The sequence below is a fragment of the Lysinibacillus irui genome (assembly GCF_028877475.1).
Lineage (GTDB): Bacteria > Bacillota > Bacilli > Bacillales_A > Planococcaceae > Lysinibacillus > Lysinibacillus irui.
On sequence record NZ_CP113527.1, the window covers coordinates 1,962,987 to 2,019,661 of the forward strand.

Below are 56,675 nucleotides of genomic sequence, written 5' to 3' on the forward strand. Positions count from 1 at the left end.
AAAAAATAGAGGTTTAGACGAGCTGTACTACCATATTTGGCAAAAGGCGAGATCCTATTCATGGTATGTGACGTTAGGAGCGCTGTATGTTTTCTTTACGTTAATCATTTTTGGAATAGAATTAAGCACTGCTATGGTTTTAGGTATCCTTTTATTAACACACATAGCGAGTTGGGGAATCATTGGAATTATTTTGAGCATTAACATGTCCAGTACAGCCCCGTTGAAGCCCTCCCGCGTGAAAATTGGTATAATCGTCTTTGTTACATCAATTATCGTTTTTACAATAATTTCGATCCTGACGACAAACTGGCTGTTCTTAATATTTAGTATCCCACCTAATTTAATTGCACTTTTTATCGCATTTACACCAAAGCAAGAAGATTCCGAGGTAACCTACTAGATTTCCTTTAACGTTTTTCCCCTTTAGATTTTTTAATCTATAGGGGTGTTTTTTTCTAAATGAAAAGAACATTATTATTTGGCAATATCGATTTGGAACTGTTTCCATTCGAGGGCAATTGGTTGATTTAGGTCATAAGGAAAATTTATGAATTTTTATAATTAACCCCTATTATTATTTATAGACTGTATGTGATATGTTAAAGAAAAAGGGGGATTGGTAATGCTATTTGATGATCAAGCTGTTGATAATATTTTCTACAAAAATGCACTTAAATAGTGTTTCAAGTAATTAATTGCACAATTTGAACTTTCACGAAAGTGGATAATCAAAGACTGATTATTCAAGGAGGGATTTAATTGGAAACAGAATATAGAATAGCTACAGAGCAAGATTTAGAAAGTATTGTTGCAATGCTTGCAGATGATGTTTTGGGACGTACCCGAGAGCGGTATGAGCATCCACTTCCCGATAGTTATAAAAAAGCATTTGAGGCTATTACATCCGACCCTAATAACGAGTTAATAGTGGCATGTCACGGTAATGAAGTGATTGGCGTACAACAAATTACGTTTACTCCTTATCTAACACATACAGGTGGATGGCGAGCTACTATTGAGGGAGTTAGAATTTCTTCTACTGTAAGAGGAATGGGTGTAGGTACTGGACTTATAAAATGGGCAATTCAGCGTGCGAAAGAACGTGGATGTCATATTGTTCAACTTACAACTGATAAACAAAGGCCAGATGCGTTAAAGTTTTATGAGCGAATAGGTTTTAAAGCAACGCACGAAGGTTTAAAACTAAAGCTTGAATAATTTTTTTATTACTAGCGGATGTTTTAATTGAATAACAGACTTCCACCAGGACGCTTTTCAGAATAAGAATAGCGTCTTTTTAGAATTCAGCAATTCTTACTTTTCTTCCTAATCAAACTCCTTTGCCCCCTGGAAAATCCCTTCCCTGAAATACTTTCTTTTCGGTAGTAATGATCCTTTTAAAGGTAACCAATAACAATAGCTAAAAACCTCTACCAGATTACGGTAATTGTATAGGAATCGTCTTACTCGAAGACATATTATATTTCCATATTTTACAGTCTATTAAAATTTGTAGCAGTCATGTAAACTACGACTATTGGAAAAAATTTAATAGAAGAAAGTAGAGGCAAACCAATGAAAGCACTATATGTTTTATTATCTTCCCTTGTACTATTTGGGTTTATTACCGTTTCTCCAGCAGAAGCAGCAGAAAAATCCATTGATTTGTATTATATGGATGATGTCGATTATGATCATTGGGCATACAATGAATTGGAGCGTTTCTTGTATGCGGATATTATTGACGGATATGTGGAAACAGAATCGTTTGAGGAAGATGGAGAGAAATATGAATATACATACGTCTCAGTAAAACCAAAAAATTCGATTACTCGTGCTGAATTTACGAAAATTTTAGTGAATTCAATGAATCTACGTGCAGGTGAAACAGTAAAAACGTTCCCTGATGTAAAACCGGCAAATTGGTATTACGAGTATGTTAAGGTTGCCAGTAGCCAAGGCATTATCAATGGTAAACCAGACGGTGCTTTCCGACCGAATGATAAGATTACACGTAATGAAATGGCAGTCATGATTTACCGTGCATTCAAGACAAAGCTTGATTTTACAGCAACAGGAAAAGCATTCCCTGATGTACCACAGGGGAATTTTGCTTATGAAGCGGTTATGAAAACGGCAGCTTTAGGAATTATCAAAGGGTACGGAGATATCTTCAAACCTTACAATGATGCAACTCGTGCTGAAGCGATCGTGATGATTGACCGTGCCTTGCATCTAGTGCCAGGAACAGATGAAGATCAACTTGCAATCATTCAAACAGTTGATCGTAACATTAAAGATGAGATGAAATTCACTAAACAACAAGATGTAGAAGCATTAAAAGCCCTTTATCGTGATACGACAATTGGTTACCAACTGGCTTATTCACTGGATAGTTTGGATATGACAGGTATGATTGAAGAATCAGATATTAAATTCACAATGGAACAGATTGGTGAAAATGAGATCAATGCTGTTTCTGTAAGTAATCATTTTGCTCAAGTCCGCATCGATAACTTAGTATATAAAGTATCTTTGACAGCTCCAGATATGTCTTTTAACACGACAATTGACTTATCAGGAACTGCTTATCTTAAGAAAAATGATGATGGTAAATGGAAAATTTATAATGTTGTTCTTGATGAAGATGACGATGACCAAGATTGGAAAGAAACATTAGAAACTGAGATCAACTAAGTACGAAAAAAGCGGATTCATCTCAAATCCGCTTTTTTTTCTTATTGTCTAACAATTCAACATCGTTTGCCTCTTGTTAAGAAAGGGTAAAGTCATCAATTTGATATTCCAATCATTTATGATATTCAATGAAAGGGCACGATTCTATAGATAGAATCGTGCTTTTTCTTTAGTATAAGTGCAGATTATGGGAATAGGATAATTGTTAGCTATTTGGGCAAAGTAATTGTTAAATCATTATTGTAGGAGAGATGGATGTGGGAATTCGAATTTTAATACTACTCACTCTACTCTGTTTTCATGTTTCATCGATAGCAAATGCTGAAACCCCACTAACAGCTGTATTTATCCGTGATCATCAGCTATGGCTCAAAGAGGGGAGTCAAGAAATACAACTTACGAAGGACCGCTATATATATTCGCCGAAATGGTCATATGACGGTCGTTTCATTGGATATATTGATGGTGATGAAAAGGGAGAAAAATCGGATTTATTCATTTATGATAGGAAGGAAAAAGACAGCTACCAACCTTACGTAAGGGTCGTAACCTCTGACTTTAAATGGTCACCGAACAAAAATCAGCTGGCCTACACCGAGCAAGGTATATTAAATGTGACAAATATACAGAATGGCCGCCCACAAGGATTTGAAAATGTCTCATTAGGTGTTAGTGCTTTTGAATGGTTTCCAAACGGCAAAGAATTTATTGTTTCATCACAATCCAACCTACTTCCTACAGGATGGAGCCCAATCCCACTGTATAGAATTCCGGTAGATGCAAATCTTGCGAAGGATAAGATAAAGCCTTTTTTTACAATTCAAACGAAAGTACCTGACTTATTTGGGATTGATGCCGATTATTTTAAGTGGAGTTCTGACGGCAAGTGGGTTAGCTTTTTAGTTGTACCTACAGCTTCTTGGTCAATGGACAGTAATACATTAAGTGTTTTATCATCACAAGGAAAATATTTTCAAGCTGTGGGGAAAATGTTAGGGTTTAAAGATTGGTTTAAGTGGGCTCCATTCGCCAATGAATTAGCTTATATATCAGGAGAAGGAAGATTTTTCGTTGAAAACAAGCACATGACGATTGCCGAAATACCTACAATTAAACAACAAAAAGAATATACACCTGAAGGCTTTGTAGACCTTGATCTGGAATGGTACTCTAAAGATTTAGTCATTGTGGCTCGTGCAAAAGAAAACAAGGAGTGGAAAGTCGGTCCTGTACCAACTATGTTCACAGCTCTTTACGCTATCAACATAAGAACGGGAGAGCAAAAACAAATTACATCTCCAGGGGAGAATGAACTTGACGAAGATCCTCAAGTTGTTGGACCCTATCTTACTTGGTTTCGAAAGAAGGCAGAGCAAATGAAAGGTGATGTATGGGTAAAAAATACTTTAACAGGTCAAGAGTATATTTGGCTCAAAAATGTAGATTATGCCCCAACATTTTTTACACCAAAGCAAAGCCCTTAAAAAATCTAACAACAAGCTGGCGCGATTCTTGAAAAAGAATGGTGCCTTTTTCTATAGAGAGTGGTTATTTAGATATGGTTCTTCAAAGTTATAGAAATAATTGAGTTTTGTCCAATTCAATAGCCACCATCAATCTATTCAAAACGTATGAATAGCAATCCAACGGGAACAATAGTTGTAAAATGGAGGGTTCGAAAGATGAGAAGACTTTTTGTATTAGTATTTATAGCTTTTATTACCTTGAATCTAACAGGTAATGTTGAAGGAGTTTTTGCAAATCGAGACAACGAAGAATTTAAAGATATTTATGAGAGAAAAGTTCCCCAAACATTTCATTTTACGTACGACTATGAGAATCTATACAAGTTCCTTGATATGAGTGAAAAAGAATACAGGTCTGAATGGGAAAGCGGAAAAACGATAGCTGAAATGGCAGAAAAACATGAGATCTATCCTCAACAATTGATATCATACCTAGCAGAAAAACAATTTGAAGCATTAGATAAAGCACTAGAGAATGGAGAGATTGACCGTTACTTTTATTATGATTATGCGATATCTTATATGAGAAGCGATATTATTGAATTTATCAATCGAAATCCAAAAAAATAATATATTGATCCAAATGTTGATGGAAAAAAAGCTTCCCAAAGCAAGGTTTAGGGTGTTGTTACCTGACTTTGATTTGGGAATGCTTTTGCTGCATAAAGCACCTGCTAAAAAAGAGCTGCCAAAGCAACTCCCATAACTTAAATTAAATGCCCTTCGCAAGATCAGGTACTATGCCAAAGCTCAATTTCTTATTTATTATCGTTACTCAGGCACATTTCTACAATTCGATTGTGCCAAATATTATATAAAAAGAGTTGTAAATGTTTATGTTAAAATCTAGGTGATTTAAGTAGTTGTGTGAATAGGAGGACAAAAAGATATGAAAAGAGAGGGAATAGTTAAATGGTTTAAAGAAGAAAAGGGGAATGGTCGTATTATGCTTGACGGAGAGAATAAAAATGATGTTTTCGTTCATTTCTGTTCAATCTTACCTGATAACGAAAGGTTTTCAGATGGATTCAGGTTTCTTAAAGAAGGACAAAAAGTATCATTCGATTTAATAGAAAAGCCTAATTCTACTGAACAGAAACAAGTTGCGGAGAATGTAATAATTAATTCTGATTAAAGTATGATTAATCATCAAGGGCATTTCTTTTTTCCTTCATAATGTTTCGATATCCAGGAAGAGGGGGGCTAATTTGAAAAAACCAAATTGATAAAAAGGGTTCCGAAGTTTCATTCGTTATTAAAAAAGAAAACCCACTTATTTGAAGTGGGCTTAATAATTACCGAAATGATCAATTCAAGGGGTTAATCTATTGATGTCTCGCGGGAAAGCACTTGCCTCCCGAACGTTCGTTAATCCAAGGAGTTTTGCTGTTAAACGTTCCAGACCAATAGCAAAACCTCCATGCGGTGGCACACCATATTTGAATGTGTTTAAATAATTTTGGAAGTTTTCCTCGTTAAGTCCTTGTTCTCTGAATGATGCTACAAGCATTTCATATTCGTGAATTCGTTCGCCACCAGATGTGATTTCAAGACCTTTAAATAAGAGGTCAAAAGATTTAGTTAATCCATTTTCTGCAGGCATTGTATACATTGGTCTATTTTCTTTGGGGTACTCTGTAATAAAGACAAATTCACTCCCCGTCGTTTCTTTTATATAGTTTGCAATCAGTTTTTCTCCTTCAGTATTGAGGTCACCTTCTGGCATTTCTTTTTTATAACACTTCTTTAAAATTTCTCTAGCTTCATATAATGTTAGTTTTGGAATATCAGTTATAGTGGGGACCTCAATTTTCAAAAGCTTTAACTCGTTTTCATTTTTTTCTTTTACTTTTTCAAACATAAATTTTATAACTTCAGTTTCTAGCACCATTAATTCTTCATAATCTTCTATAAAAGCCATTTCAAGATCCAGAGAGATATATTCATTTAAATGTCTTGAAGAGTTGTGCTCTTCCGCACGGAAAACAGGACCCATTTCAAATACACGCTCAAGACCTGAAGCCACCATCATTTGTTTATAAAATTGAGGGGATTGTGCAAGGAATGCTTCTTTCCCAAAATAATTTAATTTAAAAACATTGGCGCCACCCTCCGCACCTTGAGAAACAATTTTGGGTGTAAAAATTCTGATAAAACCCATATTTGTTAAATATTCACGAAATGCCTCTTCAAGAGTTGATTTTATTTTAAAAATTGAAGCTATTTTTTCATGACGGAGTGATAATACCCGATGATTTAAAAGGTTCTCAAGTCCTGTGTTTACTTCTTTTTTATTTACTTCAAAAGGAAGTAAACTATTTTTGTTAATCACTTTTACTGACTTTAGAAGCAGTTCAATGCCAAGTCCTGTTTTATTTGTTGAAACGACTTCTCCGATAGCTTCGATAACACTTTCTGTTTCGATAATGATGCCAGCAAGTTCTCCTTCTAAAACACATTGCAGTTCACCAGTTCGCTCTCTTATCACTAAAAAACTGATATTTCCAAGGTGCCTTACTTTTTTTACCCAGCCTTGGACTTTTACCGTTTCTCCCACTTTTTTTATACACTCGTTGGCAAGTGTACGTTTTAGATTTGTATGCATGATGGTTACCTCCCAAATTTTTAATCCTTTTATTTTTTTATCATCATCGTCATCATCCACGGACACTCACCTCCTTAAAATAAAAAAGCTCCCGCCCCTGACATTTGTCAGGGACGAGAGCCTATCTCGCGGTACCACCCTAATTGCTGCATATGTAGCCAACTCATTGCTTTTAACGGTTGCAAACCGTCTATCCTTACTTATTTCAGGATACCACTCACAGATGTCTTTCAATCATTGTTTAACACAATCTTTTCAGCTACCGATTGCTCTCTTTCGTTAAAGGGAATGACATACTTATTCTGTTCTTCGTTTTTTAAATATTTGAAATTTATTATAGTCATACTTTTTTGTATTTTCAATAAAATTATTGGATTTTGCTAATAAATTTTTTAATGTGACCCCCAAATAGGGACCTTATTGTAGAAAAGTCCCTATAGTTCAAGTGGATTTTTTCACAAACTAGTCACCTTAGTTTCACACTATAATACCTCATTGCTTTAGGAATTCCCTTAATTTCAAAAACTCCATTATAAATTAGGCTTCTCACTCTATACTCTATAAAAACATCGCCTAATTGATTGTGCTGTCCATAAACTTCCCCGATTAACCTTGCAGATTTCATAAAGTCTTTTTCACTTTGCTTAGCATGCAAATGTTGTGCCGTATTGACAATAAAATCATCCAAGTAATCTTCATTAACCGTATTAATTTTGTTATTTTCCCAAATCCTCACCAAACCTTTTGATTCTGCTAATGCGATCCATTCTTTTTCAAATCGTGTTCTATCCTCATCAGTTATTGGTGCTGATAATTTTTCATGATAGATTTTGTTTAAGTGTTCACCGTTTACTTCGCCCGTATGGATATCTAAACACCCAAATTCAGGTGTGTTAAATAATTCCTGAAAAGCAAATGTAGTATTGATCACGAAAATCTTATTCTTTTTTTCTTTGAGCAAGTATAAAAGATAGCGTAAGCCAGTTTGCTCATTTGCATTTTCAGCAGTCCATATAACAATAGGGGTCTCATTGCTTAAACCATCTATTTCTACAAGTGTTTTTGAAAATCTATTTTCGTACTCTTCCTCAAGATAGTCATCGGAATAATTAAGATGGTCCTTCAACCATTCATGTCTGTACTTACGACCAACCTCTTGATGAAGTGCCCAAATAGGACCAACAGAAAAGAAATCGGGAAATCCGATTACTTTATTCTCACGCCCTAATCCTACTCGTAAAGAACCAGCAGGAGATTCGCCAAACACAATATGGACTGTTGAATAATCTCGCTCAACATGATTGCTATTTTGTACAACTTCAAAAAATAGATGGTATAAAGAATTTAATTGTTCTAACATTTCCTCTGGTGAATTCTTTGATTCCTGCATCACTTTTATTCGCAACATCATGCTTAATAAAAGGTTCTTTGCTTCGCTACCGCTTAAATCTTTTATTGATTTATGTATCTCTTCTAACACTAAAATTCACCTCGTTATTTATTGTTTCTTTGCGACCTACAAGATGCTCAACAGGCGGAGCAATAGGCACTGCTTCAACTAAAATATTAGCAATATTTTTAGCACCAGCTTTTGAAATAGTAAAGCATAGTTCATCTTCTTCTATCCACTGGTTTAAGGGCTATCCTTCACTTTCAGGGTTCTATCCATCGCTTTGAGGGTTCTATCCCTCGCTTTGAGCATTTTATCCACCACTTTTTGATGGTTATCCCTCAATTCAGGGTTTCTATCCACTGGTTTAAGGACTATCCTTCACTTTCAGGGTTCTATCCATCGCTTTGAGCATTTTATCCACCACTTTTTGATGGTTATCCTTCAATTCAGGGTTTCTATCCGCTGGTTTAAGTGCTATCCTTCACTTTGAGCATTTTATCCACCACTTTTTGATGGTTATCCTTCAATTCCAAGGTTCTATCCGCCAATAATAAGGTAGGATACAATTGAACCCATTTCGCAACAGAGTGAGAACATAACTTTTTAAATGCACTTTTATATTTTACATGATTCTGGAATAAAAAAACAATTTTCCTAAACATGAGGCAGAGTTTCTCACCTTGAAAGCCTACGTTTAAGTCAAAAGTACATTAATTATAATTTATCTTAATTAAACGCCGCATTTTTTAGAAAAGATTTGTCCTTTTTTATTTTGATTCAAATTTATGGAGTAACATCTATTAAGGCTTCTAAAGAGTTCGAATAGTTTTATAATTTTTGGAACCTTTGTTATTTCTTTGCGTCAAACTTGCGAGTTATATCATTAATTTTGAAAGGGGAAATAGGAGTGTTGAAAAATGCAATCATTTCAGGGGTTTTATTTAGTTCAATTATGTTGGTTGGCTGTAATGGAGAATCAGAAGTCGAAGAGATAGATGTTTCTGAGAATAAGGAAAATGATGCAAATTTATCACCAGAATCAAGTTTTTTTTCAGAAGTACATAATGAAATAATGGGATCTATTCCAGAACAAACGAATCTTAATAGCGAGTCAATAGGTGCAATAATGGTCGATGGTAATTTTAAAGATTTGACTGTATCCGTAAGTTTTCCGAAGGATGTAAAAGTTGCTGATACGTTAATTCAACAAATTGTGGAGGATTCTATAAAGAAAGTTTCGGAAAAAGAAAAGGTCACAATAAGCAAAGAACATATAACAATAAAAATTGAGAAATACTAACGGAGAATTTCTTAAATTAATCAAAATACTATTTTACATATCATGGTAAAGTGATATACTTGAATTAACTTTTATGAATGGAGGCTTCCGAATGATTGATATCCTATCTTTGAATCGTTAATTTTATACGTTCAAAGGCTCTGCTTATGCTCAGAGATAATAGGATAGATCTGTCTTTTTACGGAAACCCTTCATGATACGGTTATATACCAGGGGACATTGTCTCTGCTTTTTCTATTTTTTTTTAGAAAAAGTGTCATAAAGATGGATCCAATTGAATCATTCTATATGTTTGGAGCATGGGCAGATTGCCTATGCTTTTTATTTTTTCGATTTTGTTTTCTTGTAATAATTGGAATTAATTGCAGCCTAACAAAATAGGATGAAGCGGAGGAGATTCTTAATGACAGGAAATCATATTAAAACGGCACGAGTTTGGTTTATTACCGGTGCTAGTAGTGGATTGGGATATGAATTTACGAAAAGAGCTTTGGAGTTAGGGGATAAGGTAGTTGGAGTTGCTCGAAATATTGAAAAACTGAAGGAGTTACAAAGCCAATTTGAAGGAAGGTTGTTGCCCTTAAGACTTGATGTTACGAATAGAAGCGATGTTTTTGCTACAGTAAAAGAAGCTATTAAACATTTTGGACAAATTGATATTGTCATAAACAATGCAGGTAATATGACTTTAGGAATGATTGAAGAATTTAAGGAAGAAGAAGTAAGAAGTCAAATGGAAACGAACTTTTTTGGAGCAGTTTGGGTTTGCCAAGCAGTCATGCCTTACTTAAGGGGGCAAGGTTCAGGTCATATTATTCAAATATCTAGTATCGGTGGACTCATTACAGGCCCTATGTCAGGAGTTTACAGTGCTAGTAAATTTGCTTTAGAGGGGTTGAGCGAGGCTTTAGCACAGGAAGCTGCTCATTTTGGAATAAAAGTAACGATAGTAGAACCTGGGGGATACTGGACGAATCTTTATTTAAAAATGGGCTTCACTACACAGAAACTAGAATATGATTCATTACGTGAGGAATTGGCTAAACAAAATGCAACAGAGTCCGTTGATAGTGCTCCTAAGTTGGCGGCCGAAGCTATTGTGAAACTAGTTAATTGTGAAAATCCGCCTCTTCGATTAATTCTAGGAAGCGTTGTCTACGATTTAGCTATTGAAAATGCGGAAAAACGGATTGCCATATGGCAGGATTGGGAATCAGTCAGTCGATCTGCGGAACATGCTATACCTGCACCAGATGGCTATGGAATGATCGAATAGAAAATAACGATGAATGGGCGTAATTCTACAATAAGAATTACGTCTATTTTATATAAAAAGTGACAATAAATTGGATTGTTATATAAAATAGATAGTGATTATTGGTTAAAGGGGATACGCACTCATGAAAAATATTTTTAATTCTATACATTCAGTAGAAGTATTAAAGCGTATTGATCAATTAACTCCAAATGCGCACCCACAATGGGGAAAAATGAATGTTGCACAAATGCTAGCGCATTGTTCGGCTTTTCAAGATATTGCCATGGGAAATTCCTTTCCACCAAGAGGGTGGCTAGGAATAATAGTAGGAAGGTTTGCGAAGCCAATTATGTACAATGACAAGACACTACCTCGTAATATGTCTACTATTCCAACGATTTTGATTGCAGATGTTAGAGATTTTGAACGAGAAAAAGAACAGCTTAAACAAAAAATAATCCTATTCCAAAATAACGGACCAGAGAAATGCACCACGCATCCTCATCCTTTTTTCGGTAAACTCACTTCTGAGCAATGGGGCATAGGAGTGTACAAGCACCTTGACCATCATCTTACACAGTTTGGGGTTTAAATAGGGGACAAATGGGCGAATGTTAATTCAAAAGTAGCCAAAAGAATAAATTCTAAATAGCTACTTCGAATGCCGTACTATGAATCCTTTTTAATTTTTTAATACTAAGTTATTCGGAGTTGTTTTAATAAACTTCGTGAATATAAAACGTACAAGTGGGCCCATAACGATAAGTTGCAATGGGTATGCTACAATGAAATTTTTACCAAACACTGAGAGGTAATCCTTGATTATCGAGTTGGAGGAAAAACCATTGTGAACATAACTTATGACTAAGCCGTATATGGACATGAAAAAGGCCATTCCAATAACCATACATGTGGAGATGGTTAAAACCTTAAAAAGCATATTATTCGTATTAGCTGTGAATCGAAAAGCTATTTTTTGTGCTACAGGTCCAACAAGGTACAAGTCAAGAATGATGGCAACCATAAACCCTAAAATAAAGTCAGTAATTCCTCCAAAAAAAGAAATTTGTCCAAATGTATCATTAAGGTAAAAATTATAAAGTGTCATAACAAGTACCATTCCAAAACACATTATTAAACCAAAATAGAGACTTTCTTTTCTAGTAGTGGGCATCTATTAACACTCCTTTCTGTTACTTAAGTTAGTATATAGATTTGAAAAATGCCTCGTAAGTGACATTTTTGTGACAGTTGAAAGGATGAATTAATTTTCTGCACCACTATACCTGCAATAATCTAGCACTGTAAAAAGGTTAAACTAGTATTTAACCTTCAATCCTAGTAATGAAGCAAAGCCTATCGCTTGTTCGGAAGAGACTTCACACCCGTTTAAACTTTCGGGCGTTACTTGCAGTCTTTTAAATGTACATGTACTTATGTCGATCCCTTTTAATGAAGTTTGAGAGAAATCGGCATCATTTAAATCACTTTCATGAAAGGCCACTTTATTGAGTAAACAATCATAAAAATTGGCACCTTGTAGCTTGGTGTTATCGAATAGTACTTGTTTGAAACGTACTTCAGGGAAATTGCATAAGTTGGCAATACAATGTTCAAAAGATACATTGCCGAGGTTAGCTTCAGTAAAATTCAACCCCAATAGTTTACAGTTTTTAAAAGCCACTCGATGGATGATACCTTCACTTAAGTTTGAGTTCGATAAATCACAGTTCTCAAAAATGACATCCGTTAAATCAATTTTTTTAAAGGTACAATTAATAAATGTGACATTTTTAAAGATAACTTTAGAGACGATTAATCGTTCAACATCTTCATGCTCAATGACAGTATCAGCGATCATGCAATTTGTTAAATAAGGTTCTTCCTCATAAAAAATATCCTGAAAATTTGCCTTTTCAAGATTTGTCGGTATTGTAGGTGATGTAATTTTGAAATTGTATGCCATATCAGCCCATCCTTTACATGAGATCTTAAACATTAGTATAAGGGCAAAGCGACAATAAAGACACCGTCTATATAACGGTGTCCTTATCGTAGATTATTAAACTAGTTCATTAGAAACTCTGTTTTTCATTACAATCTTACTAAAAACAGAAGCTAGTACTTGTTGGAATAGCATGCCAAAAACGACAGGCATGGCTACTTTACCTGGAAAATATGTTGTGGCAACAATAACGCCAACAGCAATATTTCTCATCCCTCCCGTATAGACAAAGGTAGCCATTTGTGAATAGTCTTTTAACAGATAGCGACCAATGAGAAAGGCGAAGACATAGCCTGATACAGCAAGCATCAACACTAAAAGTATAACGAAAAATAGATGCACATTAATATCCTTTAAGTAGGGAGAAATGGCACTACTATTTATTAAAATGACTGCGAATAAACATAGCTTTGAAAAAGGAGCAAGCTTCTTGCCATATTTTTTAGGAATGTCTCCTTTTGAAAGTTCATTCACCACGATTCCTAAAATGGTAGGTAATACAATCATCCATAGTAAATTGAAGATCAGCGAGACTACATCCAATTCAATTTTTTCACCTGAAACGATATAGAGAATGAATGGCAGGATGAAAGGTGAAAGCAGCGTATCAATTAAAATAATAGACAAGCCTAATGGCATATTACCTTTGCAAATTGTAATCCAAATAACACTTGTGACGCCAGTTGGAAGGGCGACCGCTAAAACAAAGCCAACAGTCAGTAAATGGTCATCGAATAGAGTGGTGGATAAGAAATAAGCCCATAATGGCATGATTAGGTGAAGAAAAAGAATTGAAAGTAAAATGAGTACGGGATGCTTCATGAAAATTTTGACATCTTTGAATTTCATATTTAAGCTGCTAGAGAATGTCATGAACGCAAATAGCCAGGATACGAGGAATAATAATTGATGTCCAATGCTTTCTAGGAATACACCTAAAACTAAACTTAACGGTGTCAGGATTGCAATGTATTTTTGGAGAAATACATTTAGTTTTTCTAACATACAAAGACCTTCTTTTTTTATCTGATTTTATCACATTATTATAATATGAATCAGGACATAGTAGGAGTATTTACCGCAAAAAAGCAGAAGGTTTACTCCTACTTGTTGAAGGTCTAGATAAGACTCGCTAAGTATTTACATGTTTTTTATCCATTTCTTTAGTAAATGGAATCCATACAATGCCTACGATAAATAAAATATTACCTGTCCACCTAATCCATAAATAATAAGGATGGTCTTTTAACAAGTACAACGAGGTTAGGATAATAACCAACCCAATACCAATGAGCAATTTTAAAAAAATCGGAATTTTTGTCATTCTACTTCCTCCTTCCTTACTTTTCACGATAAAAATGTGTTTAGATAACTCTTTTTCCTAACCAATGAGCAGTAAAGACAATGGGGAAAAATAATAGGCCAAAAGGAAGGCTTATTAAAATTATATGCCACGTAATGATTCCGCTATTAAACAAAGATTTAAATAAAATAATACTATAGGGAATAATAATGATGGCTGATGTTATAGCTCCTGGGGTGATAGAGCGAAAGAATATCGATTGTCCAATATGGGTAAAAGCATGGATAAAGAAAACAAGTGTGACGGATGTGAAAAAATAGAAAGTAAGAGCTACCCCGTTTATGAAATATTGGTTAGCTAGAATGGTAGAGAGACTCACAAATAAAAAGATAAATAATACAGCAACAGCAAATTGAGCAGTGGTCATTGAAAATTGTTTTACCACTTTATCTGCTATTTTAGGGGGTAATCTTTCATACAGCTTATGACGATTATGATGTAACCATTTTTCTATCATAATAATTTCTTCAAAGTCATGGATAATAAATATAATAGGAAACAACCAAATAAGTGTTTGGACATTCAACCAATCCATATGAATACTCTCTCCTTATCTCTATGCTGGAAGCGGCACTGAAAATACCATTTATATGTAATATGGGTTAATAATAACATACTGAAAACTGGAAAGTATAAAATAGAAAATAGAGAGGTTGTTTGAATCTCAGAAATAAGGAATCGCAGGATGAAAATATGAGTGAAACAAACGAATAAACTAAACGAGGAACCCTTTACTTAGCAACTAGCAAAGAAGGGACGGTCGTTAATGATATTCAAAGTACGCATGTTAAAATCGTGAAGAAGAAAGAGATAAAACGTCTAGTCACCAGGTGGAGGGGCAGATAGTCTTTGATAGCTAAGTTTACGGCTACATTAGGTAATAAGAAATGGGGTAAACAGACAAACAAGGATGCAGGTAAAATGATTTTTCGGTATAATAATTATACATATCGAGTAGAAATAGGTTGGGCTCGTTTTTCCTTTTTAAGGTAGAGGCTATGGGAATTATTTCGGAAATTTATTGAATTGTTTGCTTTAATAAAAATACAAACACTTGCTATGTCCAATAAGAAGAGTAAGTAAATTAACGAACAACTTTCAAATTTGAATTTTTTGTTAATGATTAGCTCATTTTACCATTTTCCCGTTCATTCGTGATATTCTATATTAGAATAATAAATCAGGAGGCGGTAATATGTATTATAGCAATGGTAACTATGAAGCTTTCGCACGACCTAAAAAACCTGAAGGGGTAGATGAAAAATCTGCGTATCTTATTGGTTCAGGACTAGCCTCCCTTTCAGCGGCATGCTTTTTAATTCGTGATGGCCAAATGAAAGGGGAAAATATTCATATTCTAGAGGAATTGGATATTTCGGGAGGTAGTCTTGATGGTACTCTTAATCCGACAAGAGGATTTATTATTCGCGGTGGTCGAGAAATGGAGGATCATTTTGAATGCTTGTGGGATTTATTCCGTTCCATTCCGTCCTTAGAAGTAGAAAATGCTTCGGTTTTAGATGAATTTTATTGGTTAAATAAAGAAGATCCTAATTATTCGAAATGTCGATTAATAAAGGATAGAGGGCAAAGACTGCAAGATGATGGGAAGTTCACCTTATCGGATCAATCATCTGAAGAAATGATTAAATTATTCTTTACCCCTGAGGAAAAATTAGAGGATAAAAAAATCACTGACGTTTTTTCAGAGGATTTTTTTGAATCGAATTTTTGGCTTTATTGGTCCACGATGTTTGCGTTTGAAAAATGGCATTCTGCTATGGAAATGCGTCGTTATATTATGCGTTTCATCCATCATATTGGGGGATTACCAGATTTATCAGCATTGAAATTTACAAAGTATAATCAGTATGAATCTTTAGTACTGCCAATGATTAAATACTTAGAAAGCCATGATGTTGATTTCCAATATAATACGGTTGTCGAAAATGTCTTGGTTGATAAAGTGGGAGACAAAAAAGTAGCTCATACGCTCGTTTTAAGAAAAGATGGCGTGAAAAAGAATATTGAGCTGACAGAAAATGAATTAGTGTTTGTGACAAACGGCAGTATTACCGAGAGTACAACTTACGGTGATAATAATACACCGGCACCTAAAAGCACTGATTTAGGTGGCAGCTGGTCACTTTGGAAAAACATCGCTGCACAAGATAGTGAGTTTGGTCGTCCAGAAAAATTCTGCGACAATCTTCCAGAAGAAAGTTGGTTTGTGTCAGCAACACTTACGACATTGGATGATCGCGTAGCTCCATATATTGAAAAGATTAGTAAAAGAGATCCCTATGCTGGTAAGGTCGTAACAGGGGGGATTGTCACAGCGACAGATTCTAATTGGATGCTAAGCTATACACTGAACCGACAACCTCATTTTAAAAATCAACCAAAAGACCAATTAGTTGTTTGGATCTATGGTTTACTATCAAATAAGCCAGGTAATTTTATTAAAAAAAGCATTACGGAATGTACGGGAATAGAAATCGCACAAGAATGGCTTTACCATATGGGCGTACCGCTTGATGAAATTCCGGACCTAGCACAAAATTCTTGTAATACTATTCCATGTTATATGCCATATATCACCTCTTACTTTATGCCAAGAGCAATGGGAGATCGACCGTTCGTTGTGCCGAAAGGATCTGCTAACTTAGCCTTTATTGGTAACTTTAGTGAAACAGCAAGAGACACCGTCTTTACAACGGAATATTCAGTAAGAACAGCGATGGAAGCGGTCTATCAATTATTAAATATTGACCGAGGCGTGCCAGAGGTATTTGCATCTGCTTTTGATATTCGTACCTTATTAGCTTCTACAGCTCGTTTGCTGGATGGTAAAAAATTAACGGATATTGATGCCCCATTCATTTTAAAACAAATTGGTAAATTGGGTATTCATAAAACAAAAGATACGATTATTTATGATCTACTGAAAGAAAGTAAATTAATCTAGTGATTTTGCAGAAAAATAGACAAAGCAGTTAATAAGGCTTTGTCTATTTTTTAATTTGCTTATAGCCAATCTTTGACATAGGCGAGCAATCCAATAAAGGCTCCTAATCCCATGCCAATAAAGACAGGGACTATGAGGTTTGCTTTCTTTTGTACTTTTTTCGTTTCTACCATGGATATCCCTTCTTTCTCATCGTATAACTAACATTCTAAGCGCATCGTATGGTTCATATCCTTGAACCCATGTTTTTCATATAAGGCTTTAGCACCTTTATTTTCAGTCAATACATTTAACTCCAAATAATCCAAGTGACGATAGGCTGCCCATTTTTTCGCTTCTTCTAATAAAGCAGATCCAATTCCTTGATTTTTGTATGATTTGCCAACTATCACATCAACAATAAAGGCATATTTGTGTTCAACCAAACAAGAATAGGGTGGGGTCGTTGTTTCTTTAATAAGCAAGAAGCCAACAACTTCCTTCTCTACTGTTGCGATTAATATATCAGAATCATCTTCAATGATCGTATATCTGATAAAGTTGGCATCCTGTTTTGCAGGTCTGATATATTTAGGTTGAAGAATAGACATTTCTAAAAAAAGCTCTTGGTATAAACGTTCAATTTGTGGAATTTCATCGAGAGTTGCCGTTTTTATTTCCATACTATCCCTCCGTCAGTTTTACTATCATAGTAAGTAATATTTTACATTAATGGTTGAATAATAGAAAGGGGAAGGCATATGAGATTATGGCATGTAGATTTACTAGCGTATTTACCTAAAGGCCAACTACTTTCGCAGTGGAGAGAACTTAATAGTATCTTTGCTAAAGAGGATCGGCATATTCTCATTAATTATATTTATGACTATCCGAAAGCTGACTTGTATTTGTATACAACAAAAGTGTTGGAGGAAATGAATAAACGAGGTTTTCAAATTAGAACCTATGAAAAAATGAATAACTACTTTGATGGATTAGGACCAGTAAAAGACAGGAAGCCTTTTTTGCATCATCATAATCAGGAATATCTAGAAATTTGTTTCTATAATTTAAAGGAGAAATTTATTCGTGGGCAGAAGGATTATGAAGAGGCATTGTATGAGCAATTATGTACGTATATTAAGGACGTGCTATAAATAGGAGGGGTATAGATGGTAAAAGCGATTATTTTTGATGTAGACGGGACGATTTTAGATACTGAGCAGGCGATTTTACAATCATTGCAAAGAACCTTACTGGAAGAGACAGATCAACAGTATTCGTTGGAGGATTTACGCTTTGCATTGGGGATACCTGGGAAAGATACGTTGATGAGGCTCAACATTGATAACATAGATGAAGTTCATCGGAAGTGGTCTGCAGCTGTTCTAGATTTTTCACATGAAGTGACTGTTTTCGAAAATCTAGAGGAAGTTATTCAACAATTAGCAGCAAAATCGCCTCTATTGGGCATCGTGACCTCTAAAACAGCTCAGGAGGTAACCGATGAATTTGATCCGTTTGGCTTAAGTCATTATTTCAAACACATTGTTAGTGCCAGTGATACGGAGAAGCATAAACCTCACCCTGAGCCTCTATTAAAATGTTTGGACGCATTACAGGTAGCTCCAGAGGATGCCATCTATATTGGTGATTCTATCTATGATTTCCAATGTGCAAAGCAGGCAGGAGCTAAATTCGCCCTTGCCCTCTGGGGTGCCAAAACGACAAATGGATTTGAAGAGGCTGATTACGTATTGTATGAAGCTCAGGATATTTTGAGCTTATAATAAGGGAGGAAGAAAGAATAAAAGATGGTGTCCATTGAAAGCACACCATCTTTCATGATTGTGTCATTACATTGTAGGTGGTATGTAGATATTTAAGAATGTTAATACAGTCAAATTCCCTATATCGACGATACAGTGGGATAAGATAATAGAACGTAAACTTTTTGTCTTTAAATACGTAATGGCCCACACGATACCTGTTACTGATAGATAGATATACAAATGATAGGATTGACTAGCATAAGAAAAGACTCCCCACATCAATGGATGACTTATGACAAAAAGGATAGTTGTATATAAAATAGCGAACCATGCTGGAAATTTTGTTAATAAACTATCAAATAAAACGCCTCGCCAGTAGTATTCTTCAAGCCAAGGATTGATGATGGCGAATAAAAGCCAAGAGAGTATTAACCAAACAGAGTGAAACAAATGGTAGTTCATAATTAAGATTGTTAATGGAAAAAGGCCAATCAGCGTTGTGAAGGTTATCCAAAAAGGAGCCTTTTTTGACTTTTGAAACCAATCTCCTAGTTTTCTGTTACCTTTAAAATAGTAAATGCAAAATCCTAACAAGCTCCAATAAACAAGCGCTAGTGGAATCCAAGCCCAGCCCTCAATAAATTGATAAAAAAATGTAGCAGTCAAGAACCCTAGTAATATAATGAAAAATGGTGATATGAAAAATAACCAAAATTTCGTATCTTGACTAATTTTTTTCATACAAAACCTCTCTTCCAAAAGATTATTTAAAAATTTTCATAATTATTTCAGCTTCTGGAACTGGACATTGTGTCCATTGTAGTTTATTAATCGCAAAACCTTGAATAAATGAATAGTAGCTAATTGCCAATTTAAGTGGATCTTCTTGAACAATTTCATTGCATTGTTGCCCCTCAGAAATTAAAGGGATGAGACCGTGAACAGGGGACTTGAATTCCTCCGAGGATAAAAATCTTTTTACTTCTTCGGGTACAGCATCAGACGTACTTGCTTGAATCATTATTAAGAATAATAAAATTTGTTGTCCCTCTGATAAACTATATAAAATCTGCTCCGTCATCCATTTCAGTTTTTCGAGTGCAGTTCCTTCTTGTAAATGCGCTTTTTCAATAATTTGCCCAGAGCTTTCAGCAGCTCTTTTAACTAAAAGTGTAAAGATTTCTTCTTTTGATTGAAAATAATGGTACACTAGTCCATGACTTAAATTGGCCTCTTTAGCTATATCACTAATCTTAGTTGCGACCATTCCTCTTCTTGAAAAGACGTTTAATGCAGCCTGTAGTATTTCTTCCCGTCTCAGCTCCCGTAATTCTATATTTTGAGCTTCAGTTCTTGGCATTATGACAGCTCCTTTTGATTGATTAACCAGTCAATATAAAAATAAAATAAAATGGAAATATTGTCAAATGTACTGTTTGTTGGAAATGTTCTGGTGGGGGAAATATAACTAGGGCAATGATCATCCAGGTTTTTAAGAGTTTGAACAAATGAAGATAAGAAAAAAGGTGTGTCACCTAAGTGCAACACCTTAAAATGTTAATCCCAAATCGTTGTTATAGGAACTTTTGCAGTACGTAAATAATCTAGTAATTGCCCAGTATGGACTGACTCATGATAGGCAATTCTAAGCAACATATCACCCAAATCTCTTATGTATCCAACGTCTGAGCGATCAATTTGTATGTTTGATAAATCTTCATTCGAAAAAGCTTGAACCGTGTTAATAAATTCATTTCTAAAAGGCTCTGCAAATAATAATTCTGCTTCTACAGTAGTGTAGGGCTGTTTTTCAAAGGGTGAATCAAATTCGCCTATACTGCCTTTATTAAGGATTGCTAGGTGGTAATAATGTTCACTTTCTAGAACATGTCTAACCATCTCGATGCACGACATGGCTTCATCATCTGGCCTCCAATGTAATTTTTCTTGGGGGATAGACCTCCAAAGCTTTATACTACGTCTTCGTACTTCATTGAAATTTAATATGATCAGATCTATGGCGTTCATCATTCATCAACCTCCATTCGCTAGTAGTAATTAAAGTATATAAGAATTTATGTTCGATTGGAAGTTTTCTCTAATTACTGCGGAAACGTTTATCCAAATGTTTATTTAAAAAAAGGATAAACCTTTCTTGAGCCTGCTTTTTCTTCAGCATTCTATTCACACGAACATTGCTTTGAAGGTAGTTTCTCACATGATAATTCGCAAAAAATAAGCTGCGATACTGATCTTGATGGTATATATTGTGAAACCATTCATACTGTTGCAGCCTTTCTATATTTCGATCGATTTTTCTTGTATGTAAAGCGGACTGACCACTATAGGCACCTGATAAAAAATCAAATAAATTTTCTAGCATAGATTTACTCCTGTAATTTCGAATACAACCTATAGTAATAGCTAGGGATGACATATTCAATAGGGGCACTCGCAAAAGTGCCCCTTAGTAACAAATCGGGAGGTATCATGTTAAACGTATTTCGCTTAACACTACTATTTATATGATAAGATTACTCGGTTTTGTAGACCATCGTCTTTAAAAAGCTAAAATTCCTCCTTGCTTCGAAAAATTTCTAGAAATGAAAAGGACATGTTTTGTTGAAGAATGATCAAAACATGCCCTTACATGTGAAATGGTAAGGCTATATAATATTAATTTACTTTTTAATAAACTTTGCTTTGGAACCCTTCCATAATGCGTGCCAGTGGTACCCACCCAATGAACTTTGGTTTATCCCAACCTGGTGCGGTCGATAACTTTTCTACTTCAAGGAAATGATCAATCCTTACCTTATCCCAAGCATGAATGATCTCGCCATTGCCAACAGATAATCCTACATGACCCCAATTTTTTCGCTCATCTTTAATTACACCAAAGCAATCGTAAAAAACAAAGGTTCCTTTCGGAGGTATTCCTGTTTGCATACTTGCTTCATATAAAACTGCAGATTCTTTTGCCGTATCTCCACCAAAAATTTCAATGTTATTACTTCTTTCTAAAGCATCCTCTACAAAAGCTAAACAAATGAAACAATATTCTTCAGAGTTCAAATGACTTTTAGCCCAATCAATTGCATTATTAATATACTCTTCATAATTTTTCTCCATTTAATTACTCCTTTAACATGTCGTTAAGGTACTATATTCAACAAAAGTGGCTTTATAACCTTCCAAATATTACAAAATATTTTGTGGTATACCTAGAAAGGGCAATGACGAATAAATAAATTACAGGAATATTACCAAAAATGAAACTCCTGGATTTTTATCCTCGTATATACTAAAAATACTTTTTCTGGAGGTACATATGTTTAAATTAAGAGGCTCCTTCCTGCTAAGTCTATTGTTATTAACCGCTTGTACAGAGGAAACGATTTCTAAGGAACCAATTCAAGAAGAGAAAGATGATAATATTGTAGTGACAAACGATGGAAAAATAACCTTTGAGATTAAGAATAAGGTTGGTGTTCCACAGGAAAAAGTAGAGGCTATAAAGGATGAAATTGTGACGGCATATGACCATATAAAGGATTCCATTCATACTTCCTACACGCCATCCGAGCACATAAGCGTATGGCTTAAGGAAGACGGTCAATCATGGGGTTTAGCATCGAAAATCGAATTAGCTGGTGTGAAAGAAGATCTATACCCACTTGTCCATGAAATGACCCATTCTTTACTTGGCTATGGCAACAATTTTGACACAGATAACGGCTATTTTACGCAAGAGGGTTTTGCAAGTTATATGGAGTATCAATATGGAAAAAATAAATTATATTTTGATAAATACATGAAGCAATATATGGAGTCAGATAAGTTAATACCCATTAGTAGGTTAATTGATCCAAATCAAGATGATGTTTATTTTCGCCCTAAACTTTCAAATGTAAAAGAGAATCAAGTCCTTATGGAGGTGAGCTATACGCATGCGGCTTCATTTGTTATCTATTTAATTGATACATACGGACTCGAAAAGTTTGAACAGATCTACGACAAGAAAGAACTAGCAAAAAAATTAGAGGAAGTTTACGGAAAGAATAGTAGTGAGTTAGAAAAGGACTGGTTAGCATTTATTCAAAATCAACAAGGATTCACATATGAGGAAAAATTAAAATGGGGATTTTATGATATGAATACAATTCTTCTTCAAATAGATCCAACATATTTTGCGAAGGACTAATATTTTTCTATAGCATTCAAGTAAACCCAAGTGCTCTTTATTTTGAGGACCTGGGTTTACTTTTGTATGAATTCGGATGAAATTGTTTATGTACGAAATGAACGCCAAGTAAAATGCACAGACCACCAATGATCAGTAACTATATATTTTTTGGAGAAATAGCGAATCGTCAACAGTAATAACAATTAACATAGTCCCAATCATTATCAAAACGATTCCAAGTAATCCTTGTATTACTCTCATGATGTAGATAAACAAATGGGGATCAACTCCATTGACCATGCTGTAGATTATACAAAGTAAATCCTCCATTCAATTATCGCATGCATGTTTGAATAGGAAAAGGGTCACTAGGCTGGTAAAGTGACCCTTATGAATTGGCTAGCATAACCTAACACGACTATTGATCGTGTAAAAGGGGATTTTAGGTGCTATTAGGGATGAATTAATACATGAAAGAAGCGCCGACAATAATTAAAAGAATGAATAATACTACGATTAAAACGAATGTTGAGCCGTAATATCCGCCGCCAGAGTCGCCGCCATAATAGCAGCTGTTGTTATTGTAGTTACCTACATTTCCACCGTATCCCATTGAAAATCCCTCCTTTCTACAACCTATCATATGTAAGGTTGCTGAAAGGAGAAATGTTATTAGACCCGATGCTTATTAAAAAATTTTAGTGATGAAGCAATTTTAGAAATAAATTGATGTGATTTATTTTACTTAATTTTTTATTTTTTACATAATTAGAGTGGTGTGTCGTTAAAGAATGAAAAAGAAAGCGGGAGGAAAATGCTGCGTGACAAGCTAAAACAAAGAATAAGTAATGAACCAACAGAATGTATTTCTTATTTAAAAGAATTGGTGAAGTCAAACCGAGTTTATGATGGGGAAGCATTGGAAATCTTCATATACGTTATTAAAAATGGGCCAGAACAATTAACAAACATCCAATGGGATATTCTTTTAGATAAGGGCTTACTACCTGATTTTTATGTAGAATGCGATCGCTGTGAAGACACGATTCAGTGGTCAGATATGTATCAGGCGATTTTTATTAAGAAAGATCACTGTTGTCCTTTTTGCAGTTATTTAGTCCATAAAAAGGATGTGAGGTTATTAGACTAAGAGGGGAGATCCACTAATGAAAGGATTATTGGCAATAGGTGAAGGAATATTCTTTTTTTATGTGCTGATTTGTCTATTAGTGTTAAACATGATCCATTTTGGCAATATTTTATTTGTCGATATGCCATACGAAGAACCAATGACTGTAACTTCATCTTCACCTACAGCTTTCCTGTTCTTGTTTGGACTAGGTGGTGTTTGTTTCTTGTACATAAGGTATTTCTTGGGACGAAGCGGATATAGACGATTGAAGATTGTCTTGTGGGGGTCACTATTGGCTTTCAATACTTTTGGAAGTGGCTTTAGCCTCTTAATGAGCTATGGATTAATGCTCAATGACCGTGAAGCAATCTACCTCATATTGGCAACAATAATGAGTTTGGTGCTCACTATACAGGCTATTATGAAATATTATGAATGGAAGTAAAAGAACAATTATAGGTTTAAGGAGCCTTACGAAGCAAAAAGCAATTTTTTATTTAATATGCCTAAGTCCTTCTACAATCCAATAGGAGAAATATGTTAAAATAAACAAAACACAAGTTTGGAGGGATGAGGTTGGTAGAAAAAAAGCGAAGGGTTTGTGAAAAGGGACATACGTTTTTTAAAAGCACGGATTGTCCAAGCTGCCCTACTTGTGATAAAGAAAATAAACCAAGTAGCGGCTTCCTTTCAAAACTTAGTTCACCTGCAAGAAATGCTTTAGTTCACGAAGGCATTGACACGTTACAAAAACTATCGCTCTATACAGAAAAAGAAATACTAAACATCCATGGTATTGGACCAGCCTCATTACCGATATTAAGATCTTCATTAGAGGAAGAAGGACTATCATTTAAATAAGTTAGGGGAGACAACGATGACCAATAAGGAATTGACACATGAACAACAAGAGGAACTCATCAAAACATTAAAAGCTCGTTTTGAGAAAAATATTGAACGCCATGAAGGCATTGATTGGGCAAGTGTACAAGCTAAACTTGACGCAAATCTAGAAAAATTGTGGTCACTTCATGAAATGGAAGCAACTGGTGGTGAACCAGATGTTGTTGGCTATGATGCAAAGACAGACGAATATATTTTCTATGATTGTTCAGCAGAAAGTCCTAAAGGTCGAAGAAGTGTATGCTACGACAGAGAAGCATGGGAAGCGAGAAAAAATCACAAACCAGAAAATACTGCAATGGACATGGCGAAGGACATGGGCATTGAACTGTTAACGGAAGAGCAATATCGCGAGTTACAACAGCTTGGGAAATTCGATTTGAAAACATCAAGCTGGGTACAAACACCAGAAAACATCAGAAAACTCGGTGGTGCCATTTTCTGTGACCGCCGCTATGACACGATTTTCATGTATCATAATGGAGCAGAATCCTACTATGCCGCAAGAGGTTTCCGTGGCTCCTTAAGAGTTTGACGTTCATAGTAAGGTAGGGAAACCTAATTTGTGAGGGTTTCCCTTTTGTTATTAAGTAACAAATTCTATAATTGAACCCTATTATTTTTAGATTGGATGATATAGTTGTTATTTGATTCACACTTGTAGTGTCCTATATAAAATTCGTTCAAGTTTAGTAAATCCTCGAAGTCTTTTGGAATAAGACAGTTCCAGTTTATATTGGGTATTTTCAGTGGAAAATTATCCTCATTAGGATTAGGCGTATGAATATAAATTGAATCCAAGCCAGCATCTTCATCAACTAACTCAATCCATGATTGATATGGTTTCTCAAGTGTTCCGAGCTTATCTAACAAACTTTGATATAAGGCAATTTGTGCTTTAATATGTTCTCTTCGAACCTTCACACTTTGATTCCCAAGCCCAAATAAATCAAGATGGATGTGCCACAAATCAAACCATCCTTCTTTGCCAAAGTCTATATCATATTGCTCTGCTGATGTTTCTCGCCATAAGTGACGGAAATAACGCTTTTTCCCTCGAAACTTTTTCAATATCATTTGCCTCCATCTTTAAAAGTTCTTTACGAATGCCCTGTGCTTACTTTTTAAAAAAGCCGATCTCCAATTGAAAATCGGCATTTGCTAACAGTTCACCACTTCCTAATATCAACTATTCGGAATTTTCTCTTTATACTTTAAAGACAGAAGGTGTAGAGAATAGTTTGCAATTACTTCGGTATTAATTAACTCATTCAAGATGGTTTCAATTGCATGAATATGTTCATTAATAAGATTGATTTCTTTTATATACGTTGAATCAATCGCTACTTCTTTTAACGTCTTGAACACCACTTTTTGCTCATCAAATACATAAACCAATTCGAATTTGGAGTTGACTATTAAGGTGGTTATTTCAGGGAAAATGACTCGATCTTTTAAAATAGTAATAATACACTCTACTGATTTAACTCCTTCAATTAGTTGTAATGCTGAAAAAATCTCACATAATTGCTCTTCAAAATCGATGTTCATCAAAATCCCCCATTAATCAAAAATCCTTTTGATAATATCATTTTTTCAGAAAAATTTTAATCGTTAATATTTTCCTTTAACTATTGTGGGAGTAGGAGTAGAATAACGTTTTGAGAATCGTTCTTAATTATTTAAATAAAATAAAACCTGTCAGAAAATATAGTAACAAATAAAGGTAATTTAAATTATTTCCGTTTATGTTTTTTGTGTATGTTAAGAAAAGAGGGGGTGGAAAGTTATGCTAAAAATATTACAAATTGTTTTTTCCATCATCGGCATTTCTCTCGCAGCTTACGGACTCATCGCACGAGATTTCCAACTGAATTGTCTAATGTTCTTTTTCCTAGGCTTATACATGTTAACTTCAGGCATACAAGAATTCCAGAGAGGGAAAAAGGTTTATGGATGCTTCCTCACCGGGGTGTTTTTATTTTCAATGTATGCGTCTATTCAAAGCTTTTTATGGATGTAGTTACTATTTGAGTCCGATGGAAAGGGGCAGGTTGAGTGATTGAAATAATTTATGATTTAAGTGTACTTGAAGGTTCGTGTTATATAGAGATTTTACCTGATATATACATAGGCGAATGCTGGAATACTTCTTCTATTTTCTTTACCGAAGACAACTTTGGCTACATATTGCCTGCAATTGAGAAGTGCTACAAGAAGTTTGATTACTTTGCTTTCAATGAAATAGAGATTGAGATTTGGGGCCAAATTAATAAGGAACTGGATAAAATGAAACAGGTCCTACAAAGTAATCCCACCCCTCAATCATTAAAAGATACAATCGGCTTTCTATATGTCTATTCTGAGAAAGAGTTTAGAGATAACTATGATATCAATATCAAACAACTTATCTCGATGATGACAGAATTTCAAACGTGGATCGAGGAAAAAAGTTCAACAACGAAGTTCATTTCTGTATTAGGGATATGATAGATTTCAAGTGCTTTTTAGCCAAAAAGCATGTTTTTGTACATTCACACAAAACCTTGCTATAATAGCTTTGCGAATACATAGGAAAGAGGGTAAAAGCATGAACGCTTATGATGAATATATGAAGCAGGTAGTAAAGCCGATGCGTGAGGAGCTTGTGGAGTCTGGATTTACGGAGCTAACGACTGCTGATGCGGTGAATGAATTTATGGCAGAGACGAAGGGGACTTCGTTAGTGGTGATTAACTCAGTATGCGGTTGTGCAGCAGGACTTGCTCGTCCGGCAGCGCGTGAGGCCATTGCAGCGGTGAAGCCAGACAATTTAGTGACGGTGTTTGCAGGGCAAGACCCAGAAGCAACTGCGGCAATGCGTGCTTATTTTGAAGATGTGCCACCAAGCTCACCTTCTATGGCGATTTTAAAGGATGGGCAATTGGCTTACTTTATTCCACGTGAACAAATTGAAGGCTTCCCTGTGGAGCAAATTGTTTCTCATTTAACTGGCGTGTTAGAGCAAACATGCGAGAACTAAAAACGATAGTGACGACAGCGGGCAGACCAGACGAGGTATCGATGGCGCTCGCTGCTTTTGCATGTCAAGAATTAGGCGCTACATTTGAGCCAAGAAAGAAGCGATCTATTCACAAGATGTCACAGGCATTGCAGGCCCATGTGATGGTGGCGGGGAAAAATCGTTATGACTATTATGCCTATGGGGCACAGGAGCCATTTTTCTTTCATCCCAATTCTGCGGCCTTTCGTTTAAAGCGCGTTGCACGTGGTGAGACAGAGCCTTTTTTGGAAGCGGCACAGCTCCAACAGGGTGATTCGGTGTTGGATTGTACGCTAGGGCTAGCGGCGGATGCCATGCTAGCAGCTTATACAGTGGGGGAAGCAGGTCGTGTAGTGGGACTAGAGGCGAATCCAAATGTAGCGTTTATTGTTAGACAAGGGATGCAAGCCTATGATACGGCTGAGTTACCATTAACTGCCTGCATGCGACAAATTGAGGTCATTCAGTCAGAGGCTATTCATTATTTAAAAACCTTACCAGACAATGCGTTTGACGTAGTCTATATGGACCCGATGTTTGAAGAGGTTATTGAAGAGGCTAATAATTTCCAAGCACTACGGCAAGCAGGAGAACATGTCACATTAACAGATGAATGGGTCCATGAAGCCAAGCGTGTGGCGAAAAAGCGTGTCGTGTTAAAGGCGCATTTTCGTTCGGAATGGTTTGCGATCTATGGTTTTCAGCAATATGAACGGATCACCGCTAAATTTCATTATGGTGTTTTAAACGTATAGAGGCTTGTTGTTGAGACAGGCCTCTATTTATTATATCGTTAGAGAAAAGAGGCTGGAATAATATGGCTAAAAATGAAATAAGAACCCCATTTGAATTAGATTTGCTGGCAAAAGCACAGGCTTTGAAAGGCACGAAACCTCCAAGTCCCTGGATACATGAAACCATCGTCCTAGCGAATGGTGTCCTGGCTTGTGGGTGGGATCCTGATGAAAACATCGTACTCATTAGTGGATCAGGCTATAGTGTCACAGAGCCTATAACAGGTCGTCGCCTTACTAGAGAACGAGATGCAGATCGTACAGACGACAGCATAAGTGATGACCGTTTAACGTTTCAGCTGCCAATATCTAAGCAACCGATTCCTATTTTTGGCTTTGAAGCAGGAGATGGGATCCATATGACAACAGATGGCTGGCATGTGGAGGTCATTTATCCTTGGTGGCCACGTGCTACGGTAGTGCTTGATCATCTTTATACGACACATTATGAATATTTAAAAAATGCAACAGCTATTGATGTACAGCGATTGGATGGTGTAATTAAATGTGGCTTCTCTCCATCCGGCAAACATTTACTAATCATGGGCTCAGGCGGTGCCTTGATTTATTCAAGAAAGGAATGAGACCATGAATTATGAAAACGAAGGCTATGTATCCATTTGGGCAGGTAATTTTACTAATGAAGAACAGCTAGCTACCTATCTTAATACAGTTTATCAAGGTGAAGAGGAAACGGACGAATCATTTTCACAAAAGCTTAAGCAGCTTTTTTTAGCAAAAAATGAGCACCGTCCCTGTGAAGAGGCTTTTAAGGCGCTATATGATGAGTTCTATAATCAATTTGAATATGATTTTGGTTTAACATTCGATGAGGATTTCTGTGAGGCATTATTTGATGAGGTTTCTTCTAATCAACTAGGGCAACTTATACGTGATGAATTCTCCTATGCTCAGCAGTTTAAACATCAATTAATAGAAAAAATAGGGAAGGAGTTACCCAATGCCTATAATACAGTGGTTTTATTATATGATGTGAAGTATGAAGGACAGATTCAACATATGCATTATGAAGCATTTCACTTGGATTTTATTGGTTCTATCAAAATGCGGGAAATTTAATATTACCATTAAAAGTTTTTCGTCAATTACGTATTTACTTTTATGAAATTAGATGTTATAATAATACACGTGCTATTTTAGGTGGCATATTTCCGTAATCTGGCATTCTGCTTTTTGTTTTTGTAGATACTTATTCACACTGGCGCATGCTTTGGGGCTGCAAGGACGCAAAAGATGGTAGGGTTTGCGTTGCTTAAGTTAGAAAGCTCACAGTGGAATTTTACCGCGGTAATGAAACGAATACTGTTTCAAGATAATATTCCCCAGATGATTGGGTTGAGACTTTTACAATTTACGAAAATGTTACCTATAAATACTAAAGGGGTGGTTTCGCACAAGCGAGGCTGCCCCTTGTCTAATTGTATAGCCTGTCGTGCTTTTTAACGACAGGCTATTTTTTTATACATACTATATTGGTATACATTACCGTTTACTCCATTCAGAAAATAAGTAATAATAAAAGTATGAATTTTAGTAAAAATCTAAATTCCGAATAAGAAATCTGAAAAATCAAAAATGTGAGGGATGTCTATGGAAAATATCAATACTCTTTCAACAAATGTAGCAGCTCAATTAATAAATTTAGCTGAATCACGGCAAGAAAATTTGCAGAAGCTCGTTTCACTTTATTGTCAAGAACGGCTACTATATCGCCTAGCTGGATCATCCTATGACGATCAATTTTATCTAGATGGAGATACATTATTATTTGCATTAACAGATGGGCTGGTAAAGCATTCAAACGTACTTACACTAACAGCTAGAAAAAGCATCCATCAGCATGACATTGTCAATCAGGCATTGAAGGAAATTTGTTTGATGACAGTTGAGGATGGGATTGAATGGTTTGCAGAAAAGATAGAGTCTATATTAACGGATAATAGTATTCACATAACAATACCAGTAGCATTGGCTCAGATGACCACATACATAGAAGTAAAAATTACCTTTAATGAAAGCGCGCGAGTGATGCCGAAAACAATTATTTTCCCAAGCTTGCTAGATTGTAAGGCTGCGGTACTTTATACATATCCAACGGAGTTTGTGCTTGCACAAAAATTTATAGAAATATATCAATATCCAGCGTTAGAGAAGACTGCAAAGGCCATAGAAGATGTTCTTTCACTGATCCAAACGCAAAACATTGAAGGGCGTGCTTTACAGGAGTATATTGAGGAATTATTTGATCGTCATCACTTTACCATCGAATTAAATCCTACGCTTGAAATATCAGGCGTTCTGAAACACTTTTTTAATCCTGTATATGAAGTCATTTTAGATGAGGATGAATTTTTTAAAGAGTGGCAGTTTGACAATCAGGCTTGGCAATAACGATAGACAACCCCGTGAACCTCATATTGTTCACGGGGTTTTACATATTTTTGTCTCTTTTTTTATTTAAATGATCTGTTGCACGAATAAATGAAGTTGAATCGTATTATGACATGAAGGAGGTTAAGTGAAAAATATGATAACGTTTGCTGGCTTGTGTGTTCAAGAAATTGTTCAAACCTATAGTGACATGCTTATACGAATTGCTGTGCAACAGACAAAAAGTATGTCTGAGGCGGAGGATATTGTACAAGAGGTTTATATGACACTGATGAAACAGAAAAAGCCTTTCGCTAATGAATCGCATTTAAAGGCTTGGCTTATAAAAGTGACATTCAATAAATGCAAGGATTATTTTAAATCTTCTCGTGTGAAGAAAACGGTTCCAATTACCGAAGACATGTCCTTTATCGCAAAAGAGGAGCAAATCGTTCTTGCTGAAATTTTTGAGCTTCATCCTAAAGAGAGAGCCATTGTTTATTTACATTATTATGAAGGCTACACAACTGCAGAAATTGCCAATTTATTAGAGATAAATGTCAACACAGTAGGCTCCAAGCTACGAAGGGCACGAATGAAGCTGAAAACGATATTAGAAGAGGGGAGTAAAGTATGATGAATGCTTATAAGAATGTGATGAAGCAGATTCATGCTTCGGAGGAATTTAAGGATAAGATGCAGAAAGAGATGTTGGCATATGAAAAGAAAGAAAAGAGGGCCTTTATGAAAAAAGTAAGAATAAGTGTGGCAAGTTTAGTTGCCTGTGCAGTGATTGCAGTAGTTGCTATGGTTCATACAAACAATGATACAACAATTGATTTAACGGAAAGAATTGTAGCGGATCATTCTGCACCTGCAGCAAAAGCATTAGTAAATATCGAAGGAATCATTACAGCAGTTGGAGAGGATGGGCTGAGCTTTACACTAGATAATGGAATGGAAGTCGTCGTGACAGATGAAACTAGAATTGGAATCGATGGTCCAACAGCACCACCTAAGGAAGAACAATTATTTGAGCCTACCTTTAGAGTAGGTAATTTAATAAGTGGCTTTACAGAAAATACTTCCTCACAACCAGTTCAGGCAGCTGTCATTTATACAAATTGGAATTTTGAACAACCGATACGATGAAGAATCCCTTTAGAGGGATTCTTTTTATTATGTATAGGGATAGGCTATACCATGAGTACCTTACCAATAAATCCTTTATATACTAAAAATATGAATTAATATAAAGAAAATATTATGTTTATACAAAAAAAGTATTGTCTAATGAGAATGATGTCTTTATAATTTACCTAATAGTCTTATATTTCCGAATTGCGAAAAATAATACGCATTATGGAAAAATAGAATAGGGGGATGGGCTATGAAAAGAAAGTTAATGGTGGTACTCACAATTGCGGCAGCCTTCACACTCGTTTTAGCGGGCTGTGGTGCAAAAGAAAATTCATCGTCAGGAGATGGAGAAGGTAAAAAAGTGTATAAGGTAGGAACAGAAGCTACATTTGCTCCTATTGTCTCACTCGACGATAAAGGAAATATTGTAGGAATTGATGTGGATGTTCTACAAGCTATCGCGGATGAAATGGATTTTGACGTGAAGTGGGAAAGTATTGGTTGGGAGCCAGTATTCCAAACAATTAAAAATGGTGAGACGGATATCGGTGGTGCAGGAATTACCATTACGGACGAGCGTAAAGAAACATTTGATTTTACAGAGCCGTATTATGAATCTCAATTATTAATCGTCGTGAAAGAAGATTCAAAAATTAAATCGTTGGATGAATTAAAAGATAAAAAGATTTCCGTCCAAATTAATGCTACTGGTCATATGGCTGCTAAAAAATTACAGGGTGAATCAAGTCCAAATATTTTTGCATTTGAAAATCAACCAATCGCTATACAGGAGATGCTGAATGGCAACGTAGATGCAGCAATTGGTGATAATTCAGTCGTTTACGAATATATCAAAGCACATCCAAATGACAAGCTAAAAGTAATTAAAGATGATTCCTTTGAAAAAGAATATTATGGCTTTATGGTTCAAAAGGGGAATAAAGAGCTTTTAGATAAATTAAACGAAGGCCTTAAAAAGATTAAAGAAAACGGGAAGCTGAAGGAAATTACGGGTTCAGATTTTTAATAGTAAAGGCTAGCATAAACAAACCGTAGAAGCTCACGATAGGTGATTGTCTACGGTTTATTTTGATATAAAACCAAAAAAAGATTGGAGCCACTGTATTAGCTCCAATCATTCTTACTCAAACATTCCTGTACACATGCCGCTTTTCACCATAGTATGAACTTAAAAATAATAGCAAAGCCTTGAACGCGTCATGTTACATTTGAATGATGCAAATTGACTAAATTAGTCCGTAAAGCATAAAGATGATAAATAACCTAACATTAATAAAAGTCCAATACCCATTACGATGTCCATGCTTTGTACCTCCTTTAAAAAAACGACACATTATTCATAAATATTGTACAATGAATTATAGAAATATGAAACCTTTTAATGGCCAGAACGTATATAATAATAGGAGAATTACCAATTTGTACATAAAGCGTAGGTGATAAAATGAAAACGTGGGTTAAAAAAAGTATAGTCATCATGGTTGCGTTTTTAACATTTGGTTTAATCACGCCTACCCATGAGATTTGGGATGCACTCGATCAAAATCCTTCGAACCGTGCATCCATTGGCCCTGCTGCTGGGACAAGCACAGCCCTAGCTGCTGAACGTGAGGATAGCAGTGACGAGCAGCTACAGATACAAGAGGAAGAGATTGACTATAATGCCTTACTCATGGATGCAGCTAGAGAGCAATCGTACATAAAGTTTGGCACAAAAATTGGTCCAAAAATTAGTCATGAATTCGACAACATCATCTTCCCAAAAATGGAGGAAGCCATTGCGATGACAGTTGCTACTTTGGACGAGCAATCCCTAGCTTCATTAACTATCTCTGAAAAGCCAAGTGGTCATTATGGTGAGAAAATTTTCAATGTTATCAATAATGAAACTGGAACAGATCTAATTCGCTTCCATGTGCGTACAGAAAAAAGACCACAGGAAGGGTACTATTACAACTTCCATTACCACAGTGCAGAGGACAACTTCATGGCACACTACAACCTGGGCGATATCTATTGGGAAAAAAACACGCCACCTAAGTGGTTGTCATAAAAGACTTGAAACACTCGTTTACATGGCGAGTGTTTTTTTGTGCGAAAACGCTTATAGCAGGTTTTATTCGGAGCACCGAGGGCAGAGGTGACGATTAAATAGTAAGGAAAGTAGATAGTAGATTCATATTATTCATTGGGGAGGTTCATGAAATCGTTAAATTTGATATTACACAACACCAAAAGAAACGTTTATTACGCTTTGGAATCAAGGTTTAATACAAGTAAGGTAAGCTGGCTTTGATTGTGCTGGATCTTGAATGGCTGAACAAATAAAGCCAAGAGCTGGAGGAGTATTAGGTAGAGGAAAGTGGTTGGTTGAAAAGATATTGTTCAGAAAGGATGAATGAAATGGACTGGACTGTGAACAAAGGAAATTGTATTAGCAAATGCTATTGGAAAGAAATTAGATACAGGTGGTTATGCAGTAGACTTTCTCGTTAGTTGAACTTTAAGTAAAGATAGGGGAAGGTAAATCCTTCTCCCTAATCTAAGAAACATCTTCTCTGGACGGATATCATAGTTTATACAATAAATAAGAATTTTATGTAGCGAATCTTATTATACTCTGTCACCCAGAAGCAGTGGACATCTATTTCAATATTCCTTTCCAGAATACTTTCCAAGTAGATGTTAGTCTTCTTTCATATTCTTCAAATGAATAATTCATGAGATAGAACAACATTCCATCTAGGAGACAAATAAAAGATGTTGCAATGTTTTCTTTTTCGATAAACTGATGATCGTCTGATTTAACATCTAAAATCATATAAAGTAATTTTCTAATTTTATTTTCAACCATACTGTTTTTTTGAGTGATAATTTCTTTAAATCTTTCTGGTGGAAAAACCCCATACCGTTTAAGAAAAACCCCTCTGTCATTCATATAGTAGTATTCATTTAATTCTCCTAACAACTTATATAACTGATCTTTAATGGAAAGTGAACCTATAGTAGATGCTTGATCATCAATAAATTTTACATAGTCATCAATCACAAATTCTACTATTTTTTCAAAGAGTTCATCTTTACTTGAAAAATAAGCATAAATGGAAGGTGTCTTAATGTTGACTTTAGATGCGATATCTTTAAGAGAAGTTTCCTCATAACCTTTTGAGGAAAATAATCTTAATCCATGTTCTAGAATGTTTTGTTTCGTTTCTTCTCCTTTTTTCATTTCCTCACCTCATTTAGAAGTATATACAAATTAGGACACAAGCTTAAGGCCTACGATACTAATTATAATACCACCAACCAACATTAATTTTTTTATACTTTTCGGCTCATTAAAGATTAACATACCAAGTAACACACTACCGGCTGCCCCAATACCTGTCCACAGCCCATAGCCAATACTAATAGGAATTTCTTTTAATGATAGTGAAAGAAAGAAAAAGCTCAATCCCATGCACATGATCAACAATATTGTCGGTTTAAGTTTTGTAAATCCTTCAGTTAATTTAAGGCTAATAATGCCTCCAACTTCAAATATGCCTGCCATTACTATAAAAAGCCATCCCATATTTTAATCATCACTTTCTGTTTCTGTTTCATTGGATACTATTTTCAAACCGATAATGCAGCTGATTAATATTAATACTAAAACAACTTTTGTAAAGCTCACTGGATCACCTAACAAAGTCATACCTACTATAGCTGTTCCAAAGGCCCCTAGTCCTGTAAAGACCGCATAGGCAGTTGATACAGGAAGAACCACTAATGTTTTCGAAAAACACCAAAAACTTAACACCAGTAACAACAATGTAGGAATTAGAACACTTATATTCGTAAAGCCATCAGAGTACTTTAATCCAAGTGCCCAGCCGACTTCAAAGATACCTCCAAGAATCAGATAAAACCAAGCCATTAAAATCTCTCCTTCTTCAAAATTAATTTAGTTACATTAAATTAACTAACATTCGTTAGATTTTTTGTGGGAAAAATATGACTTTAACACCTTCATTAAAGTCCTTCCTTCAAATAGCGCAATTATTACCTAACGTTAGTTAGATTTTATAATAAGAAACTTAAAGATACAACCCCTATATTTTAGGATCTGGCCGGTATGCTGAAATCATACCTTCATATCTTCATTAAGAGGAAAAGATACTTTCGTAAATCGCTAACAAATAGTAACTATATAGAAAGAGACATATGTGGTTAAAACCTAGAATGTGCTACAAAGTTCATTACTTAGAAAAAACTGCATCAGGTACTTTAAGAATTTGTATCATATATAGGTTCCGATTTTGATAAGGTTTCAGAAGTAAGTGAGTACCTGGACTTTTTTATGTTATTCAAATGCACATGTTAACAAACACATAAAAATATTAGTATTGTGCTCAAATTGAACGAAATAAAGAAATTTATAGAAAAAAAGAATTAAAAAAGGTATAATCAATTCAATTTAGAAAATTGGTTCATAAGTAATGGAGGTTAAATGTTTGAGCACTACTTTTATAGCAACTACACAAGTTTTGAATGAAAAAGCAGTTATATCTGCACTTGAATTAAATTTAGCAATGATAGAGTTTAATTTACAAGGCGAAATAATTTGGGTTAATAAAAACTTTTCTAGCACTTTAGGATATGAAGTGAATGAAATGAAAGATATGGAACATAAACAATTATGTACGCAAGAATTTAGAAACAGTAAAGAATACGTTTTATTATGGGATAACCTTCGCAGAGGAATCAAGTTCCAGCAAAAAATGCAGAGAGTCGGTAAAAGGGGGAATTTATTATGGCTTGAAGCTACCTATATACCAATTCTAAATGACAAGGGAAATGTAGGTCATGTTTTGAAGATTGCCACAGATATTACAGAACGTGAAAATAAAACAAGGGATGTTATAGCTCAATTAAATGATATATCTACAGAATTAGGAAATTTGGTTGTTTCTAAATCTAATGAAAACATTCAAGCACTTAATTCTCTAAAAGAAGAAACTAAATTAATAAGTGAAGTATCTAAAAAGATAAGGTATATCGCTTCTCAAACAAATTTATTAGCATTAAATGCAGCCATTGAAGCAGCACGTGCTGGGGAGCATGGGAAAGGATTTGCAGTGGTTGCCGATGAGGTCCGTAAATTAGCCAATAATTCAGATGAGGCTATCAAAGATGTTAGCTCTTATGTAGGGCACATTACTGATGAAGTAACAAAGGTTAGTGATATCACGGAAAACTTACAAAAGTTAGTTGAAAGCACTCAACTAAGGATTAATAAAATTATGAATGAATTTTAAAAAGTCTAGAAGTAGTAAACAAATACCAAGGCTAAAATACTTGGTATTTGTTATTTTCTTAATTTTTATCTTCCCTATATTCAAGCGCAAGATGTTTTTTTTGTAAATTAATGTACAACTTAACTACTGATAATTTTGGTCCAAATGCTTAAATTTATTGATTAACCATTTCATTACAATAGCTATGACAAAATAGGCTATAAATGAATAGGTGTATTTCCAATGATAGGGTTCATATATTTGTAACCACACCAATAATGGTTCCAATAAAAAAGAGAATACAAAGGCATTTACCATCGCTGCAATTGTAAAAGCTTTCCACGTTTTAAAATACTGGTAAAACAACATATAAATTATAGGCATTTGTAGTCTGTGGATTTCGATAGGTAAATGTAAAGGTGTTATTGTAATTGGATATTGCCATAATCCTAACCAAAAACCTGCTATGTCTGCCAATATTGCTATAGTTCCTACAAAAAATCCATATGTGATAATCTCCATTATTCTTTTTTTATCTAAAATAATGATCCATACGATTAATAAACATAAAGATGTAACTGAAAGAATCCACCAACTCAAGGTAAAAACGTTTTCACTTAACCAATACTCTGTTTTTATATTTCTAAATTGTTGTGTGAATTCTTGAACCTCTTGCCAAGTGGGGTGCATCACGATCCTCCTGATTCGGAATTAATCTCTCTTTACTGTTAAATAATTTGATGCCCATTTATGATGGATGTAGAACATAATAAATAAAATACAATCAGTGACATAGGAGAATCCTAAGTTCCACCATAAGCCATATTCAATAAAGCCTGTCGTCAAATAAAGCAGTTCAATTAAAATGACAAATATAGACCAATAAAATATATGTCGTGTAATAGATAAAAAATTTTCCTCTTTAGGTAATGACTGTAGAAAAAAATAGATAACCACAAAGTATATCCCAAAACCATTTAGAAGATTAATAAAAAATTGTTCGATCTTTGTTCCTGGATATTCCCATAAAGGGTAAACAAACATCATCAAATTCGCAATTAATGATAAAATAATACCAACGTAGCATGTGAACACATATAGTGGGAACTTCTTTTTATTAGAAAAAAATAAAAATGCAAGCCAACATATAAAAAAAGAGACTGTTCCAATCAGCACCGAATAAACACCTTCTATCACAATCTGTCTTGTGCTACTTCATAATAATATCTTTTGACAATATCTCAAATATATACTTATAGTGCTGAACTATGCCATAACATTTAGTCTTTAAACTGAAGTATGATTAATTCATTAAAATTTAAACTATAAAAAGTAATTTCAATGAACCCAAAATAGGGTGTTTTGTTCCCCGTTTAGATCTTTATCTTATGAGAGTTCCTTTTTTATCTAATTTAAGCCAAGTTATAATCAAAATATTTATTTTTTATTACAAAAAATACTAAATTATTTATAATATATAATTGAATGAAAAAACACGATTCGGTTGGTAGTCCGGATGCATCAAAATGACGATGTCAGTAGCCTTCCCCTCCTCGGGATGTCCATCATTCAAGTTTAAATTATGAGGGGGGACCTACTATGAAACTAACCATTTATTATGATGGCCAATTTTATATAGGGCTAATAGAAAACATTTCTGAAAACAAATACAAAGCATATAGGTATGTTTTCGGCAATGAACCTAAGGACCACGAAGTCTTAGATTTTGTAAATAAAAACTTGTTTGATTTTATCAATAATGATAAACATGGTGGAATACCGATCAAACAAGATACAGTAAAAAAAATCAATCCAAAAAGACTTCAAAGAAAAGTTGCTAAAGAACTTAAAAAACCTAGTATTTCAACTAAGGCTGAAGAAGCTCTTAAAGCAGAATTTGAACTCAGAAAAAAAGAAAAATCTGTTACCAGCAAACGACTGAAAGAAGAACGTAAAGAGTATATTAGGAATATCAAGGTTCAAAAGGCTAAAAATAAACATAAGGGTAGGTAACATCTTTTTTTACTGGCAACATTGGTTGTCAGTTTTTTAGATTATTATTAAACTTTCTCTTTCAAATTTTTCCTTGTGGTAATTTGTTTGTTGGATATTTATGTTAAAATTAATTTTAAAAGATTAACTCTTCACAAACTAAATATCGTAAAGCCATGAGGTATCAGAAACACAGTAACTATTAAGCTTAGTCTATTTGAAAAACAAGATGTAGCCTTTTAGCTTAGGAATGGAAGTGAGATATATGGATGAAAGAAATACAACAATGGAAACATACTTTCATACAAAGGATATTGCCAAACGAAACGCATTATTAAAGCAATTCGTATTTGACTTGCCTGAGAACGGAAAGGACTTTTTTCTAAAAGTGTATAAAAAAGAGCGATATTTGGATATGCGACTTACGGCCATTAGAGGATATGCTGCCTTTGCAAGCGAAGAAGAAGTTGCCATATTAATGAATAAGATGTTGGAAATCTTAAAAAAGCGTGCCGAAAGTACTCCATATAATTATCAGGAATATGAAATTTTACGATCATCTTTTCTGATGCCTTACTTGCTGGAAAACTATCCATATGACTGCTTCAAAAAATTTAATGAACAATTAAAAAAACAGTACGATGCCATGCCGGAAGTTTTCAAAGGAATTTTTACATGTGATGATAAAGGTGACCATATTCAACTAATTCCTCCCGCAATAGTGCGGAAAAAGATTGATGGTTTCCTTCGTGGAGAACAACAATAGTACTAATGGGTATCGTGCTGAAATGATTAAGCCATTTATTTTGAATGGCTTTTTATTTTTTACTTCATTCTCGCAGAGGCAACAATGAACAAATATCCTTTCTTAATAATCGTTTAGGGGAGAATTATGCAGATCGGAATACCAAGTCCAATGTGCCTTTTTCAGTGAGTAACACATTTAAAGAAAATCATTATTGGAGCAAAGAAATTGTGAGGATTTTCACTTAAACTAAAGGGGAATTTTACTGGAATAGTTTGCATGGTATATTGTGGTAATATAAGGTTGTAAAGGGGGAAATCTAAATGGTTAGAAATGCTCAAACAAATAGTAATTCGGTAATTTCTTTAACTCTTGGTATTCTTTCAATCTTAATACCATTTATCGGTTTGTTTTTGGGTTGTATAGGTGTTTTAGTGGCTAGAAAAGCGACAAAAGAAATTGTACAAAATAACCAAAGTGGTAGTGGATTAGCTATTTCCGGTTTAATTTGTAGCGTGGTGGGAATTTTCATTCAACTCTTTGCAGTACTTAGTATTCTCGTTTTCTATTCTGTAAGAAGTGTAGGATAGTATTTAAGGCTCTTATTAAACAAAAGAGTATGCTTAAAAGAAATTTTAAGTGGTAAGTTGTACTATAGTAAAATGTTATAGGTAATTTAAGCAGGTTATGAAGAAATTTTAAAAATTATATTGACAATATAATTTTTTGCTGTAAAATGAAAAACAATTCAAAAATATTTGTATAGAACAAAGGCAATGAAAAGAAATAGTATCAATTATTTTTACGAACAGAAAGTTACCGGTTGATGAGAGGTGCATGTAAAACGATTGAGAATTCATCTTGGAGCTGTGTACCGAAAAGATTATTCTTAGTAGGCTACGCCGGTGAGCACCCGTAATCATGTGCGAGAGTATCGTCAATTGACCGTACTTCTTAAGGTAAGTAATGTGAATTGCTTATAAATTAAAGGTGGTAACACGAGTTGAATCGTCCTTTTGGTTAATCCAAAAGGGCGTTTTTTTTATTCCTTTTTTGAGCAAGTATTTGAAAATCTAAACGTAATAGGAGTTAGTCATTATGAAAGACAATCATCAAGATTCACAGCTAAAGCGCGGATTAAGTACGCGGCACATACAATTAATTGCACTTGGCGGATCCATTGGGGTCGGTTTATTTTATGGCTCTAGTTCAACCATTCAAATGGCTGGGCCATCTATTTTACTAGCTTATTTAATTGGCGGATTAGTTATTTTCACAATTATGAGAGCATTAGGCGAAATGGCAGTAGAGGAACCTGTGTCAGGCTCATTCAGTACGTACGCGAATAAATATTTAGGACGCTTTGCAGGGTTCTTATCTGGTTGGACGTATTGGTTCATGTGGATAGTCGTTGGTATGGCAGAATTAACAGTAGTCGGTGTATATATTAACTACTGGTTCCCTGATATCCCACAATGGGTAACTGCCCTTGTAGTACTTGTTATTATGACGCTTGTAAACTTAGCAAATGTAAAAGCTTACGGAGAATTCGAATTCTGGTTTGCGATGATTAAAGTTGTGGCGATTATCGGTATGATCGTTCTAGGATTAGCTATTATTTTCTTTGGTGTTGGTAACCACGGTGAAGCAATTGGCTTCGACAATTTATGGGCACACGGTGGCTTCATGCCAAACGGATTCCATGGTATTTTAATGTCACTAGTATTAGTTATGTTCTCATTCGGTGGGGTTGAGTTAGTTGGTATTTCCGCAGGAGAAGCCAAAAATCCTAGGAAGTCAATTCCTTCAGCTATTAACAATATCGTTTGGCGTATTTTAATTTTCTATATTGGTGCATTAGGCGTTATGATGGTTATTTATCCTTGGAACGAAGTTGGTTCAGAAGGTAGCCCATTCGTTCAAATTTTCGATTACGTTGGTATCCCTGCTGCGGCTCACATTATTAACTTTGTTGTCATTACAGCAGCAATGTCCGCATTTAATAGTGGTTTATATGGTTCAGGACGTATGCTACACAACTTATCAGTACAAAAAAATGGTCCAAAATATTTTAAAACAGTAAGTAAAAACGGTAGTCCGCGAAGAGGGATATTATTTTCTTCAGCGATGTTATTAATTGCGGTTGTCTTAAACTATGTAGTACCTGAAAAAGTGTTCATCTATATTTCTGCTGTTGCGACTGTTGCAGTCATAACGAGCTGGATGATTATTTTATTAGCCCAATTGAAATTTAGAAAGTCAAAAACGAAAGAGGAAGTAGCGGAACTGAAATTCAAAATTCCGCTCTATCCACTTTCTACTTATCTTGCCATTGCATTCTTATTAATGGTCATTGTGTTAATGGCATTTATTCCGGATATGCGTGTTGCCCTATATGTCGCACCAGTTTGGTTTATCATCTTATTTGTTGGATACAAAGTAGTAAATGTTAAAAGGTAGTTACATTTCATTTAACTGATATTTCTTTAACAAAGACAGATGTAAAAAAGTCAATTTGGTTAACTCGTTTAGTTACACCTATATCAAGATTAATAATTTTTATACACTAGGAACTACCGTTAATAATGTTCCCAAATGTGTTGAAACCAGATTCCATATTCAATGGAATCTGGTTTTTTGTATTTTATTAGATATTTGTAATGCAATTATATATCTTGAAGCTGTATTGAAAACCATTTACATAGTCTGAAAGTTTTCTAAGGACGTTTAACTTATCTATTGATATTAATTTGGATGTATATTCAAATAATAATTTATTGAAAAAATGCGTAACAAACACTTGCCCTTACTATAGTTGTTCTTAAACATAATATAGAAGGAACACATTGAGAGGAGGTGATTTTATGGGGAATTGTAAATGCAAAGGATATAAATGTATGTGCCATTACAAGGAGAAAAGGTATGATGATTATGAAGGACATGGTCATTATACAGAGAATACTTTATTAGATATTCTTGTACAACTCCAAAAAATCGAGCAACAGCAAGAACAGCTACAAGCACAAGTGCAAGCTCAGGCCCAAATTCAAGCGCAACTGCAAGCTCAAATTCAGGCACAAGCTCAAGTTCAGGCTCAGCTTCAAGCACAAATTCAAGCTCAAGCACAAATTCAAGCCCAGCTACAAGCTCAAATTTCAGCGCAGCTACAAGCTCAAGTACAAGGGCAGGCTCAAACTGATACCGATACAATATCTAATGTTGGAAATCCAAAAGTATTCGTGATAAACGTCCCAGCTGCATAAATTTGATTTGACAAGTAAAAAATGGCCATCTATCGAAATTAATTAGATAGATGGCTTTTTGTTATATATCGTTATACATAATCACAATACTGATTGTGTCGCTTGTAACTTTTCTTGTTAACATGTCCTAAATTAGAATTGAATAATTGGTTTAGAATTTATTGATTAACAAAAGATTTGTTCTTAAAAAGTTACTTAAATGATTTTGTGAGGAACCAGAACAATGATAAAAGATCATGTGACTATGAAATGGATAGCGAAGATCTAACTTACGAATCCTTGCCAGATGCAATTTATACCACGTATGTGGAGTACTATTCAATGTGTTTCAGAAGGACAATTAAATCTGGATTGTATTAGCGGAAAAAAAAAGAGGGGCGGATTACCCCTCTTTTTTTAATCTAATTCAGTGTTGTAAAGTACCTTATCTCTTCATTAGCCGTATAAAATCCAACAGATTCGTATAAAGATAAAGCGGACTTATTTGTAGTTAATACCATGAGGGTAGCGGAATGTATCTGATGAGATTTTAGATAACCCAAAGCTTGTGTAAGCAAAAACTTAGCGATGCCGCGCTTCCTCCATGGTTCACGGACAAAAACATCCTCTATTACACCATAGTCATTCTCTCGCCATACCATTAGTCCGCCCACAAGGGTATCTTCTTGACGTATGATCATCGATGTCCATAGTTTGTTTTTCTTGTATTCAGTTAATCTATTAAGTCCTAGTGGAGTGTCAGGCCAAATTTCAGCTTCTACATCTAGGTAATCTCTTTCCTCGCGAGATGTCTCCATCTTCCAATTCGAAAATTGAAAGCCTTCTTGGAGAAATAATTCAGGAATAGGTTTATTCAAGTCACGATTCATGCGAAACAAACTGTTCAGATGACGGAATCCTTTTTGGATAAAAAATTGATTGTTTGCTGTTTCTGTTGAATCGTTACCAACACAAAGTATTGTTCCATATTCTTTAGGTAGGTTATCCTTTAATTGATTGGCTCTAAAGAAAAGATACTGATAGACTTTATCGAGTAAATCAAAGTCACTTTCTCTTTCGGGAATAGTTTTAAGATTAATGTATAGAGAGTGATTGTTTTCTTTTGAACGACCAGGGGGGACAACGTTAATTATGCTTACTTGCCCCTTAGCGACCATTTTTCCATTTTCAAATGCACAATAAACGTTACGCCAATTATCTTCATCACCGACCCACCAAAACGTTGCATTTTCTTTTGCAGTTACTAATTGATATAACTCGCCAAGTAAAGGCATATCTTCATGTTTGAAATGACGAATGGAAATCTCTGTTGATGATTCGCTCAAAATAATACCCCTTTCAAAAGTAGGGGGTTTCGCAGTTTAGAGGGCTAGCTATGCGTTTTCCCCTTTAAAAATTTGCCCTTTACTAATAATTTCTTAATCACATAAAACGCCTCCTTTAACTATTATTACCATTTAAAGTAACACACTTTAATACGTGTATCAACATCATTTCATCTCTATGTATATTTATTCCACTTGCATATAGTCGCAGTTCAAATCATTTACATCCACAGATATTTTTTGTGCAACAAAAATGCTTAGAGAGGTACTAAGACTAGAGGTAGTAGCAGTAACCTGTCATCACTTATATTATTTTATTCAACAATAGTGTCTGAATGATGTTGAGCCTTAAATATAGGACTGTTCAACAATTGAGTGCGTTACTTTGGTAAAGGCGATAAAGGGTTTCATTTTGGTAAATTTCTAGAAGCAATAAACTAAAAACCAGGCGCTCGAATGAGTACCTGGTTACGGTTAGGTTGAATACGCTTACTTCAAATGAAACTATTTTATCCTGCATCTTTGTTACCCTTTTAAAGGGTAATAAAATCATTGCGTTTATTCATCATCTTGCTTGATCTTCATAATAGGCTTCATTTGCAGCCTTATGATTATTGCCTTTTAAGTAAGCTAAAATCAAACTAGGTCGTTTAAGTAAAATCCAGTCCCCATAATGATCGAAACGCCTGCAAGAAGTGATCATACCATTCTTTATTGTTCCGTATTTTTTTCCATTTGTTTTTCCTAATTGTTTTAATCGTTTTGCAAAATCAGCATCTTCAGCCATAAGCATCTTCTCATTAAAACCTTTAATTGCTTGGAAATCCTTTCTATAGCACCAAAAAATCCCTACAGAAATAAAACCATATTTAAACAATAAGGGAACTATCAATAGCATGGTTGAAACAATGATTCCAAGCGACACTCTCTCGAAATTTCCGTTTACTCCTCCTCCAATGTATTGATTAGAAGCTAGATGCTTTTCAACTTCGGATAAAAAATGTTCAGTCATTCGAGTATCTGCATCGATTGTAATCAAGATTTCACCTTTTGCTAAAGCAGCTCCCGCATTTCTAATTTTGGATAAATTTTTATCTTCATTTACCAATGTTACACAATTGTATGACTTTGCAATTTCCTCTGTTCTATCTGTACAACGGTTAAGCACCACAATCACTTCAACTTGATTTTTATAAAGTTGTGCAGCTTTTGCAATTGAATCTAGGCATCCACCTATATACTTTTCTTCATTATGAGCGGGTATTATAACGGAAAATTTCACATCATTTTCATTAACAATAAATTGCTTGTTTTCGGACATAGCAAAATCCCTCTCCCTAGTTAAAATTGGTCCTTACAAATTTAGTATAACATTTACATAAATATCTTTTTGTGTAAAATTTATAACATTTTATTCGATTACTTCATCAAAGCAAAGATTGTGTTTGAATAAAGGTTTCGATCTTGAAAAAGTTCCGGATTCAATAACTAAAAACCAGACTATCGAATAGGGTCTAAATTTAATCATTTTATTCTTCACGTCATACTATTAAAATCAAAATATGATAAGAAAATTTGAAAATAAAGCAGCCTAACAATTAATAACGATAAGATACTATCCAATTTGAACTCTGGGAAACCTAAGTGGTTGATAAAACACCGAAAATTCTCGTAGACATTTTTTATGCGAAATCGTTGTTATATCAGCGTTTAGGTCTTTTAATGAATACGATAATTTCCCATACGAAGCCTTCTAAAGAAGAAATAATGATTAAACCAGAGCGAAGGATAATGAAGAAATCAGTCGCTTGTTGGTGGAATGTGGTACTGAACTTGTCATTTCTTGCGCTTACCCGGGAAATTTTTTTATTTCCTAACTGGAGCAACTAATAAAGAAAAATAGCTACCTGTTAAGGCAGCCATTCCTTATTCTGCTACATTGCCCATCGCTATAGAAATTCGATTCCAGCTATTAATTTGATTAATCAAGATAACTAGATCGACATACGCTTTTTCATCAAAATGCTTACGTACACGTTCATATAAAACATCAGGAACTCGTTTTTCTGGAATAAGTGTAATATGTTCCGTTAATTCTAATGCTACTTTTTCAGCTTCTGAATAAAATGTACATTCTCTCCAAGCACTAATACAGTATAAACGTTGTTCCGTTTCTCCCATCTTTTTAGCATCAGCAGTGTGCATGTTGATGCAATAGGCACAACCATTAATTTGAGAGGCTCTAATTTTAATGAGTTCACGAAGTTTTCTTTCGATAGCACTTTTCTTCGTGTATTTTTCCATTTCCATCATGATCTTCATAGCATCCGGTGCAATTTCATAGTAATTTATACGTTGTGTCATTGTGAATCCCTCCATTATTTATTAGCTAATTAGCTAATTCAATTGACTTTGTTAACTACCTATCTAAAACAACCTCTCTATATAGATTAATTTAATTAACTACTTCATGGTCCTATTTATTTTTTTATCAGTTTGTAGAAATTGTCTCATAGAAGTCTTTGAATCCACTTTGGGGTGTGCTTGAGCAAAGTAGTTACTACATAAAAATCCTCCCATATAATAAAGATTGAATTAATCGTCGATTAAATTAATCGTTGATTAACATTGTCTACAATATACGCTTTTAACTATCTTTTGTCAAACTGATTCATTTATGTATTTCTAAAATGTGTTACTATCATGGTAAGGATAATGTTTTAAGAAGGTGAAGTAATGAAATATAGTGTTATGGTTGAATATGCACTACATAGTCTTGTTTATTTAATCGATGTACCACCAAATGAAAGTATTGGCATAAAAGATTTATCTGAATTTCAAGGATTATCAGAGACCTATCTTTCAAAAGTTTTAGGGAAGTTGTCCAAGGAAGGGATTGTAAGTTCCGTATCTGGAGTAAAAGGGGGGTATCGACTCAATAAAAAACCACAAGATATTTCATTTTGGGATGTTGTGCGTGCCGTAGAAGGTGAAGATCCGATATTTCAATGTAAGAATATTAAAGCGAATTTTGCTTATCAAAAAACAAACGAACAGTGTGAATCCTGTATAGGTCAATCGAATTGCACGATTAATAGTGTAATGCTAGAAGCTGAAGAACAAATGCGTAATTATTTAAGAAGTAAAACAATAGCTTGGTTAGAAGAGGAACTACAACGGACATTACCGGGAAAGCAACTAGAAGAAGCAAAAAACTTCTTTAAAAAAGGGAATAAATAACTTCAGAAGGAAAAAAACAAACCAGCTAAGTGGTAGTCAAGAAGGATGCGAAACACTCGTTTACATAGCGAGTGTTTTTTTGTTTAAGTTATTTTTAAAGCGAATAGTGAGATCTTTTGCATACAGAAATTTTCATTAAGCAAGCGACGATTTGACGGTTAAAAAGGGTCACTAGGTTTGAAGTGACATTAAACAGAAATACTAGATGAATTTTTTAGAGTTATCTACTTTGATTAAAGCAACCACTCCACAGTTCTCGATAAATTGAGGGCAATCTAGAGCAACAATAGAAGTACATCAAATACTTTGAAAGTTTTTAATGAAGATGGTTAAGGGTAATTGTTACTGATAAAGAGGAAGAGGGGCATTGGTTCTTCTCTAGCCATTGAAGCAGTATACTTCCATAAGAAGAATGTATTTTGGAAGAATTTATCGTTTTCCTAATGTTTTGAAGTGGACGTGTAGGGAACTAAGGATATAGTGCGACATTTAGGAGATAGTATTCTATAATCCTTCTTCAATCCAAATGATGGGAGAGATAATATGGAAAACGACTGGAACAAAGCTATAGGTTCTCTTTCTCAAATAAACGTTTTTTCAAATCCAAATAACGAGCCAGTAACTATAAGTGGTGAAGCGGATGATTTGAGGTGTATCGGTGTTGGGACAGATGCGGCTGTTTTTCAATATCTTTCTGCTCCAGCTTATGCATTTAAATTATATGCCAAGGACAAAGTACACAAGGTAAAAGTTGAAGCAAATGTTTACCGAATATTAGGAGATTCACCTTTCTTTTCAACATGTTTTGCATCATCCGACGAATACCTTGTTTTAAGTTATGAAAAAGGAAAAACGCTCTTTGACTGCATTCTACAAGGTATTCATATTCCAGAACAGGTTGTAAATGAAGTGGAGGCTGCAAGAGAATATGTCCGGATAAAGGGCCTTAACCCTCGTGATATTCATTTAAAAAATATTTTATTACAAAATGGCAGAATTAAAATAATTGATGTCTCTGAATACACCCAACCAGGCAATGATTGTCGATGGGAGCATTTAAAAAAAGGATATGAGCAATACTATCATCTAATAGACGGAAATTCTGTGCCGTTCTGGTTAGTAGAAACGATTCGAAAGTGGTATAACCTGCGGGGAAAAAATACTTCATATGAAGAGTTTACAAAAAATATTTTAAAACTATTGTATAAAAAATAATTGACTACTAGATGGTTTCATATTTTGAAGCGCTACTCACACCGGGTAGCGTATTTCAATTAGGAAGAGAAGCGCAAACGACAATGCATCATATTCTAAATACATCATTTACTGGCCTTGTAAGATATTTCTGGAGAATATAACATAAAAAAAAGGCCGTAGCGTTTATAGACGCTACAGCTCTCGAAATTTCAAGCTTCTTGGTGGCAAGTTTGTATATAGAAAATGTTAAGCAAGGATGATGGAGCGTTGCTTAACATCATTTTCACTATGATGAATAATAATAATTTTACTTAGGCAAGCAGCGAAGATTTTAAGAGAATTATTTAAAGTCTTCCCACAGAAAATCGTCTCCAACTATATCTGGTGGAAATATTAATTAATGAAATTTTGAGGAATACATTCATGAACACCAGAATTTCTCAATGAGTTAAATAAAGCTGCACCGATTCTTAACATAACAAAGTTATCAGTGCCATTTTCTAATTCATATATCACAAAGTAAGAATTATCGACTGTAAAAATACATTTTCGTTCTAATTCAAATCCAGGTGGTACAGGAGGAAGATTAAAACGTGGTACAACTACAGGTGTATCTCCTTCATCTCTAATAAAATTGAAAGTTTGTTCGTCAATTTCATAGATATTAACTGGATCAATCTCCACACCTTTTTCTGGAATTGTGATTTCATCTTCAACTAATAGGAAAAAGCGTTCGTTTCGAAAATTGAAAATGCCTCTCGCTCCAATTTCAAATGTTGCCATTTTATATTCACCTCCTCTCTTATAAATAAATTATTCATATCGAATACAGTTATATAGACAATAAGGAAGGTAGAGTGAAAAATATGTTCAATACAGATATTAGCCATTATAATACTAGACCGATGTCTATCCTCTAAGATGTATATGAATAAAGTAACGATAAAAGGGTCACCCGGGATAGTGGTGACCCTAAGTAAAAATTCGGGAGGTCTCAAGTTAAACCAGTTTAGCTTAACACTATTATTTATATGCTAAGTACACTTGGGATTTATAGTTTATTGCCCTTTGATAAAAAATGGTCAAGTAATCACACCTTTAAATGCATCTGATGTTCTTACTTTAAGAAATATTGATGACAGCCCAAAACCTTTATTCAATGGAAATGTAGGCATTCCGGCTGTTATCAGCACGTCTATTGTTATTTTAAGATTAGTGTAAGGGTTTTATAGTAGATCTAGAGTATGGGTCTAGAAGAGGTAAAGCTCAATTATTTTAGATTAAAACTTCTCGACGTATTTACCAAAATAAAAGAGGTATCTATTTTACTCCTCATTAGATATACCATGTAATTGTAAAGCTATTATAAGTTGCTTAAAGTTATTTAAGTTGATGTCGTTTCAGTAGGTGGTAAGCAAGATTATGTGATCAAAATACTTGATTTACGAGGAAATACAGAATAATATTGGAATATTTGGATAGGTATGAAACAAATGGACGGGAATATCGTTAATGTATTAAACGAGGTTATTTTGGGAGTGTGGAATGGACCATAAGTTAATGTGTAAATATTTATCGTACATAGTTTATTTTGTAATAGGACTTATTTTAACTTATTGTATGCAATGGGTAACAGTGCTTTTTATGGGCAGTGTAAGGTTTACAGCTGCAGATAGTTATCCAGGAGATTTGAGTACTCTTTCTTTAGTTGTATGGAGTTTTTTGTTTTCAATAAGTCATTTTGTAGTTTTGACAATATTTTCTTTTTTATATAAATTTCTAGTATCTGTTTTTAAAATTAAGTTTCAAACCAAAATTGCGTTGATGTTTCATGCTTTTGTTACAGGCTGTTTAATAATGTATTTTATAAATGTTTTTTTACACTAAGTATCCTCTTTGGTGGATGCTTTTTAGTTGTGTCAAAAAGGATGAAAAGGACCAATATACGAATCGGATTCGATCATGAAGAAACGACGATACATGTACTTCAAAGGATTGTGCATACTTTTAATAGGAGTTCCTTGGAAACAAAAAAACCGGCAGTGGTTGCCGGTTGTGGAGCTATTGATTATTTGTATTATTTTCGTTTGCAAAACGACCAGAAGCAAATTTTTTGTTCGCTTCCGCTTGTTGGATTTGTTGTCTGATTTGATTTACATCAGTTTCTCTCCCAAATTCAACGTTCATGGAATTCATTGCATTTCTTGAACCAGAAGCTTGTTGTTTGTTCGCTTCTGCTTGTTGGATTTGTTGTCGAACCTGATTCACATCAGTTTCACTACCAAATTCAACGTTCATGGAATTCATTGCATTTCTTGAACCAGAAGCTTGTTGTTTCTTCGCTTCCGCTTGTTGGATTTGTTGTCGAACCTGATTCACATCAGTTTCACTACCAAATTCAACGTTCATGGAATTCATTGCATTCCTTGAACCAGAAGCTTGTTGTTTGTTCGCTTCCGCTTGTTGAATTTGTTGTCTAACTTGGTTCACATCAGTCTCATTCCCGAATTCAACATTCATTGAATTCATTGCATTTGGCGTTGCATTAGGAATTTTAGAGCTGAAGTTTTGGTTGTTGTTATTATTTTTTGCCATTGAAAATCACCTCCTGAAAATTAGTTTGACCAGAAGGTGCTTTAGTATCCGTAAATTTTAAAAAAACTTGGTCGAAGTAAATGGCAGGTAGATTTCTTCTAAATGACTACCTCATATGGAAAATTAACCAAAACTTACAGTGAGGAAGCGATTTTTATGAAATTTGGAAGGAAAATAGCTTCAAATTTGTTGATCATTTATTTTTTCGTTTTTTTAGCATATCGACTATCTTTTCATTCTCATCTACATTCAATTATATAGTTTGTGGCATAGGGATGATTATGGCAATTATTCTACATATGTATTTTAAATGTACTAATCAAAATAATTAATTCCATTAAATGATGAAATGAGGGAAGATGCAATTCCGTAAGGTATGATAGATCAATTAAAACTTACATACATAGAGGATGTTGTGAAATACAATTTTACTAGTATAATTGGAATAGGTTTGGAGATTGGAGAAATGTATGAAAGATCGTAAACAAGTAGTCATCGAATCAACAATACAGTTATTTACGGAAAAAGGTTATCAACATACCTCTGTGCAAGATATTTTAGATAGAGCCAATATTTCAAAAGGGACATTTTATAATTATTTTTCATCAAAGAATGAATGTTTGAAGGCTGTTTTAGAACAAAATCGGCGAGAGAGGGATGTTTTAAAAGAGGAAATTCTTGTTGGACAGAAAATGAATGATGTCGAAATTTTGGTTGATCAGTTAATGGCTTCATTAAGAATTAAGGAAAAATATAATTTAATGCCATTATTTCGTGAAATCTCTTTTTTACATGATGAAGAGTTACAAAAAATTCTTGCGGATCATCGTTTCCATGAAATCACATGGTTAAAAAATAGATTGTATGATATTTATGGCGAGGACGGAAAGCCTTATTACTATGAATGTGCCGTGATATTTTTCGGTACATTTCAATACTTGTCTTTTTACTGGAATTTAGCAACGAATACGACGATCGATATCAAAAAGGTAATCTGTAGATCATTAAGATATGTAGAAAATTTCCTTCCAGAGATGATAGCATGTGGTGAGGTTTTTTTAGATCCAAAAGATATGTATTTGATCGAAAGTGAATTCGAAACCAAGATGGTAACGAAAGACATGATACTAGAGAAGTTGGGGAAGTTTGATAAAAACATGTCGACTGTCGAGCTTCCCCAACAATCCATCGAACTAACTTCTTTGCTTTTAGAAGAAATGGGTCGGGAAAAGCCTAGGATTAGTGTGTTAGAAATTATGCTAAAACCATTTCGTAATGCATTTACTGACACAATCTATACTGTCGAGGCTGAAGAGATAGCCAATATTTTTTGGCTCTATATAAAAATGCAAAAAAATAGATCGTGATGAAAGATGAATGCACTTAAAACAATTTAGGATGTCTAATGTGGGGAGTCATAAGGCTTCTTTATTCAGTTGAGATTAAGTGTAGAGAATGGCTGGTTACCAGTGATAGCTATATATATGATCCTATTTGTGCTTTATCACAATAAATTACAATTTACAGGATTTTATGAAGGTCCAAACCAGCAAAAGCTACCACATTCAATATCAGTCACTTTCCTTATGACCTTTCCTGCATTATTTATCGCTACACGCATAGTTGAACCTATGACCATACAAAAGGCAGAAATGTTGCATACACAACATTTCTGCCTTTATTAATTCGCTATTTTTGTGTAATACGTTCGAAAAATTCGTGAGTTCTGTCCATATCTGTGACATGCTCATTACATGTTTTACTATCGGCGCAAATGTAATTACTATGGTTGGTAAATGTGCCTACCACTTGGCCTTTAATGGACGTTGTAAATAAGCCGACATCTGAATGACGATTACAGATGGCGCATATACCACGCACAGTGTTGTTGGCAAATATGCCCTTAATGCCTTTTAGCTGTCCATTTTGTTCAAGAACAACATATTTACGATGTGTTCCTGGATCATCCCAAGCAAGATAGCAAATTTGTTGAAAATCCAGTTCTTCTAAATTTGGTAACTTTAGCTTTTTTTCTTTTTTAAATAGAGCCTTTAGCGTGCTGGCTGTCACTGGCTTGAACGGGATGACATATGGTTTTAATTGTTCTAAAAATGCATCTCCCTGCGCACGATCTGTCACAGCAAATAGCTGTTCAATTAATTTTAATTCCTCGGCGGAAAGCTCTAATTTAGTTGTAATTTCAGTATCAACAAGCCCACGTACGGCAAGAATAACATTTTTATCCTTTGTTGTCGTAAGGGCATGTAAAATTTTATTTAACTGTTGTTCTAGTAAATGATAATTTGCGACCGTTAAAAACGGCTGAATTGTTTGGTTTTCCATTTGAAATCTCTCCTGATTCTTAGGCTATTTTGTTAATCTATGGCCTAAAGAGATCATTCAATTTTATGTTATTCGTATAACTTAAACTAGACCTCTTTGACCTAAAGAAGTCGTTCTAGAGCAAGCATTACAAGTGAATGCTATCATTTCGATCCCTCCTTTAAAGATAACATTGATTATATAAGGTTTATTTAAGATTACATAATAAATTGAATTTAACGAGGACCCATAAACTACCCATCTTCATTTTTAGCTTTTTCTTCAATGATTTGGATCTTATAAGTACCTCTCTTTATATATTACCATGTGTATGACTTATTTGCTTTTTAAAAATCTACTTCGCGCAAAGGAATGTCATATCCCTTTATTTATTTTAACAAATTTTAACCAGAAACTCGATAATGAAATTGCTTTTTTATTGAAGCAATTAAAGACAGCGTTGATAACTACACCATTGCCAAAATGGATGTGAGAAATATGAACTGGTAAGGGAGTTCAAAGTATATTTTTACCTACTTAGGCATTTCCAATAAGGTATTTATCGGAGCACACATATAGATAGCAAGACAATAAAAATAGGAGGCTAAAATAATGAACAGAAATCTGCTTATTTCATTAGTTGACAAAGTTGTTAGGGTTGATAGGGGAGGTCCAGAATCGCGTATTGGCAAGTTATTGACAGCAGGTGAGGATCATTTTGTTTTACTAACAGAAAAAGACGGTATTGTTTATTATAAAACGCAGCACATAAAAAGTATTACGGTCAATTCAAGAGATGGAATGGAATTTAAAGTTGAAGATCCAGAAGATGATTCCTACTTACTCCCAACTAATTTTAAAACAGTTGTTAGTAATTTTCTACATCAATGGGTTAAAGTAAATCGTGGTGGACCAGAAATGCTAGAGGGCATAATGGAAGAGGTCACTGATGATTATATTACCATTTTTTCAAAAGATGAAATTATCCGCCTTGCCATGTATCACGTTCGTAATATTAGTTTAGGTACTAGTAAAAAAGAAGAGGAAAATAAAAATGAAGGAAATAATGAAACAACAAACAATAATACTACCAACAATAATAGCGTAAACAATAAGGGAAGAAATGCAAGAAATCGAAAAAGATAATACTCTTTTGTACAAAGCCTAGCTAAAGAAAGGAGGAAGGAATGTGATTATGCTCCTTTACTTCTCTATCGTTGGTGGATTATTTTATAAATTATTTCTTAGGAAACCTGACGAACGTAGCAAAGAAATTACAATCAATCCTACCACATCAACCATTACTAAACATAAGGCGGCTGATGTGAATGTTGGATAGTTCAATTACTATCATGTTGGTTGTTTTTATTTTAACTATAATATTCATGCTGTGGAGACCATTTGGAATAAATGAAACTATTCCAACAACGATCGGTGCAGTGATTGTGTTGATGACAGGTATTGTATCTTGGAACGATGTCCTAGGGATATTGGGTATTGTCAGTGGTCCATCACTGACAATACTTTCAACGATCATGATGTCAATTGTACTTGAAAGTATAGGATTCTTTCGTTGGATTGCTTATAACATCGTCATTAAATCCAAGGAATCTGGTATTAGACTATACGTGTATATTATTTTGCTATGTTTTTTAATGACTATGCTTTTTAATAATGATGGAAGTATTCTCATTACAACGCCCATAATTATACACATAGTCAAGCTCCTTCGTTTTAAACCTCATCAAGCATTACCCTATTTAATTTCAGGTGCACTTATTGCCACAGCTGCTAGTGCACCTATTGCTGTAAGTAATATCTCTAATCTGATTGCATTAGAGATTGTTGGTCTTAGTTTAAATAGTTATGTGGAAATGGTATTTATTCCATCAATGATTGGTATCATAACTATTACGTTTTTATTATATTTCTATTTTAAACGATCTATCCCTAAAAGAACTAAGGCTCTACCAATCAATGTTAATACAAATGAACAGCTCTTGTATTCGCATCCGCTAGATATTCGTACAGACTATGTAACGATCGATTGGAAAATGTTTAGAATATGCTTAATTATCGTTGTAGCAACAAGGGCAAGTTTCTTTGCACTATCCCCATTAGGTATTCCAATAGAATGGATTGGTTTATTTGGTGCTGCCATTTTAATTACAGTTAGATGGCTTAGAATGAGAACAGGACTAACAGATATCATTAAAAATTCGCCATGGTATATTTTTT

The 56,675-nt window shown here is 34.5% G+C and carries 66 protein-coding genes, 1 pseudogene and 2 other annotated features (2 of these 69 cut by a window edge); of the genes and pseudogenes, 40 read left to right on the plus strand and 27 right to left on the minus strand.

Annotated elements, in window-relative coordinates:
- From OU989_RS09715 to OU989_RS09740, 6 genes are all read left to right on the plus strand, one after another.
- Positions 1-403: the 3' portion of a hypothetical protein gene (locus tag OU989_RS09715; protein ID WP_274796938.1), read on the plus strand. It extends 92 nt beyond the left edge of the window; 403 of the gene's 495 nt are visible here — the last part of the coding sequence; the start codon falls outside the window, past its left edge; it ends in the stop codon at positions 401-403.
- Between the two features lie 359 nt (positions 404-762).
- Positions 763-1,221 (plus strand): GNAT family N-acetyltransferase, encoded by a 459-nt coding sequence (locus OU989_RS09720; RefSeq protein ID WP_341386103.1) that lies wholly within the window; start codon positions 763-765, stop codon positions 1,219-1,221.
- Positions 1,222-1,578: 357 nt separating this feature from the next.
- The gene (locus OU989_RS09725; RefSeq protein ID WP_274796939.1) at positions 1,579-2,700 is read left to right on the plus strand and encodes an S-layer homology domain-containing protein; all 1,122 of its coding nucleotides are present in this window, start codon (positions 1,579-1,581) and stop codon (positions 2,698-2,700) included.
- 257 nt (positions 2,701-2,957) lie between these two features.
- The gene (locus tag OU989_RS09730; protein WP_274796940.1) at positions 2,958-4,184 is read left to right on the plus strand and encodes a TolB family protein; all 1,227 of its coding nucleotides are present in this window, start codon (positions 2,958-2,960) and stop codon (positions 4,182-4,184) included.
- A 198-nt stretch (positions 4,185-4,382) separates the two neighbouring features.
- Positions 4,383-4,796, plus strand: a complete 414-nt coding sequence (locus OU989_RS09735; protein WP_274796941.1) for a hypothetical protein — start codon at positions 4,383-4,385, stop codon at positions 4,794-4,796.
- A 319-nt stretch (positions 4,797-5,115) separates the two neighbouring features.
- Positions 5,116-5,361: a cold-shock protein gene (locus OU989_RS09740; RefSeq protein WP_274796942.1), complete on the plus strand. Its 246-nt coding sequence runs from the start codon at positions 5,116-5,118 to the stop codon at positions 5,359-5,361.
- A 177-nt stretch (positions 5,362-5,538) separates the two neighbouring features.
- Here the strand turns inward: OU989_RS09740 and aspS are convergent, their stop codons facing one another.
- Positions 5,539-6,831, minus strand: a complete 1,293-nt coding sequence (gene aspS / locus OU989_RS09745) for an aspartate--tRNA(Asn) ligase (RefSeq protein ID WP_274797311.1) — start codon at positions 6,829-6,831, stop codon at positions 5,539-5,541.
- 106 nt (positions 6,832-6,937) lie between these two features.
- Positions 6,938-7,150 (minus strand) — a binding site (T-box leader).
- Positions 7,151-7,297: 147 nt separating this feature from the next.
- Positions 7,298-8,311 carry a DUF1835 domain-containing protein gene (locus tag OU989_RS09750; protein WP_274796943.1) on the minus strand — a complete coding sequence of 338 codons (1,014 nt, stop codon included), beginning with the start codon at positions 8,309-8,311 and terminating at the stop codon, positions 7,298-7,300.
- Positions 8,312-9,131: 820 nt separating this feature from the next.
- Between OU989_RS09750 and OU989_RS09755 the strand changes: the two genes are divergently transcribed.
- From OU989_RS09755 to OU989_RS09765, 3 genes are all read left to right on the plus strand, one after another.
- Entirely contained in the window at positions 9,132-9,524 is a 393-nt protein-coding gene (locus OU989_RS09755; RefSeq protein ID WP_274796944.1) for a topoisomerase, read from the plus strand.
- A 403-nt stretch (positions 9,525-9,927) separates the two neighbouring features.
- Positions 9,928-10,800: an SDR family oxidoreductase gene (locus tag OU989_RS09760; RefSeq protein WP_274796945.1), complete on the plus strand. Its 873-nt coding sequence runs from the start codon at positions 9,928-9,930 to the stop codon at positions 10,798-10,800.
- Between the two features lie 124 nt (positions 10,801-10,924).
- Positions 10,925-11,374 carry a DUF1569 domain-containing protein gene (locus OU989_RS09765; protein ID WP_274796946.1) on the plus strand — a complete coding sequence of 150 codons (450 nt, stop codon included), beginning with the start codon at positions 10,925-10,927 and terminating at the stop codon, positions 11,372-11,374.
- 90 nt (positions 11,375-11,464) lie between these two features.
- Here OU989_RS09765 and OU989_RS09770 read toward each other — a convergent pair whose 3' ends face one another.
- The 5 genes from OU989_RS09770 to OU989_RS09790 form a co-directional block, all read right to left on the minus strand.
- Complete coding sequence (locus OU989_RS09770) at positions 11,465-11,956, minus strand: DUF2798 domain-containing protein (RefSeq protein ID WP_274796947.1); 492 nt, start codon at positions 11,954-11,956, stop codon at positions 11,465-11,467.
- 144 nt (positions 11,957-12,100) lie between these two features.
- A complete protein-coding gene (locus OU989_RS09775; protein WP_274796948.1) occupies positions 12,101-12,748 on the minus strand; it encodes a pentapeptide repeat-containing protein in 648 nt (215 codons plus the stop codon).
- A gap of 96 nt (positions 12,749-12,844) precedes the next feature.
- Complete coding sequence (locus OU989_RS09780; protein ID WP_274796949.1) at positions 12,845-13,792, minus strand: bile acid:sodium symporter family protein; 948 nt, start codon at positions 13,790-13,792, stop codon at positions 12,845-12,847.
- Positions 13,793-13,919: 127 nt separating this feature from the next.
- On the minus strand, positions 13,920-14,111 hold the full coding sequence (locus OU989_RS09785; protein ID WP_274796950.1) for a hypothetical protein: 192 nt from the start codon (positions 14,109-14,111) through the stop codon (positions 13,920-13,922).
- A 40-nt stretch (positions 14,112-14,151) separates the two neighbouring features.
- Positions 14,152-14,685, minus strand: a complete 534-nt coding sequence (locus OU989_RS09790; RefSeq protein WP_274796951.1) for an HXXEE domain-containing protein — start codon at positions 14,683-14,685, stop codon at positions 14,152-14,154.
- A gap of 660 nt (positions 14,686-15,345) precedes the next feature.
- Here OU989_RS09790 and OU989_RS09795 point away from each other — a divergent pair.
- Entirely contained in the window at positions 15,346-17,118 is a 1,773-nt protein-coding gene (locus OU989_RS09795) for an oleate hydratase (protein WP_274796952.1), read from the plus strand.
- A gap of 200 nt (positions 17,119-17,318) precedes the next feature.
- Here OU989_RS09795 and OU989_RS09800 read toward each other — a convergent pair whose 3' ends face one another.
- A complete protein-coding gene (locus OU989_RS09800) occupies positions 17,319-17,780 on the minus strand; it encodes a GNAT family N-acetyltransferase (RefSeq protein WP_274796954.1) in 462 nt (153 codons plus the stop codon).
- A 78-nt stretch (positions 17,781-17,858) separates the two neighbouring features.
- On the opposite strand from OU989_RS09800, the gene OU989_RS09805 reads away from it, so the two are divergent.
- Positions 17,859-18,254, plus strand: a complete 396-nt coding sequence (locus OU989_RS09805) for a pyrimidine dimer DNA glycosylase/endonuclease V (RefSeq protein ID WP_274796955.1) — start codon at positions 17,859-17,861, stop codon at positions 18,252-18,254.
- 15 nt (positions 18,255-18,269) lie between these two features.
- Positions 18,270-18,887 carry an HAD family hydrolase gene (locus tag OU989_RS09810; RefSeq protein WP_274796956.1) on the plus strand — a complete coding sequence of 206 codons (618 nt, stop codon included), beginning with the start codon at positions 18,270-18,272 and terminating at the stop codon, positions 18,885-18,887.
- Positions 18,888-18,953: 66 nt separating this feature from the next.
- Here the strand turns inward: OU989_RS09810 and OU989_RS09815 are convergent, their stop codons facing one another.
- From OU989_RS09815 to OU989_RS09835, 5 genes are all read right to left on the minus strand, one after another.
- Positions 18,954-19,610 carry a CPBP family intramembrane glutamic endopeptidase gene (locus OU989_RS09815; RefSeq protein ID WP_274796957.1) on the minus strand — a complete coding sequence of 219 codons (657 nt, stop codon included), beginning with the start codon at positions 19,608-19,610 and terminating at the stop codon, positions 18,954-18,956.
- Between the two features lie 22 nt (positions 19,611-19,632).
- Positions 19,633-20,229: a TetR/AcrR family transcriptional regulator gene (locus OU989_RS09820; RefSeq protein WP_274796958.1), complete on the minus strand. Its 597-nt coding sequence runs from the start codon at positions 20,227-20,229 to the stop codon at positions 19,633-19,635.
- A 197-nt stretch (positions 20,230-20,426) separates the two neighbouring features.
- Entirely contained in the window at positions 20,427-20,897 is a 471-nt protein-coding gene (locus OU989_RS09825) for a DinB family protein (RefSeq protein WP_274797312.1), read from the minus strand.
- 70 nt (positions 20,898-20,967) lie between these two features.
- Entirely contained in the window at positions 20,968-21,252 is a 285-nt protein-coding gene (locus tag OU989_RS09830) for a hypothetical protein (protein WP_274796959.1), read from the minus strand.
- 305 nt (positions 21,253-21,557) lie between these two features.
- Positions 21,558-22,001 carry an NlpC/P60 family protein gene (locus OU989_RS09835; protein ID WP_274796960.1) on the minus strand — a complete coding sequence of 148 codons (444 nt, stop codon included), beginning with the start codon at positions 21,999-22,001 and terminating at the stop codon, positions 21,558-21,560.
- Positions 22,002-22,200: 199 nt separating this feature from the next.
- On the opposite strand from OU989_RS09835, the gene OU989_RS09840 reads away from it, so the two are divergent.
- The gene (locus OU989_RS09840; RefSeq protein ID WP_274796961.1) at positions 22,201-23,073 is read left to right on the plus strand and encodes a gluzincin family metallopeptidase; all 873 of its coding nucleotides are present in this window, start codon (positions 22,201-22,203) and stop codon (positions 23,071-23,073) included.
- 445 nt (positions 23,074-23,518) lie between these two features.
- On the opposite strand, the gene OU989_RS09845 is transcribed toward OU989_RS09840, so the two are convergent.
- Entirely contained in the window at positions 23,519-23,668 is a 150-nt protein-coding gene (locus OU989_RS09845; protein WP_274796962.1) for a YjcZ family sporulation protein, read from the minus strand.
- A gap of 201 nt (positions 23,669-23,869) precedes the next feature.
- Here OU989_RS09845 and OU989_RS09850 point away from each other — a divergent pair, with 201 nt between their 5' ends.
- The 4 genes from OU989_RS09850 to OU989_RS09865 all read left to right on the plus strand — a co-directional run bounded on the left by OU989_RS09850 (position 23,870) and on the right by OU989_RS09865 (position 25,625).
- Positions 23,870-24,205: a hypothetical protein gene (locus OU989_RS09850; protein ID WP_274796963.1), complete on the plus strand. Its 336-nt coding sequence runs from the start codon at positions 23,870-23,872 to the stop codon at positions 24,203-24,205.
- A gap of 16 nt (positions 24,206-24,221) precedes the next feature.
- On the plus strand, positions 24,222-24,632 hold the full coding sequence (locus OU989_RS09855; RefSeq protein ID WP_274796964.1) for a hypothetical protein: 411 nt from the start codon (positions 24,222-24,224) through the stop codon (positions 24,630-24,632).
- 125 nt (positions 24,633-24,757) lie between these two features.
- The gene (locus tag OU989_RS09860) at positions 24,758-25,048 is read left to right on the plus strand and encodes an RNA polymerase alpha subunit C-terminal domain-containing protein (protein ID WP_274796965.1); all 291 of its coding nucleotides are present in this window, start codon (positions 24,758-24,760) and stop codon (positions 25,046-25,048) included.
- 16 nt (positions 25,049-25,064) lie between these two features.
- Positions 25,065-25,625: a DUF4256 domain-containing protein gene (locus OU989_RS09865; RefSeq protein WP_274796966.1), complete on the plus strand. Its 561-nt coding sequence runs from the start codon at positions 25,065-25,067 to the stop codon at positions 25,623-25,625.
- Between the two features lie 65 nt (positions 25,626-25,690).
- Here OU989_RS09865 and OU989_RS09870 read toward each other — a convergent pair whose 3' ends face one another.
- Positions 25,691-26,161: a hypothetical protein gene (locus OU989_RS09870; protein WP_274796967.1), complete on the minus strand. Its 471-nt coding sequence runs from the start codon at positions 26,159-26,161 to the stop codon at positions 25,691-25,693.
- A gap of 114 nt (positions 26,162-26,275) precedes the next feature.
- Positions 26,276-26,641 carry a hypothetical protein gene (locus OU989_RS09875; RefSeq protein WP_274796968.1) on the minus strand — a complete coding sequence of 122 codons (366 nt, stop codon included), beginning with the start codon at positions 26,639-26,641 and terminating at the stop codon, positions 26,276-26,278.
- A gap of 238 nt (positions 26,642-26,879) precedes the next feature.
- Between OU989_RS09875 and OU989_RS09880 the strand changes: the two genes are divergently transcribed.
- The 11 genes from OU989_RS09880 (at position 26,880) to OU989_RS09930 (ending at position 34,532) form a co-directional block, all read left to right on the plus strand.
- The gene (locus tag OU989_RS09880) at positions 26,880-27,113 is read left to right on the plus strand and encodes a DUF3953 domain-containing protein (protein WP_274796969.1); all 234 of its coding nucleotides are present in this window, start codon (positions 26,880-26,882) and stop codon (positions 27,111-27,113) included.
- 35 nt (positions 27,114-27,148) lie between these two features.
- Positions 27,149-27,580, plus strand: coding sequence for a hypothetical protein (locus tag OU989_RS09885; protein WP_274796970.1), 432 nt, complete (start codon positions 27,149-27,151; stop codon positions 27,578-27,580).
- Between the two features lie 100 nt (positions 27,581-27,680).
- Positions 27,681-28,112, plus strand: a complete 432-nt coding sequence (locus tag OU989_RS09890; RefSeq protein WP_274796971.1) for a BrxA/BrxB family bacilliredoxin — start codon at positions 27,681-27,683, stop codon at positions 28,110-28,112.
- Positions 28,100-28,888: a class I SAM-dependent methyltransferase gene (locus tag OU989_RS09895; RefSeq protein WP_274796972.1), complete on the plus strand. Its 789-nt coding sequence runs from the start codon at positions 28,100-28,102 to the stop codon at positions 28,886-28,888. Before OU989_RS09890 ends, OU989_RS09895 begins: the two co-directional genes overlap by 13 nt.
- A 62-nt stretch (positions 28,889-28,950) precedes the next feature.
- Positions 28,951-29,511 carry a hypothetical protein gene (locus tag OU989_RS09900; RefSeq protein ID WP_274796973.1) on the plus strand — a complete coding sequence of 187 codons (561 nt, stop codon included), beginning with the start codon at positions 28,951-28,953 and terminating at the stop codon, positions 29,509-29,511.
- 4 nt (positions 29,512-29,515) lie between these two features.
- Positions 29,516-30,007, plus strand: a complete 492-nt coding sequence (locus tag OU989_RS09905) for an immunity 22 family protein (protein WP_274796974.1) — start codon at positions 29,516-29,518, stop codon at positions 30,005-30,007.
- Positions 30,008-30,538: 531 nt separating this feature from the next.
- Positions 30,539-31,339 carry a nucleotidyl transferase AbiEii/AbiGii toxin family protein gene (locus OU989_RS09910; protein WP_274796975.1) on the plus strand — a complete coding sequence of 267 codons (801 nt, stop codon included), beginning with the start codon at positions 30,539-30,541 and terminating at the stop codon, positions 31,337-31,339.
- Between the two features lie 136 nt (positions 31,340-31,475).
- Entirely contained in the window at positions 31,476-31,955 is a 480-nt protein-coding gene (locus OU989_RS09915) for an RNA polymerase sigma factor (RefSeq protein ID WP_274797313.1), read from the plus strand.
- Positions 31,952-32,470 (plus strand): hypothetical protein, encoded by a 519-nt coding sequence (locus tag OU989_RS09920; RefSeq protein ID WP_274796976.1) that lies wholly within the window; start codon positions 31,952-31,954, stop codon positions 32,468-32,470. The genes OU989_RS09915 and OU989_RS09920 overlap by 4 nt, the downstream gene beginning before the upstream one ends.
- Positions 32,471-32,708: 238 nt before the next feature.
- Positions 32,709-33,485 carry a basic amino acid ABC transporter substrate-binding protein gene (locus OU989_RS09925; protein ID WP_274796977.1) on the plus strand — a complete coding sequence of 259 codons (777 nt, stop codon included), beginning with the start codon at positions 32,709-32,711 and terminating at the stop codon, positions 33,483-33,485.
- A gap of 438 nt (positions 33,486-33,923) precedes the next feature.
- Positions 33,924-34,532 carry a YpjP family protein gene (locus OU989_RS09930; RefSeq protein ID WP_274796979.1) on the plus strand — a complete coding sequence of 203 codons (609 nt, stop codon included), beginning with the start codon at positions 33,924-33,926 and terminating at the stop codon, positions 34,530-34,532.
- A 591-nt stretch (positions 34,533-35,123) separates the two neighbouring features.
- Here the strand turns inward: OU989_RS09930 and OU989_RS09935 are convergent.
- The 3 genes from OU989_RS09935 to OU989_RS09945 are packed head-to-tail and all read right to left on the minus strand — an operon-like array spanning position 35,124 to position 36,398.
- A complete protein-coding gene (locus OU989_RS09935; RefSeq protein WP_274796981.1) occupies positions 35,124-35,708 on the minus strand; it encodes a TetR/AcrR family transcriptional regulator in 585 nt (194 codons plus the stop codon).
- A gap of 30 nt (positions 35,709-35,738) precedes the next feature.
- Positions 35,739-36,053 carry a DMT family transporter gene (locus OU989_RS09940; RefSeq protein ID WP_274796982.1) on the minus strand — a complete coding sequence of 105 codons (315 nt, stop codon included), beginning with the start codon at positions 36,051-36,053 and terminating at the stop codon, positions 35,739-35,741.
- A gap of 3 nt (positions 36,054-36,056) precedes the next feature.
- Entirely contained in the window at positions 36,057-36,398 is a 342-nt protein-coding gene (locus OU989_RS09945) for a DMT family transporter (RefSeq protein WP_274796983.1), read from the minus strand.
- A 655-nt stretch (positions 36,399-37,053) separates the two neighbouring features.
- On the opposite strand from OU989_RS09945, the pseudogene OU989_RS23705 reads away from it, so the two are divergent.
- Together OU989_RS23705 and OU989_RS23710 are read left to right on the plus strand one after the other, a co-directional pair.
- A pseudogene (locus tag OU989_RS23705) lies at positions 37,054-37,362 on the plus strand (PAS domain-containing protein); the annotation flags it as partial.
- Positions 37,363-37,422: 60 nt separating this feature from the next.
- A complete protein-coding gene (locus OU989_RS23710; protein WP_396631774.1) occupies positions 37,423-37,779 on the plus strand; it encodes a methyl-accepting chemotaxis protein in 357 nt (118 codons plus the stop codon).
- A 123-nt stretch (positions 37,780-37,902) separates the two neighbouring features.
- Here the strand turns inward: OU989_RS23710 and OU989_RS09955 are convergent, their stop codons facing one another.
- Positions 37,903-38,448, minus strand: coding sequence for a CBO0543 family protein (locus tag OU989_RS09955; protein ID WP_274796984.1), 546 nt, complete (start codon positions 38,446-38,448; stop codon positions 37,903-37,905).
- A 21-nt stretch (positions 38,449-38,469) separates the two neighbouring features.
- Complete coding sequence (locus OU989_RS09960) at positions 38,470-38,955, minus strand: CBO0543 family protein (RefSeq protein ID WP_312507282.1); 486 nt, start codon at positions 38,953-38,955, stop codon at positions 38,470-38,472.
- 402 nt (positions 38,956-39,357) lie between these two features.
- Here OU989_RS09960 and OU989_RS09965 point away from each other — a divergent pair, with 402 nt between their 5' ends.
- The 5 genes from OU989_RS09965 to OU989_RS09985 all read left to right on the plus strand — a co-directional run bounded on the left by OU989_RS09965 (position 39,358) and on the right by OU989_RS09985 (position 43,758).
- The gene (locus tag OU989_RS09965; RefSeq protein ID WP_274796986.1) at positions 39,358-39,771 is read left to right on the plus strand and encodes a YjdF family protein; all 414 of its coding nucleotides are present in this window, start codon (positions 39,358-39,360) and stop codon (positions 39,769-39,771) included.
- Positions 39,772-40,015: 244 nt separating this feature from the next.
- A complete protein-coding gene (locus tag OU989_RS09970) occupies positions 40,016-40,516 on the plus strand; it encodes a hypothetical protein (protein WP_274796987.1) in 501 nt (166 codons plus the stop codon).
- Between the two features lie 302 nt (positions 40,517-40,818).
- The gene (locus tag OU989_RS09975) at positions 40,819-41,085 is read left to right on the plus strand and encodes a DUF4190 domain-containing protein (RefSeq protein WP_274796988.1); all 267 of its coding nucleotides are present in this window, start codon (positions 40,819-40,821) and stop codon (positions 41,083-41,085) included.
- A gap of 177 nt (positions 41,086-41,262) precedes the next feature.
- Positions 41,263-41,514 (plus strand) — a binding site (T-box leader).
- 79 nt (positions 41,515-41,593) lie between these two features.
- Positions 41,594-42,955, plus strand: coding sequence for an amino acid permease (locus OU989_RS09980; RefSeq protein ID WP_274796989.1), 1,362 nt, complete (start codon positions 41,594-41,596; stop codon positions 42,953-42,955).
- Between the two features lie 404 nt (positions 42,956-43,359).
- On the plus strand, positions 43,360-43,758 hold the full coding sequence (locus OU989_RS09985; RefSeq protein WP_274796990.1) for a hypothetical protein: 399 nt from the start codon (positions 43,360-43,362) through the stop codon (positions 43,756-43,758).
- A 401-nt stretch (positions 43,759-44,159) separates the two neighbouring features.
- On the opposite strand, the gene OU989_RS09990 is transcribed toward OU989_RS09985, so the two are convergent.
- From OU989_RS09990 to OU989_RS10000, 3 genes are all read right to left on the minus strand, one after another.
- Positions 44,160-45,083, minus strand: coding sequence for a GNAT family N-acetyltransferase (locus OU989_RS09990; RefSeq protein WP_274796991.1), 924 nt, complete (start codon positions 45,081-45,083; stop codon positions 44,160-44,162).
- A 565-nt stretch (positions 45,084-45,648) separates the two neighbouring features.
- Positions 45,649-46,404 (minus strand): glycosyltransferase, encoded by a 756-nt coding sequence (locus OU989_RS09995; protein WP_274796992.1) that lies wholly within the window; start codon positions 46,402-46,404, stop codon positions 45,649-45,651.
- 605 nt (positions 46,405-47,009) lie between these two features.
- On the minus strand, positions 47,010-47,447 hold the full coding sequence (locus OU989_RS10000) for a carboxymuconolactone decarboxylase family protein (protein WP_274796993.1): 438 nt from the start codon (positions 47,445-47,447) through the stop codon (positions 47,010-47,012).
- Between the two features lie 372 nt (positions 47,448-47,819).
- Here OU989_RS10000 and OU989_RS10005 point away from each other — a divergent pair, with 372 nt between their 5' ends.
- Both OU989_RS10005 and OU989_RS10010 read left to right on the plus strand, forming a co-directional pair.
- The gene (locus OU989_RS10005; protein ID WP_274796994.1) at positions 47,820-48,323 is read left to right on the plus strand and encodes an Rrf2 family transcriptional regulator; all 504 of its coding nucleotides are present in this window, start codon (positions 47,820-47,822) and stop codon (positions 48,321-48,323) included.
- A 543-nt stretch (positions 48,324-48,866) separates the two neighbouring features.
- Complete coding sequence (locus OU989_RS10010; RefSeq protein ID WP_274796995.1) at positions 48,867-49,538, plus strand: serine/threonine protein kinase; 672 nt, start codon at positions 48,867-48,869, stop codon at positions 49,536-49,538.
- A 375-nt stretch (positions 49,539-49,913) separates the two neighbouring features.
- Here the strand turns inward: OU989_RS10010 and OU989_RS10015 are convergent, their stop codons facing one another.
- Both OU989_RS10015 and OU989_RS10020 read right to left on the minus strand, forming a co-directional pair.
- Complete coding sequence (locus tag OU989_RS10015; protein WP_274796996.1) at positions 49,914-50,303, minus strand: spore coat protein; 390 nt, start codon at positions 50,301-50,303, stop codon at positions 49,914-49,916.
- Between the two features lie 1,278 nt (positions 50,304-51,581).
- On the minus strand, positions 51,582-52,115 hold the full coding sequence (locus OU989_RS10020) for a gamma-type small acid-soluble spore protein (protein ID WP_274796997.1): 534 nt from the start codon (positions 52,113-52,115) through the stop codon (positions 51,582-51,584).
- 470 nt (positions 52,116-52,585) lie between these two features.
- Between OU989_RS10020 and OU989_RS10025 the strand changes: the two genes are divergently transcribed.
- Complete coding sequence (locus tag OU989_RS10025; RefSeq protein WP_274796998.1) at positions 52,586-53,482, plus strand: TetR/AcrR family transcriptional regulator; 897 nt, start codon at positions 52,586-52,588, stop codon at positions 53,480-53,482.
- A 322-nt stretch (positions 53,483-53,804) separates the two neighbouring features.
- On the opposite strand, the gene OU989_RS10030 is transcribed toward OU989_RS10025, so the two are convergent.
- On the minus strand, positions 53,805-54,458 hold the full coding sequence (locus OU989_RS10030; RefSeq protein WP_274796999.1) for a FusB/FusC family EF-G-binding protein: 654 nt from the start codon (positions 54,456-54,458) through the stop codon (positions 53,805-53,807).
- A 591-nt stretch (positions 54,459-55,049) separates the two neighbouring features.
- On the opposite strand from OU989_RS10030, the gene OU989_RS10035 reads away from it, so the two are divergent.
- Positions 55,050-55,583, plus strand: a complete 534-nt coding sequence (locus tag OU989_RS10035; RefSeq protein WP_274797002.1) for a hypothetical protein — start codon at positions 55,050-55,052, stop codon at positions 55,581-55,583.
- Between the two features lie 185 nt (positions 55,584-55,768).
- Positions 55,769-56,675 carry the 5' portion of an arsenic transporter gene (locus tag OU989_RS10040; RefSeq protein WP_274797315.1) on the plus strand. The gene runs 443 nt beyond the window's last position, so only the first 907 of its 1,350 coding nucleotides appear in the window; its start codon is at positions 55,769-55,771; its stop codon lies off the right edge, out of view.

Excerpts from the sequence above, each read along its gene's own strand:
- OU989_RS09725 (WP_274796939.1), top strand. The coding sequence starts at position 1,579 with ATGAAAGCACTATATGTTTTATTATCTTCCCTTGTACTATTTGGGTTT.
- OU989_RS09735 (WP_274796941.1), top strand. The coding sequence starts at position 4,383 with ATGAGAAGACTTTTTGTATTAGTATTTATAGCTTTTATTACCTTGAAT.
- OU989_RS09740 (WP_274796942.1), top strand. The coding sequence starts at position 5,116 with ATGAAAAGAGAGGGAATAGTTAAATGGTTTAAAGAAGAAAAGGGGAAT.
- aspS (WP_274797311.1), bottom strand. The coding sequence starts at position 6,831 with ATGCATACAAATCTAAAACGTACACTTGCCAACGAGTGTATAAAAAAA.
- OU989_RS09760 (WP_274796945.1), top strand. The coding sequence starts at position 9,928 with ATGACAGGAAATCATATTAAAACGGCACGAGTTTGGTTTATTACCGGT.
- OU989_RS09765 (WP_274796946.1), top strand. The coding sequence starts at position 10,925 with ATGAAAAATATTTTTAATTCTATACATTCAGTAGAAGTATTAAAGCGT.
- OU989_RS09770 (WP_274796947.1), bottom strand. The coding sequence starts at position 11,956 with ATGCCCACTACTAGAAAAGAAAGTCTCTATTTTGGTTTAATAATGTGT.
- OU989_RS09775 (WP_274796948.1), bottom strand. The coding sequence starts at position 12,748 with ATGGCATACAATTTCAAAATTACATCACCTACAATACCGACAAATCTT.
- OU989_RS09780 (WP_274796949.1), bottom strand. The coding sequence starts at position 13,792 with ATGTTAGAAAAACTAAATGTATTTCTCCAAAAATACATTGCAATCCTG.
- OU989_RS09785 (WP_274796950.1), bottom strand. The coding sequence starts at position 14,111 with ATGACAAAAATTCCGATTTTTTTAAAATTGCTCATTGGTATTGGGTTG.
- OU989_RS09790 (WP_274796951.1), bottom strand. The coding sequence starts at position 14,685 with ATGGATTGGTTGAATGTCCAAACACTTATTTGGTTGTTTCCTATTATA.
- OU989_RS09795 (WP_274796952.1), top strand. The coding sequence starts at position 15,346 with ATGTATTATAGCAATGGTAACTATGAAGCTTTCGCACGACCTAAAAAA.
- OU989_RS09800 (WP_274796954.1), bottom strand. The coding sequence starts at position 17,780 with ATGGAAATAAAAACGGCAACTCTCGATGAAATTCCACAAATTGAACGT.
- OU989_RS09805 (WP_274796955.1), top strand. The coding sequence starts at position 17,859 with ATGAGATTATGGCATGTAGATTTACTAGCGTATTTACCTAAAGGCCAA.
- OU989_RS09810 (WP_274796956.1), top strand. The coding sequence starts at position 18,270 with ATGGTAAAAGCGATTATTTTTGATGTAGACGGGACGATTTTAGATACT.
- OU989_RS09815 (WP_274796957.1), bottom strand. The coding sequence starts at position 19,610 with ATGAAAAAAATTAGTCAAGATACGAAATTTTGGTTATTTTTCATATCA.
- OU989_RS09820 (WP_274796958.1), bottom strand. The coding sequence starts at position 20,229 with ATGCCAAGAACTGAAGCTCAAAATATAGAATTACGGGAGCTGAGACGG.
- OU989_RS09825 (WP_274797312.1), bottom strand. The coding sequence starts at position 20,897 with ATGAACGCCATAGATCTGATCATATTAAATTTCAATGAAGTACGAAGA.
- OU989_RS09830 (WP_274796959.1), bottom strand. The coding sequence starts at position 21,252 with ATGCTAGAAAATTTATTTGATTTTTTATCAGGTGCCTATAGTGGTCAG.
- OU989_RS09835 (WP_274796960.1), bottom strand. The coding sequence starts at position 22,001 with ATGGAGAAAAATTATGAAGAGTATATTAATAATGCAATTGATTGGGCT.
- OU989_RS09840 (WP_274796961.1), top strand. The coding sequence starts at position 22,201 with ATGTTTAAATTAAGAGGCTCCTTCCTGCTAAGTCTATTGTTATTAACC.
- OU989_RS09845 (WP_274796962.1), bottom strand. The coding sequence starts at position 23,668 with ATGGGATACGGTGGAAATGTAGGTAACTACAATAACAACAGCTGCTAT.
- OU989_RS09850 (WP_274796963.1), top strand. The coding sequence starts at position 23,870 with ATGCTGCGTGACAAGCTAAAACAAAGAATAAGTAATGAACCAACAGAA.
- OU989_RS09855 (WP_274796964.1), top strand. The coding sequence starts at position 24,222 with ATGAAAGGATTATTGGCAATAGGTGAAGGAATATTCTTTTTTTATGTG.
- OU989_RS09860 (WP_274796965.1), top strand. The coding sequence starts at position 24,758 with ATGAGGTTGGTAGAAAAAAAGCGAAGGGTTTGTGAAAAGGGACATACG.
- OU989_RS09865 (WP_274796966.1), top strand. The coding sequence starts at position 25,065 with ATGACCAATAAGGAATTGACACATGAACAACAAGAGGAACTCATCAAA.
- OU989_RS09875 (WP_274796968.1), bottom strand. The coding sequence starts at position 26,641 with ATGAACATCGATTTTGAAGAGCAATTATGTGAGATTTTTTCAGCATTA.
- OU989_RS09880 (WP_274796969.1), top strand. The coding sequence starts at position 26,880 with ATGCTAAAAATATTACAAATTGTTTTTTCCATCATCGGCATTTCTCTC.
- OU989_RS09890 (WP_274796971.1), top strand. The coding sequence starts at position 27,681 with ATGAACGCTTATGATGAATATATGAAGCAGGTAGTAAAGCCGATGCGT.
- OU989_RS09895 (WP_274796972.1), top strand. The coding sequence starts at position 28,100 with ATGCGAGAACTAAAAACGATAGTGACGACAGCGGGCAGACCAGACGAG.
- OU989_RS09900 (WP_274796973.1), top strand. The coding sequence starts at position 28,951 with ATGGCTAAAAATGAAATAAGAACCCCATTTGAATTAGATTTGCTGGCA.
- OU989_RS09905 (WP_274796974.1), top strand. The coding sequence starts at position 29,516 with ATGAATTATGAAAACGAAGGCTATGTATCCATTTGGGCAGGTAATTTT.
- OU989_RS09910 (WP_274796975.1), top strand. The coding sequence starts at position 30,539 with ATGGAAAATATCAATACTCTTTCAACAAATGTAGCAGCTCAATTAATA.
- OU989_RS09915 (WP_274797313.1), top strand. The coding sequence starts at position 31,476 with ATGATAACGTTTGCTGGCTTGTGTGTTCAAGAAATTGTTCAAACCTAT.
- OU989_RS09920 (WP_274796976.1), top strand. The coding sequence starts at position 31,952 with ATGATGAATGCTTATAAGAATGTGATGAAGCAGATTCATGCTTCGGAG.
- OU989_RS09925 (WP_274796977.1), top strand. The coding sequence starts at position 32,709 with ATGAAAAGAAAGTTAATGGTGGTACTCACAATTGCGGCAGCCTTCACA.
- OU989_RS09930 (WP_274796979.1), top strand. The coding sequence starts at position 33,924 with ATGAAAACGTGGGTTAAAAAAAGTATAGTCATCATGGTTGCGTTTTTA.
- OU989_RS09935 (WP_274796981.1), bottom strand. The coding sequence starts at position 35,708 with ATGAAAAAAGGAGAAGAAACGAAACAAAACATTCTAGAACATGGATTA.
- OU989_RS09940 (WP_274796982.1), bottom strand. The coding sequence starts at position 36,053 with ATGGGATGGCTTTTTATAGTAATGGCAGGCATATTTGAAGTTGGAGGC.
- OU989_RS09945 (WP_274796983.1), bottom strand. The coding sequence starts at position 36,398 with ATGGCTTGGTTTTATCTGATTCTTGGAGGTATCTTTGAAGTCGGCTGG.
- OU989_RS09955 (WP_274796984.1), bottom strand. The coding sequence starts at position 38,448 with ATGCACCCCACTTGGCAAGAGGTTCAAGAATTCACACAACAATTTAGA.
- OU989_RS09965 (WP_274796986.1), top strand. The coding sequence starts at position 39,358 with ATGAAACTAACCATTTATTATGATGGCCAATTTTATATAGGGCTAATA.
- OU989_RS09970 (WP_274796987.1), top strand. The coding sequence starts at position 40,016 with ATGGATGAAAGAAATACAACAATGGAAACATACTTTCATACAAAGGAT.
- OU989_RS09975 (WP_274796988.1), top strand. The coding sequence starts at position 40,819 with ATGGTTAGAAATGCTCAAACAAATAGTAATTCGGTAATTTCTTTAACT.
- OU989_RS09980 (WP_274796989.1), top strand. The coding sequence starts at position 41,594 with ATGAAAGACAATCATCAAGATTCACAGCTAAAGCGCGGATTAAGTACG.
- OU989_RS09985 (WP_274796990.1), top strand. The coding sequence starts at position 43,360 with ATGGGGAATTGTAAATGCAAAGGATATAAATGTATGTGCCATTACAAG.
- OU989_RS09995 (WP_274796992.1), bottom strand. The coding sequence starts at position 46,404 with ATGTCCGAAAACAAGCAATTTATTGTTAATGAAAATGATGTGAAATTT.
- OU989_RS10000 (WP_274796993.1), bottom strand. The coding sequence starts at position 47,447 with ATGACACAACGTATAAATTACTATGAAATTGCACCGGATGCTATGAAG.
- OU989_RS10005 (WP_274796994.1), top strand. The coding sequence starts at position 47,820 with ATGAAATATAGTGTTATGGTTGAATATGCACTACATAGTCTTGTTTAT.
- OU989_RS10010 (WP_274796995.1), top strand. The coding sequence starts at position 48,867 with ATGGAAAACGACTGGAACAAAGCTATAGGTTCTCTTTCTCAAATAAAC.
- OU989_RS10015 (WP_274796996.1), bottom strand. The coding sequence starts at position 50,303 with ATGGCAACATTTGAAATTGGAGCGAGAGGCATTTTCAATTTTCGAAAC.
- OU989_RS10020 (WP_274796997.1), bottom strand. The coding sequence starts at position 52,115 with ATGGCAAAAAATAATAACAACAACCAAAACTTCAGCTCTAAAATTCCT.
- OU989_RS10025 (WP_274796998.1), top strand. The coding sequence starts at position 52,586 with ATGAAAGATCGTAAACAAGTAGTCATCGAATCAACAATACAGTTATTT.
- OU989_RS10030 (WP_274796999.1), bottom strand. The coding sequence starts at position 54,458 with ATGGAAAACCAAACAATTCAGCCGTTTTTAACGGTCGCAAATTATCAT.
- OU989_RS10035 (WP_274797002.1), top strand. The coding sequence starts at position 55,050 with ATGAACAGAAATCTGCTTATTTCATTAGTTGACAAAGTTGTTAGGGTT.